The sequence below is a fragment of the Antarctobacter jejuensis genome, from assembly GCF_052266595.1.
Lineage (GTDB): Bacteria > Pseudomonadota > Alphaproteobacteria > Rhodobacterales > Rhodobacteraceae > Antarctobacter > Antarctobacter jejuensis.
Window position 1 is genome coordinate 1 of sequence record NZ_JBQQXJ010000017.1, and the last position, 55,955, is coordinate 55,955.

Annotated in this window: 52 protein-coding genes, 3 pseudogenes and 1 riboswitch; of the genes and pseudogenes, 28 read left to right on the forward strand and 27 right to left on the reverse strand. The window is 62.5% G+C overall.

Features of this window, described 5'->3' with window-relative positions:
- The 3 genes from ACTXGA_RS19750 to ACTXGA_RS19760 form a co-directional block, all read right to left on the reverse strand.
- Positions 1–339 (reverse strand): hypothetical protein (locus ACTXGA_RS19750; protein WP_443396336.1); only part of this gene is annotated, 339 nt, incomplete at its 3' end.
- Between the two features lie 32 nt (positions 340–371).
- Complete coding sequence (locus ACTXGA_RS19755; RefSeq protein WP_443396337.1) at positions 372–2,456, reverse strand: tyrosine-type recombinase/integrase; 2,085 nt, start codon at positions 2,454–2,456, stop codon at positions 372–374.
- Positions 2,453–2,710: a helix-turn-helix domain-containing protein gene (locus tag ACTXGA_RS19760; protein ID WP_443396338.1), complete on the reverse strand. Its 258-nt coding sequence runs from the start codon at positions 2,708–2,710 to the stop codon at positions 2,453–2,455. The genes ACTXGA_RS19755 and ACTXGA_RS19760 overlap by 4 nt, the downstream gene beginning before the upstream one ends.
- 245 nt (positions 2,711–2,955) lie before the next feature.
- Between ACTXGA_RS19760 and ACTXGA_RS19765 the strand changes: the two genes are divergently transcribed.
- The gene (locus ACTXGA_RS19765; RefSeq protein WP_443396339.1) at positions 2,956–5,097 is read left to right on the forward strand and encodes a hypothetical protein; all 2,142 of its coding nucleotides are present in this window, start codon (positions 2,956–2,958) and stop codon (positions 5,095–5,097) included.
- Between the two features lie 314 nt (positions 5,098–5,411).
- Here the strand turns inward: ACTXGA_RS19765 and ACTXGA_RS19770 are convergent.
- The 6 genes and pseudogenes from ACTXGA_RS19770 to ltnD all read right to left on the reverse strand — a co-directional run.
- Positions 5,412–5,867, reverse strand: a pseudogene (locus ACTXGA_RS19770) (class II fructose-bisphosphate aldolase); the annotation flags it as partial.
- Between the two features lie 98 nt (positions 5,868–5,965).
- Positions 5,966–6,973, reverse strand: a complete 1,008-nt coding sequence (locus ACTXGA_RS19775) for a class 1 fructose-bisphosphatase (RefSeq protein WP_443396340.1) — start codon at positions 6,971–6,973, stop codon at positions 5,966–5,968.
- Positions 6,974–7,005: 32 nt separating this feature from the next.
- On the reverse strand, positions 7,006–7,779 hold the full coding sequence (locus tag ACTXGA_RS19780; protein ID WP_443396341.1) for a hydroxypyruvate isomerase family protein: 774 nt from the start codon (positions 7,777–7,779) through the stop codon (positions 7,006–7,008).
- Positions 7,776–8,426: a 3-oxo-tetronate 4-phosphate decarboxylase gene (gene otnC, locus ACTXGA_RS19785; protein WP_443396342.1), complete on the reverse strand. Its 651-nt coding sequence runs from the start codon at positions 8,424–8,426 to the stop codon at positions 7,776–7,778. Before otnC ends, ACTXGA_RS19780 begins: the two co-directional genes overlap by 4 nt.
- Positions 8,423–9,691 carry a 3-oxo-tetronate kinase gene (otnK, locus tag ACTXGA_RS19790; RefSeq protein WP_443396344.1) on the reverse strand — a complete coding sequence of 423 codons (1,269 nt, stop codon included), beginning with the start codon at positions 9,689–9,691 and terminating at the stop codon, positions 8,423–8,425. The genes otnC and otnK overlap by 4 nt, the downstream gene beginning before the upstream one ends.
- The gene (gene ltnD, locus ACTXGA_RS19795) at positions 9,688–10,596 is read right to left on the reverse strand and encodes an L-threonate dehydrogenase (RefSeq protein WP_443396346.1); all 909 of its coding nucleotides are present in this window, start codon (positions 10,594–10,596) and stop codon (positions 9,688–9,690) included. The genes otnK and ltnD overlap by 4 nt, the downstream gene beginning before the upstream one ends.
- A gap of 439 nt (positions 10,597–11,035) precedes the next feature.
- Here ltnD and ACTXGA_RS19800 point away from each other — a divergent pair, with 439 nt between their 5' ends.
- Positions 11,036–12,250 (forward strand): LacI family DNA-binding transcriptional regulator, encoded by a 1,215-nt coding sequence (locus tag ACTXGA_RS19800; protein WP_443396347.1) that lies wholly within the window; start codon positions 11,036–11,038, stop codon positions 12,248–12,250.
- Between the two features lie 493 nt (positions 12,251–12,743).
- Here ACTXGA_RS19800 and ACTXGA_RS19805 read toward each other — a convergent pair whose 3' ends face one another.
- Both ACTXGA_RS19805 and ACTXGA_RS19810 read right to left on the reverse strand, forming a co-directional pair.
- Entirely contained in the window at positions 12,744–13,445 is a 702-nt protein-coding gene (locus ACTXGA_RS19805) for a glutathione S-transferase family protein (protein ID WP_443396348.1), read from the reverse strand.
- Positions 13,432–14,040, reverse strand: a complete 609-nt coding sequence (locus tag ACTXGA_RS19810; RefSeq protein WP_443396349.1) for an NAD(P)H-dependent oxidoreductase — start codon at positions 14,038–14,040, stop codon at positions 13,432–13,434. The genes ACTXGA_RS19805 and ACTXGA_RS19810 overlap by 14 nt, the downstream gene beginning before the upstream one ends.
- Positions 14,041–14,170: 130 nt before the next feature.
- Here ACTXGA_RS19810 and ACTXGA_RS19815 point away from each other — a divergent pair, with 130 nt between their 5' ends.
- Positions 14,171–14,548, forward strand: a complete 378-nt coding sequence (locus ACTXGA_RS19815; RefSeq protein WP_443396350.1) for a winged helix-turn-helix transcriptional regulator — start codon at positions 14,171–14,173, stop codon at positions 14,546–14,548.
- A gap of 344 nt (positions 14,549–14,892) precedes the next feature.
- Here the strand turns inward: ACTXGA_RS19815 and ACTXGA_RS19820 are convergent, their stop codons facing one another.
- Positions 14,893–15,849: a LysR family transcriptional regulator gene (locus ACTXGA_RS19820; RefSeq protein WP_443396352.1), complete on the reverse strand. Its 957-nt coding sequence runs from the start codon at positions 15,847–15,849 to the stop codon at positions 14,893–14,895.
- A 281-nt stretch (positions 15,850–16,130) separates the two neighbouring features.
- Here ACTXGA_RS19820 and ACTXGA_RS19825 point away from each other — a divergent pair, with 281 nt between their 5' ends.
- From ACTXGA_RS19825 to ACTXGA_RS19835, 3 genes are all read left to right on the forward strand, one after another.
- Positions 16,131–16,955 (forward strand): class I SAM-dependent methyltransferase, encoded by an 825-nt coding sequence (locus tag ACTXGA_RS19825; protein ID WP_443396353.1) that lies wholly within the window; start codon positions 16,131–16,133, stop codon positions 16,953–16,955.
- An 88-nt stretch (positions 16,956–17,043) separates the two neighbouring features.
- Complete coding sequence (locus tag ACTXGA_RS19830; protein ID WP_443396355.1) at positions 17,044–17,526, forward strand: hypothetical protein; 483 nt, start codon at positions 17,044–17,046, stop codon at positions 17,524–17,526.
- A 10-nt stretch (positions 17,527–17,536) separates the two neighbouring features.
- On the forward strand, positions 17,537–18,193 hold the full coding sequence (locus ACTXGA_RS19835; protein ID WP_443396356.1) for a hypothetical protein: 657 nt from the start codon (positions 17,537–17,539) through the stop codon (positions 18,191–18,193).
- Between the two features lie 212 nt (positions 18,194–18,405).
- Here ACTXGA_RS19835 and ACTXGA_RS19840 read toward each other — a convergent pair.
- Positions 18,406–18,675, reverse strand: a pseudogene (locus ACTXGA_RS19840) (transposase); the annotation flags it as partial.
- Positions 18,676–18,713: 38 nt separating this feature from the next.
- Here ACTXGA_RS19840 and ACTXGA_RS19845 point away from each other — a divergent pair.
- Positions 18,714–18,851 (forward strand): annotated as a pseudogene (locus ACTXGA_RS19845) (transposase); the annotation flags it as partial.
- 289 nt (positions 18,852–19,140) lie between these two features.
- On the opposite strand, the gene ACTXGA_RS19850 reads toward ACTXGA_RS19845, so the two are convergent.
- Complete coding sequence (locus ACTXGA_RS19850) at positions 19,141–19,893, reverse strand: DnaA N-terminal domain-containing protein (RefSeq protein WP_443396357.1); 753 nt, start codon at positions 19,891–19,893, stop codon at positions 19,141–19,143.
- A gap of 451 nt (positions 19,894–20,344) precedes the next feature.
- Here ACTXGA_RS19850 and ACTXGA_RS19855 point away from each other — a divergent pair, with 451 nt between their 5' ends.
- Both ACTXGA_RS19855 and ACTXGA_RS19860 read left to right on the forward strand, forming a co-directional pair.
- On the forward strand, positions 20,345–21,652 hold the full coding sequence (locus tag ACTXGA_RS19855; protein ID WP_443396358.1) for an AAA family ATPase: 1,308 nt from the start codon (positions 20,345–20,347) through the stop codon (positions 21,650–21,652).
- The gene (locus tag ACTXGA_RS19860; RefSeq protein WP_443396359.1) at positions 21,649–22,731 is read left to right on the forward strand and encodes a ParB/RepB/Spo0J family partition protein; all 1,083 of its coding nucleotides are present in this window, start codon (positions 21,649–21,651) and stop codon (positions 22,729–22,731) included. The genes ACTXGA_RS19855 and ACTXGA_RS19860 overlap by 4 nt, the downstream gene beginning before the upstream one ends.
- Positions 22,732–22,933: 202 nt before the next feature.
- Here ACTXGA_RS19860 and ACTXGA_RS19865 read toward each other — a convergent pair whose 3' ends face one another.
- From ACTXGA_RS19865 to ACTXGA_RS19910, 10 genes are all read right to left on the reverse strand, one after another.
- The gene (locus ACTXGA_RS19865; protein WP_443396360.1) at positions 22,934–23,911 is read right to left on the reverse strand and encodes an ABC transporter substrate-binding protein; all 978 of its coding nucleotides are present in this window, start codon (positions 23,909–23,911) and stop codon (positions 22,934–22,936) included.
- Positions 23,908–24,648: an ABC transporter ATP-binding protein gene (locus ACTXGA_RS19870; protein WP_443396362.1), complete on the reverse strand. Its 741-nt coding sequence runs from the start codon at positions 24,646–24,648 to the stop codon at positions 23,908–23,910. The genes ACTXGA_RS19865 and ACTXGA_RS19870 overlap by 4 nt, the downstream gene beginning before the upstream one ends.
- Positions 24,641–25,402: an ABC transporter permease gene (locus ACTXGA_RS19875; RefSeq protein ID WP_443396363.1), complete on the reverse strand. Its 762-nt coding sequence runs from the start codon at positions 25,400–25,402 to the stop codon at positions 24,641–24,643. The genes ACTXGA_RS19870 and ACTXGA_RS19875 overlap by 8 nt, the downstream gene beginning before the upstream one ends.
- 43 nt (positions 25,403–25,445) lie before the next feature.
- Complete coding sequence (locus ACTXGA_RS19880; protein ID WP_443396364.1) at positions 25,446–26,057, reverse strand: YkoF family thiamine/hydroxymethylpyrimidine-binding protein; 612 nt, start codon at positions 26,055–26,057, stop codon at positions 25,446–25,448.
- Positions 26,050–26,155: riboswitch (TPP riboswitch) on the reverse strand. It overlaps the preceding gene by 8 nt.
- A gap of 76 nt (positions 26,156–26,231) precedes the next feature.
- Complete coding sequence (locus tag ACTXGA_RS19885) at positions 26,232–26,819, reverse strand: ATPase (protein ID WP_443396365.1); 588 nt, start codon at positions 26,817–26,819, stop codon at positions 26,232–26,234.
- The gene (locus ACTXGA_RS19890; protein ID WP_443396366.1) at positions 26,816–27,172 is read right to left on the reverse strand and encodes a TA system antitoxin ParD family protein; all 357 of its coding nucleotides are present in this window, start codon (positions 27,170–27,172) and stop codon (positions 26,816–26,818) included. Before ACTXGA_RS19890 ends, ACTXGA_RS19885 begins: the two co-directional genes overlap by 4 nt.
- 103 nt (positions 27,173–27,275) lie before the next feature.
- The gene (locus ACTXGA_RS19895) at positions 27,276–28,757 is read right to left on the reverse strand and encodes a sulfatase family protein (protein ID WP_443396368.1); all 1,482 of its coding nucleotides are present in this window, start codon (positions 28,755–28,757) and stop codon (positions 27,276–27,278) included.
- Positions 28,754–29,602, reverse strand: a complete 849-nt coding sequence (locus ACTXGA_RS19900; RefSeq protein WP_443396456.1) for a DMT family transporter — start codon at positions 29,600–29,602, stop codon at positions 28,754–28,756. Before ACTXGA_RS19900 ends, ACTXGA_RS19895 begins: the two co-directional genes overlap by 4 nt.
- Positions 29,599–29,970, reverse strand: a complete 372-nt coding sequence (locus ACTXGA_RS19905; RefSeq protein ID WP_443396369.1) for a VOC family protein — start codon at positions 29,968–29,970, stop codon at positions 29,599–29,601. The genes ACTXGA_RS19900 and ACTXGA_RS19905 overlap by 4 nt, the downstream gene beginning before the upstream one ends.
- Positions 29,967–30,863, reverse strand: a complete 897-nt coding sequence (locus ACTXGA_RS19910) for a 2-dehydro-3-deoxygalactonokinase (protein WP_443396371.1) — start codon at positions 30,861–30,863, stop codon at positions 29,967–29,969. Before ACTXGA_RS19910 ends, ACTXGA_RS19905 begins: the two co-directional genes overlap by 4 nt.
- Positions 30,864–30,961: 98 nt before the next feature.
- Here ACTXGA_RS19910 and ACTXGA_RS19915 point away from each other — a divergent pair, with 98 nt between their 5' ends.
- The 8 genes from ACTXGA_RS19915 to ACTXGA_RS19950 all read left to right on the forward strand — a co-directional run bounded on the left by ACTXGA_RS19915 (position 30,962) and on the right by ACTXGA_RS19950 (position 39,725).
- On the forward strand, positions 30,962–31,867 hold the full coding sequence (locus ACTXGA_RS19915; protein WP_443396373.1) for a dihydrodipicolinate synthase family protein: 906 nt from the start codon (positions 30,962–30,964) through the stop codon (positions 31,865–31,867).
- Entirely contained in the window at positions 31,860–33,032 is a 1,173-nt protein-coding gene (locus tag ACTXGA_RS19920) for a mandelate racemase/muconate lactonizing enzyme family protein (protein WP_443396375.1), read from the forward strand. Before ACTXGA_RS19915 ends, ACTXGA_RS19920 begins: the two co-directional genes overlap by 8 nt.
- A 23-nt stretch (positions 33,033–33,055) precedes the next feature.
- Complete coding sequence (locus tag ACTXGA_RS19925) at positions 33,056–34,321, forward strand: ABC transporter substrate-binding protein (protein WP_443396377.1); 1,266 nt, start codon at positions 33,056–33,058, stop codon at positions 34,319–34,321.
- A gap of 118 nt (positions 34,322–34,439) precedes the next feature.
- A complete protein-coding gene (locus ACTXGA_RS19930; RefSeq protein WP_443396378.1) occupies positions 34,440–35,333 on the forward strand; it encodes a carbohydrate ABC transporter permease in 894 nt (297 codons plus the stop codon).
- A gap of 10 nt (positions 35,334–35,343) precedes the next feature.
- The gene (locus ACTXGA_RS19935; protein ID WP_443396380.1) at positions 35,344–36,177 is read left to right on the forward strand and encodes a carbohydrate ABC transporter permease; all 834 of its coding nucleotides are present in this window, start codon (positions 35,344–35,346) and stop codon (positions 36,175–36,177) included.
- Between the two features lie 12 nt (positions 36,178–36,189).
- Complete coding sequence (locus tag ACTXGA_RS19940) at positions 36,190–37,311, forward strand: ABC transporter ATP-binding protein (protein ID WP_443396381.1); 1,122 nt, start codon at positions 36,190–36,192, stop codon at positions 37,309–37,311.
- Between the two features lie 3 nt (positions 37,312–37,314).
- Positions 37,315–38,988: an SMP-30/gluconolactonase/LRE family protein gene (locus tag ACTXGA_RS19945; protein ID WP_443396382.1), complete on the forward strand. Its 1,674-nt coding sequence runs from the start codon at positions 37,315–37,317 to the stop codon at positions 38,986–38,988.
- Positions 38,985–39,725 (forward strand): SDR family NAD(P)-dependent oxidoreductase, encoded by a 741-nt coding sequence (locus ACTXGA_RS19950; RefSeq protein WP_443396383.1) that lies wholly within the window; start codon positions 38,985–38,987, stop codon positions 39,723–39,725. Before ACTXGA_RS19945 ends, ACTXGA_RS19950 begins: the two co-directional genes overlap by 4 nt.
- A gap of 49 nt (positions 39,726–39,774) precedes the next feature.
- Here the strand turns inward: ACTXGA_RS19950 and ACTXGA_RS19955 are convergent, their stop codons facing one another.
- Positions 39,775–40,524, reverse strand: coding sequence for a FadR/GntR family transcriptional regulator (locus tag ACTXGA_RS19955; RefSeq protein ID WP_443396385.1), 750 nt, complete (start codon positions 40,522–40,524; stop codon positions 39,775–39,777).
- A 149-nt stretch (positions 40,525–40,673) separates the two neighbouring features.
- On the opposite strand from ACTXGA_RS19955, the gene ACTXGA_RS19960 reads away from it, so the two are divergent.
- A complete protein-coding gene (locus ACTXGA_RS19960) occupies positions 40,674–41,456 on the forward strand; it encodes an FAA hydrolase family protein (protein WP_443396387.1) in 783 nt (260 codons plus the stop codon).
- Complete coding sequence (locus ACTXGA_RS19965) at positions 41,453–42,928, forward strand: NAD-dependent succinate-semialdehyde dehydrogenase (RefSeq protein WP_443396389.1); 1,476 nt, start codon at positions 41,453–41,455, stop codon at positions 42,926–42,928. The genes ACTXGA_RS19960 and ACTXGA_RS19965 overlap by 4 nt, the downstream gene beginning before the upstream one ends.
- Before the next feature lie 57 nt (positions 42,929–42,985).
- Here the strand turns inward: ACTXGA_RS19965 and ACTXGA_RS19970 are convergent, their stop codons facing one another.
- The gene (locus ACTXGA_RS19970; protein WP_443396391.1) at positions 42,986–44,926 is read right to left on the reverse strand and encodes a glycoside hydrolase family 127 protein; all 1,941 of its coding nucleotides are present in this window, start codon (positions 44,924–44,926) and stop codon (positions 42,986–42,988) included.
- Positions 44,927–45,107: 181 nt separating this feature from the next.
- Here ACTXGA_RS19970 and ACTXGA_RS19975 point away from each other — a divergent pair, with 181 nt between their 5' ends.
- From ACTXGA_RS19975 to ACTXGA_RS20005, 7 genes are all read left to right on the forward strand, one after another.
- Complete coding sequence (locus ACTXGA_RS19975) at positions 45,108–46,388, forward strand: ABC transporter substrate-binding protein (RefSeq protein ID WP_443396393.1); 1,281 nt, start codon at positions 45,108–45,110, stop codon at positions 46,386–46,388.
- A 63-nt stretch (positions 46,389–46,451) separates the two neighbouring features.
- On the forward strand, positions 46,452–47,327 hold the full coding sequence (locus tag ACTXGA_RS19980) for a carbohydrate ABC transporter permease (RefSeq protein ID WP_443396395.1): 876 nt from the start codon (positions 46,452–46,454) through the stop codon (positions 47,325–47,327).
- Positions 47,328–47,337: 10 nt separating this feature from the next.
- Entirely contained in the window at positions 47,338–48,240 is a 903-nt protein-coding gene (locus ACTXGA_RS19985) for a carbohydrate ABC transporter permease (RefSeq protein ID WP_443396397.1), read from the forward strand.
- 25 nt (positions 48,241–48,265) lie between these two features.
- Entirely contained in the window at positions 48,266–49,342 is a 1,077-nt protein-coding gene (locus tag ACTXGA_RS19990) for an ABC transporter ATP-binding protein (RefSeq protein WP_443396398.1), read from the forward strand.
- Positions 49,339–50,265: a DMT family transporter gene (locus ACTXGA_RS19995; RefSeq protein WP_443396400.1), complete on the forward strand. Its 927-nt coding sequence runs from the start codon at positions 49,339–49,341 to the stop codon at positions 50,263–50,265. The genes ACTXGA_RS19990 and ACTXGA_RS19995 overlap by 4 nt, the downstream gene beginning before the upstream one ends.
- Before the next feature lie 23 nt (positions 50,266–50,288).
- Positions 50,289–51,716: a sulfatase-like hydrolase/transferase gene (locus ACTXGA_RS20000; protein ID WP_443396401.1), complete on the forward strand. Its 1,428-nt coding sequence runs from the start codon at positions 50,289–50,291 to the stop codon at positions 51,714–51,716.
- Entirely contained in the window at positions 51,713–52,846 is a 1,134-nt protein-coding gene (locus tag ACTXGA_RS20005) for a mandelate racemase/muconate lactonizing enzyme family protein (protein WP_443396402.1), read from the forward strand. Before ACTXGA_RS20000 ends, ACTXGA_RS20005 begins: the two co-directional genes overlap by 4 nt.
- Here the strand turns inward: ACTXGA_RS20005 and ACTXGA_RS20010 are convergent.
- The gene (locus tag ACTXGA_RS20010; RefSeq protein ID WP_443396403.1) at positions 52,837–53,502 is read right to left on the reverse strand and encodes a GntR family transcriptional regulator; all 666 of its coding nucleotides are present in this window, start codon (positions 53,500–53,502) and stop codon (positions 52,837–52,839) included. The genes ACTXGA_RS20005 and ACTXGA_RS20010 overlap by 10 nt on opposite strands.
- 131 nt (positions 53,503–53,633) lie before the next feature.
- Between ACTXGA_RS20010 and ACTXGA_RS20015 the strand changes: the two genes are divergently transcribed.
- On the forward strand, positions 53,634–54,413 hold the full coding sequence (locus ACTXGA_RS20015) for an HpcH/HpaI aldolase family protein (RefSeq protein ID WP_443396404.1): 780 nt from the start codon (positions 53,634–53,636) through the stop codon (positions 54,411–54,413).
- Positions 54,414–54,521: 108 nt separating this feature from the next.
- Positions 54,522–55,952: an aldehyde dehydrogenase family protein gene (locus ACTXGA_RS20020; RefSeq protein WP_443396405.1), complete on the forward strand. Its 1,431-nt coding sequence runs from the start codon at positions 54,522–54,524 to the stop codon at positions 55,950–55,952.
- Positions 55,953–55,955 lie beyond the last annotated feature (3 nt).

Consider the following 55,955-nt stretch of genomic DNA (forward strand, 5'->3'; position numbering starts at 1 on the left):
GCGCGCGCCCGTCTTTGAGACCGTGATCCGTGCGGCCATGGGCGGCTGCCAAGGCACTGGAAGTTCGGCGAGACGCATTTCCGCCTTTTCCCATGCCGTCCGACAGGGAGGTTTCTGAGTGACCCGAGCCTCGCGGAGCACAGTGGCGAAATGTGCACATCGCTCGGCGCCCCAGGTTTCTGACGCTATCCTCTGCAGATAGGCAAATTCCATAAAGGCGCTCGAACCGACTTCGCAGCGCCGACGTTCCAGGTGGTTCTCAAGTTCGATGCAGCTCGGCGGCTGATCCGTCGGTCCCGCATTGCGGATGGTGTTCAGAAAAGTGAGGTGGTCGTTCATGTTTCTCGGATTCCTTGACGTGCTCGGCGGTTTCACGCGGCAGAGCGACGATCCAGATGCGCCAGCCATTCGTTCGAGATCAGGGACTCATCGAGCTCGGCGTAGTGATCGATGGTCGTCTGAAGGCGCTTGTGGCCCAGCAGGCGCTGGACCTTGGGCAGGTGATCGAGGCTGTCTTTCAGCCAGATCCAGCCCACAAGATGCCGGTAGAGGTGCGGATTGATGCGGACCCCGGCTTTCTGGTGAAGGCGCCTGGTTACCCGCTTGAGTAGACCGGCGTAATGTCCGTCAGCGTTGGTTTCTCCCTGGCTCGGAAAGAGATAGGGGTTCTCTTTCTGAGACGCCGTCAAAATCCTTGGCCGCACGGTTTCGAGGTATGTCCTGAGGAGCTTGCTCGTGGCCTGACCCAGCTGGATCGTCAGATCCGCATCCCCTGCGTTCCGCATTTTCACCTGCACAGCCGGGACAACGATACGGGCCCGTCCGTCCTGCCAGGTCACCCAGTCCAGCCTCGCCTTCACGACGTTGTCGCTCCGAGGAGCGCGTGCGAGCAGGATGTCATGCGCCAGGGCGGCCATGACGTCGCGACCGAGTTCCGCGTCGAGCACCTCGGCCGCCTCTGGAAGCCCCCCATCCGACTTGCGCGCAGCTTTGCGCTTTCGCTGGATCGAAGCGTTTATGTCGCGCAGCAGCACTGCACTGAGATCGATGGTCTGCTGAATCCGGGTTTCGTTGAATTGGCGCAGCTTGGACATGTTCCTGGGCGCAATACCTCGGCTGTTCACTCGATAAAGCGTGATCGTGTCATCGATCTCCCGCAGATCCTCCGGCGGGCGGCAGAGGTAATCCCGGGCGATCTTGCGCGCCGTCTTGAGCACGCTTGTCACGTAGTCGCTTGAGAAATCGCCTTGGTTGATTTCCGACAGGGTCTCCGCCGCAACGTCGAGGAATTCCGGATCGGTGAGTTCTGCGATGGTCTCGGGCACAACTTCTGCCGACGAGACGATGGCCTTTGCCAGTGAGACGATGTAGCCGCGGCGGATGGCGAGGGTCTTCTCGTTCCAGGTATGCTTGCCGACGAGAAAGCCAGCTTGGCGCAGCAATTCGGACCGGCTCGGAGCATCCTGCCGGCTTGTCCGGCCGGCGCGCTCGCATTTTTCCCGGCGCTTGGCGCGCAGCTTTGCCTTCTTGTCGCTGACGGTGTCCGCGGTTTCGTTGCGGTCCAGTTGCGCGATGAACTCGGTTCGCGACAGTCCGTCACGCGAAGCCTTTCCCTGCGCCCAGGGTGCCACACGCGTATCAAATTCATCCAATAGCGGCGCGATCAACTCTGGCGCAACCCGGAACTTGTCCCGCCCATCGTCGAAAGGATGAGATGCCGCAACGAACCCGAAACGGGTAAAGTCCGGCTCGGAGGCCAGCCGGGCGAGCAGTGTCGCAATCTCGCGGACGTGTTTTTCACAGCCAGCGGCACTTTTGGCCGAGGCCGCGACCCGGTGGTTGTAATAGGCAGCCAGGGTGCCCTGGGTGATATCTGCCGGCGCTATGCCCTGATCGTGGAGGAACAGAAGAAACGCGCCGCTGGCGTATTTTGCCGAACGCGGGAGAACGCTTGTCCGGATGGCGTCATGGACTTCCTTGTATCGTCCAGCGATGTCATCGATGCGCCGCTTTCGTTGGCGTGGTTGGCTCGAACCGACCGCCTTCACGAGCATGGAACGGTATGTCGCGTAGCTACCCGCTGCGAGGCCGAAGCGCGCCGGTTCATTGCGATCGAAGAAGTCGATCACATCTTGCTTGCACACTGGGCGCAGCTCCGGGGCCCATCCGGCGTTGCGGCACAACCATCGTAGCCGGGAGGCGAGAGCCCCCTCCCCTCTTTCCTGGGCAGTCTTGATCATCTCCGCAAAGGTGACACGGGAACCCGGCTGGGCCGCAAAGAGATCGTGCCCGGTGGCGGTTGACAGGGCAACCAGGGTCGCGTGGCGCGGCTTGAGGCCCGGAATGTTCAGAATGTCGCTGACGGCCTTCGGATTCAGTCCCGCACGCAGCGACAGCGCGCGCATGCTTTCGCCGCTGGTTTCAAGGTAGTCGCGCAACATCTGATCGAGTGTCATGGGGTTTCCTTCTCAGGCTCATGTGGGTTTTCGAGTTCGAGGTCCGGCCTTCCAGGGTCAGGCCGGACCCGAAGCTCGAAGACCGCGAGCCACTCATCCTTGATCGTCCAGGATTTCCCGAGCTTTGCGGCCTGAAGCTTCACGGGCCCGTGCGGGGTTGGGCAGCCGTGGTTGATCCAGTCGCGGATCGTATGTGGATCGCGTTTGAAGATCTCGGCCACTTCATTTGCTGTGTAATAGACGGGCTTGCGCATGATTTTCCTCCCTCGGGTTACGGAGGAATTGGGGTCAAATCGGCATTCCCGGAAATCTCGGGCACAAAATAACTGGAGATGTTGGAAAAATCGCGCCAACGCTGCCCACTGTTGGAGAGGAAAAGTGTCACTCCGGTAAGAGATACTTATTACCGGGTTGCCCCCTTTTTTCCGAATCCAACCAAATCTTTCTCTAAATGCCGGGTCGATCGCACGTCCGTTCCGAACGGAAAAGGAACGGCGATATGACACAATGGACACGAGAAGAACCGGCGCGCGACGGCATGGGACGGTTCTGCAACGCGGGCGCTTACAGGATTTCCCCGGCGTGCCAGCCGACCGTATTCATCCCGGCATCCGACGCGCGAAAAATGCTGTGGTCCGCCCTCGAACAGGCTGATCAGGTATTGCATGAGTCTGAAGGGCAAGGCGTGCCCAGCGTAGTCATCCGCGCGAGTCCCGGGGCCGGCAAGAGCACGCTGCAACGTGAATTCATGGCGGCGCGAGAGGCAGAAGGCCTTGGCGCACGGATTGCATTTCACGTCCCGACACTCGCCCTCGCCGAAGATGCCGCGCGGGAAGCGGCGGACCTCGGCCTTGCCGCACAGGCGATCCGGGGAAGGTCGGCGATCAGGCCGGATGGGTCAGGTCCGATGTGTGAAAAGGCCGACCTGGTCGAGCAGGCAAACCGCATCGGCCTTTCGGCACGGGAACATTTTTGCGAAAGCAAGACGGAGGACGGTGCCGTCAAACGCTGCCCCCACTTCGAGGGATGCGCCTATCTCCGCCAATTCAATGAAGAAGCTTCGTGCCACTTCCTCGCGACCGCATACTTCAACTTGCCGAAACTGCCGGGAATGGATCCCAACCTGAGGATCGTCGACGAGACATTCTGGCAAAACTTTCTGTTGATAAGGAACATCGATCCCATCGCCTTCAAGTCACCGCGGACAACATCGGATCCGACGGGTCACAACGATCTCCTCGTTGCCGCCGCGGATGTTGTCGGATCGCTCGTTAGGCATCAATCTCCGCTGAAACTGCCATATGAAGCAAAGGATTACGCGGCGTTTGCCGAGCTCGAACGGAAGGGGCAGGCCCCCGTCTCTGACATTCGGCCTGATGATGGTCTGGAATCGCAAAAAGCGAAGCTGGACAAGGCTGTTCTGCTGCACCGAAACGCCTCCCATTTCGCGGCTGTTTGGGAGGTGTTGCGCGAAGCAAAGGAGAAGAAGCTTACCTCGACCGAACGGCTACGCTTGTTCATCCAGGATCAGAAGGAAGTCCTCCGCGTGGCTTCCAGAAGGCCTTTGCGCCATGAGGAGCCCCTGCTGATCCTTGATGCGGATGCGGACCCGGAGATCCTGAATGCGCTCGGCTGCGATGTTCAGCAGGAACACCATCTGACGCTGCGGCCCAACGCCCATGTCGTGCAGGTCCATGATCGCCGGATGTCGATCACATCCCTGCTCGACAGCCAGAAAAATCGCGAGGAATGCCGGAGGCTGATCGCGAAGGAGGTGCTCCGGGACCGGCTTTCCGGGAACACGGGCGTCCTCGTCGGAGCGGCGCGATCCGTCGTTCAGAAGATCTTCGAAGACGCCGGTTACGATTTCAACGCGATGAGCCAGGACGAAGCGTCCCGGATCATGCTGACGACAAAGCTGCATGGCGCGCATTGGCTGTGGTTCGGCGGGCGGGCCTTGGGATCCAACCGCTACAAGAACTGTTCATCTGTCATTGTCTTGGGGCGTCAGGAACTGCCCATTTGGGCGCTCGAAGACCAGGGCCGCGCGCTCTGGGGCGATACTCACGGGGAACCGTTGCACCTCGTCGAGCCCGACCTGAGCGGTGCGCAACAGCTGCCTCTGACTGAGATCCCTTACGAAATGGCGGACGGGACCGGGATGGCCGTCCAAGTGCCTTGCCATCCCGATCCCCGGATCCGTCGGTTGCAGATGCAGTCGCGTGAGTTCGCCACGCGGCAGCTGGTTGAACGTCTGCGATTGGCGCACGCAGTCGAACGCAAGCGTGTCATCCTGGCATGCAATATCCCGATCCCGGGCCTTCCGGTGAATGAACTTGTCTCGTGGAACGCTCTGATCGGGTGTCGCATTGACGCCGCCATCGCCATCTCGCTGACCGAAAGGGCCGAGGTCACCTTCGATCGGAAAGGCATCGCAAAAGGAGCGCCAACTGTCTTTCCCTCTGCGGAGGCCGTCTCGGCCTATCTCAAGAGAAACAAGGCGTGTGCAGGACGGGTCAAGATGCTCAAGAACCTCGCGAAACCCCTTGGCGGCACTTTGAGAATCGATAACTGCTCGCCCAGTCCAAGACAAGCAGACGCTGCCCGGGCCGTACAGGCGCTGTTGTTCGCAGAGGCGTGATGGCCTTGCCGGGGTTTGGTGGAGATATGAGTCGGACCGTCTTACGCAGACGGCCCATTAGCGGATCTTCAGTCGCCACCCTTGCCTCCGCGGTGCGGCCTGTAGTTTCGGACATTCGCTGCGGATGCTAAATCGCGTGGCTTCGAAAAAGCCGTCTTTTTCTGCCAGAGCAACTTGCGAATCCGAAATAATTGTAAGCAGACCGAGTGGATGCCCTGAAAAGAAAAAAGGCGGCACTTATTGCTCTCAGCGCGTGTCTACATTAGCTGCGCGCCTGAAGCACCCGATGGCTGCAAAGACCAAACGGTCAAGCCTCAGCGACCTAAAGACGGCCTCAAGCATCCGGATTGGTATCGTTTGGCCATGTCCGCGAGCGGGATGGCCGAGATCTTTGACGCCATTCCGGCGCAGACGAACCGTTCAAACCGGTCAAGACAGACCGCCGCCGTGGCTTCCACGTCCGGCGCCAGATACTTGCGAGGATCGAACTGACCCTTGTCCTCTGCCGGCACCTTGCGGATCGCGCCTGTCAGGGCCATGCGCAGGTCGGTGTCGATGTTCACCTTGCGCACCCCGTGCCTGATGCCCAGTTCGATCTCTTTCAGGGGCACGCTCCAAGTTGGCTCGATTTCACCGCCATACTGGTTGATGATATCCTGCAGCTCCTGCGGAACGGAGGATGAGCCGTGCATCACCAAGTGCGTGTCCGGCAGTTTTGCATGGATCTTCTTGGGCGCGTCCATGGCAAGGATATCGCCATACGGTTTGCGGTGAATTGCCGTGGGCTTCGTGCATGCAGATCGGCGGATGCGGGTACATCTCTATCGCCGCGCGCCAGTGACCGTAAGTGCCTTGGATGACGCGCCGATCAGGCGCCGTGGTGGTATCGGTCGAGCACAGCGACTTCTTCCCGCGAACCCAGGATCACGGGCACACGTTGATGGTGCGACGTGGGCTGCAGGTCCAGAATGCGGTCCGAACCGGTTGTTGCCGCGCCGCCGGCCTGTTCGACGATCAGTGCCATCGGATTGGCCTCGTACATCAGCCGCAGCTTGCCGCCGGCATCGGCGTTTCCGGCGTCTCGTGGATAGAGGAAGACCCCGCCGCGGGTCAGGATCCGGTGCACTTCGGCCACCATCGATGCCGTCCAGCGCATGTTGAAGGTCTTGCCACGCGGGCCTTCCTGTCCCCGGATGCATTCGTCGAAATAGCGTTTCACCGGTGTCTCCCAGAGCGTGTAGCGAGAGGCGTTGATGGCGAATTCACTTGTGGATTCGGGGATCACCATGTCGGGAAAAGTCAGGCGGAATTCGCCGGTGCCCTGCTGGTGGGTGAAGCCGTTGACGCCGTTGCCGGTGGTCACGACCAGCGCGGTCGAAGGGCCGTAGACCGAATATCCGGCGCTGATCTGTTCGGATCCCGCGCGCAGCACCGATCGGTCGTCGGTGGCGTCGATCGCGGTCGGTAGCTGCGATATTGAGAAGATCGATCCGACTGACAGATTGACGTCAAGGTTCGACGAGCCGTCCAGCGGATCGAAATAGACGAGGTAGTCGCCGGCCTGCGGCTTGTCCTTCAGCCAGTAGACCTCGTCGACCTCTTCGGACACCAGCGCCGCGACCCGGTTGCAGTTCGAACAATGCCGGACGAAGATCTCGTTTGCGATCACGTCGAGTTGTTTCTGGGTCTCGCCCTGCACGTTTGTCGCATCGGTGGCACCAAGCCGGCCGGCAAAGGCGCCGCCGCGGATCTGGTGCGATATGATGCGGCAGGAGGTCGCGATATCCTCCAACAGGAAGATCAGGTCCTTGTCCAACTTGTGCTGGCTGCGTTCCGACAGCAGGAATTCGCGGAAGGTGATCTGTTGGGCGCTCATGGCAGGTATCCTGTTTCGGAGGTGTGTGCGGGCTACCGATTATCTGATGCCCAGTTGTTCAGCCAGCCCAGTGTGTTTTCGGTGTTTCCGGCGGGTTTGTATTCGGCGCCGAGCGGGGCGGTGTAGCCAAGGTCGGATATGACCCGGAAAACATGGTCGTAGTTGATCTCACCGTGATCGGGGGCGCCGCGATCCGGCACCGAGGCGAACTGGATGTGTCCGATCTTGGGCAGGAGCGCCTCGATCCTGTGAGTCAGATCGCCCTCCATCAGTTGCACATGGTAGCAGTCGAACATCAGCTTCAGATTGGGCGCGCCAACCGCCTCGATGATCGCAAGCGCCTGGTCGGTCGTCGTCAGGAAATAGCCCGGCGCGTCGTATTTGTTCAGCGGTTCGACCAGGATCGTGATGCCGTGGGGGGCAGCCTGGTCGCACGCGTATTGCAGATTCGCGACAAAGGTGCGCCGGGCCGCGTCCCCCGCGGCAAACCCCGCCATGACATGGATGTTCGGCGTGCCGATGGCGGTGGCATAGGCGATGGCCTCGTCGATGGCCTCCCGCGCCTCGGCCTCGCGTCCGGGGATGGCCGACAGCCCATTGTCACCGGCGCCGACATCGCCGCGCCGGGTGTTGAGGCCCAGCATCTGCAGGCCGGTCTCATCCAGGGCGGCCTTCACCTCGTCGGCGGGGATGACATAAGGCCAGTGGCATTCCACGGCGTCGAAGTCGGCCGCCTTGGCGGCGCGGATGGCTTCGGGCAACGGTCGATCGTTCCACAGGAACCCCAGGTTGGCGGAAAATTTCATGCGTCCCACTCCACGTCGAATTTGGTGACCAGCGCCTGCACCTGATGCTCGGTCAGACCGCGCGGCTGCATGCCACGGGTCATCATCGCCAGTCTGGCGGTGTCTTCCAGCTCTTCGATGGCGTTGCAGGCGGCTTCGATATCCTTGCCGGCCACGACGGGGCCGTGGTTGGCCAGCATCACCGCCGTGCGTTTGCCCGCCAGACCGCGCACCGCCTCGCCCATCGCCGGATCGCCGGGCAGGAAGAACGGCAGGAGCTTGACGCGGCCCAGCTTCATGATGCCGTAAGGCGTAAGCGGCGGCAGGAAGTTGTCCTCGTCCACGTCCGGCATCATCGACAGGGCAACGGAATGGCAGGAATGCAGATGCACCACCGCTCCCGCCGTGCTGCGAGTGTCGTAGAAGGCCGAATGCAGCGGCATTTCCTTGGTGGGCCTGTCGCCGTCCACGTGGTTGCCCGCCGCATCGAAGCGGCTGAGCCGGGCGGGATCGAGTCGCCCGAAGCTGGTGCCTGTGGGGCTGACCAGCAGGCCGCCGTCCTCGGTCCGGGCCGAGATATTACCGGTGCTGCCGCCGGTCAGGCCGCGGTCGAACATGGATTTCGCCAGCAGGCAGATCTGTTCGCGCAAGCGCGCCTCTGCGCTCATGACGCCAGCCTTTCCTGGGCATCGGTAAAGAAGGTCTCGGCGCCAAAATTACCGGACTTCAGGGTGAGCGCGATCTGGTGCCCGCCCGAGCGGCAATACGTCCAGGGCACGCCCGGCGCGATCTCGGTACCGATGTCGAGCTGGGTGACGCCGAGCGCCTTGGTGACCGCGCCCGAGGTCTCGCCGCCCGCGACGACCACCCGCCGTGCGCCCCTGTCGCGGGCCGCGACCGCGCAGGCCGACAGCGTGGCCTCGACGATCTCACCGGCGCCGGCAACGCCCAGCTTTTCCTGCGCGGCGCGCACGCTGTCGGGGTTGGCCGTGGCGTAGATCAGCGGGGCCGCGTCCAGATCCTGTTGCGCCAGCCAGTCGAGCGCCTGTTGCGGGCCGTTTTCGGCCAGGACGAGCGGGTCCAGTTGGAAAGCGGGGACACCACGGCTGGTATAATCCGCCACCTGCTTGTTGGTCATGGCCGAGCAGCTGCCCGAGAGCACGATGGTGCCGGTGTCCAGCCTCGGCGCCTCGGCCCTGGGCGCATCCGCCGACAGCGTGCCATCGGCCAGGTAAAGCGCCGGCAGCGGCATGGCCACGGCGCTGCCGCCGGTCATCAGGGGCATGTCGCGGCAGGCCTCGGCGATCACCGCGAGGTCTTCGTTGGCCACGGCATCGACCACCACATGCGCCACGCCCTGCGCCTCCAGCGCGTCCAGTTCCGCCCGCAGCGCCTGCGGCCCGCGCGCCACTATCAGCCGGTCCGCCAGACCAACGAGTCGTGTCACCTGCGGTTCCAGCAGGCGCATCAGGTTGCTGTCCCGCATGGGCGTCAACGGGTGGTCCTTCATCGGGCTTTCCGCCAAGGGTTGACGCCCGACAAAGAGGTTGCCCATGAAGATCGACCGCCCGTTTTCCGGGAAGGCCGGGCAATAGATCGTCTGGTCGGTGCCCAGGTCCGCCATCAACGCCTCGGCCACGGGGCCGATATTGCCCTCGGCCGTCGAGTCGAAGGTCGAGCAGTATTTCCAGAAGAACCGCTGCGCCCCCGCCGCCTGCAACCATTTGAGCGCAGCGCGGGTCTCGGCCACGGCCTCCCCCACCGGGGCGGTGCGCGATTTCAGCGCGATCACCTCGAAGGCGGCCGGATCGGCGGGGGGCTCGGACGGCACCCCGATGCGCAGCGACACGCGCACGCCACTGCGGGCCAAGAGGCCCGCCAGGTCGGTCGCCCCGGTAAAATCATCGGCGATACAGCCAAGAACCGTGGTCATGTGTCGTCTCCCGGCAACGTCAGCCCGGCATTGCGGGCATAGACCTTGGCCACGGCGGCATCGTCTTCCGAACCCAGCCCCATGCCCGCAGCGGCGAGGAACTGCTGCATCGCGGCGGCGGTGATCGGGGCGCTGAACTGCGCCGACTTGGCGATGTCGAGCACGATGCCCAGGTCCTTGGGCCAGATATTGACCGAGCTGAGCGGCCTGTAGTCGCCCGCCACGATATGCGGCGCGCGGTTTTCCAGCATCCAGCTGGTGCCGGCACATTTGCTGATCACCTCGACGAATTTCTCCGGGGTGACGCCCTGGGTCATGCCGAAGGTCAAGGCCTCGGCCATGGTGGCGATATGCACCCCGGCCAAGAGCTGGTTGACCGCCTTCATGGCGCTGCCCGCCCCGGCTTCGTCGCCAAGCTCGAACACCGTCTGGGCGATGCTGTCCAAAAGCGGCCGGGCGGCGGCGAAAGCGGCGGGCGTGCCCGAGGCCATGATCGACAGCTGCCCGTTGGCGGCCTTGGCCGCCCCCCCCGAAATCGGTGCATCAAGGTAGTGGACACCGGATTCGCTACATCGCGCCGCCATGGCACGGGCAAAAGCCGGCGGCACGGTGGCACAGGCCAGGACAACCGATCCGGGCTTCAGCTGGGCCACGATGCCGTCCTCACCGAACAACACGCTTTCGGTCTGGGCAGCGTTCAGCACCACTACGGCGACCGCGTCGAGCTCTCCGGCGGCGTCATTCAGGGCACTGCCCTGACCGCCCTCTGCCTGGAACCGGGCCACCTGGTCGGGGTTGATATCCGCCCCCCAGACCTTGTGCCCGCCACGCAGCGCCGAGGCTGCAATCCCGTATCCCATCGAGCCCAGCCCGACGACGGCGACTTTCTTACTGTTGTTTGTCATATCAGTCTCCTTTCGCCCATTCGGGCCTCTCCGAGCGGGCCGCCCAATTCGCCCACTGCAACCTGACGATCCCGCACGATCCCGCGGAACTCGGCCCAGTCTTCGTCAGACCAGTTGACCGTGGTGATATCGGGTTGGCCTCAGCCAAGATTTTCGGCTCGTCCAACCGGCTGAGCAAGCCACGGGGGCAGAACGAGGCCGACCCGTCGTAGATGGTCAGGTTTTTTCCAGCAGGCCGTCAAAATCGCCTTATTCAAGGATTCTTTCCTGCCCTGTGTCGAGGGTTGGAACGGCCATTGGAAGGCTCGCGCGATAACACTCGCGGCAAAGACTGGCGCCAAGCGTATTACGATACCTGAAATGGTAGAACCACGGGATTGGGTCTTCATATTTCCTCCACTGGGCACCTAAAGCGGGTTTTGGTGAACGGCTGCAAGAAATGCGTTCCAACGTGCAAATTCGACGTGCAACAAGTACTGGTATCGATACCGGTATTGATACCAGTGCCACGTATTGCGATACTTGGTCAACTGAAATCATTTTCTTCGGGTGCCGGGCACGGAGGTTCGAGGCCAAGTTTCGGGATTGGGGCAACTCTCCAGAGAACGGCAAGAGCATGAAAACAAGAAAAACTTTGGTAGACGTCGCGTCTGCGGCGGGTGTCAGCAAGATGACGGCTTCGCGCGCTCTTCGTGGCGATAAGGATGTCTCGGCCGCCAATATTGAGAAGGTGCGGCACGCCGCGCGCGAGATCGGGTACTACGGGAATCACCTGGCCGCGTCGCTGTCCAGTAAGCGCACCGACCTGATCGGGGTGGTTGTTCCCAGCTTGTCCAACATCGTCTTTCCGCAGATCATGTCCGGCGTAACTGACGCCCTAAAGGGGTCCACGCTGCAACCGGTGTTTGGCGTGACCGACTACGATCCCGAGGCCGAATACGACATCATCCGCAACATGCTGTCATGGCGGCCTGCCGGCCTGATCGTCGCCGGGCTCGACCAGCCGGAAGATACCCGCATGCTGCTGGCCGATGCCGGTATCCCCATCGTCCAGATCATGGATTGCGATGGCGAGCCGGTGGATGCCTGTGTCGGGTTCTCGCAGACCGGGGCCGGGCGCGACATGGCGACCGCCCTTCTTGCGACGGGCCGTCGGCGCTTTGGATATATCGGGAGCAATCTCGACAAAGACCTCAGGGCCGCCAAGCGGAAGAGGGGCTTCCACGACGCGTTACGCGATCAGGGTCTCGATTTTATCGACATGATCGATGGGTCGCACCTGGAGGGCGAGGAAGCCATGCTATCGGCCATCGCTTGCGGGCGCCGCATGACGGCCGAACTCCTTGCACGGCAACCTGACCTCGATTGCATCCATTTCTCTAACGACGACCTCGCCTTTGGCGGGTTGTGCCATTGTATCGCCGCGGGCATCGACGTTCCGGGCAAGGTCGCTTTGGCAGGGTTCAACGGGTTGGGCCTCCTTGAGGGGTTTCCCGGAAAAATCGCCACGTCCCGCACCGCTCGCCGCGAGATCGGCGAGACAGCCGCCAGGGTCATTCTGGAGACAATCAAGGGCGCCACAGCAGAGAGTGACAAAATCCACATACTGCCTCCAATAATCTCACTCGGAGATCTGGCGATGACTGCGAAATGAACTCGTCGAGCTTTCAAGGGGAAGAGATCTTCAAGGATTGCTTTAACGACCCGCACGCTTCGGCGGCGCAACACAATCGTGCTGGCAAACCTACTCGCAGTCATTAGTGACATTCTCGCCGTGCACCAGTGTAGTAAACTGCACGCTCGGAAGAGTGGGCTCGGAACAGGGGTAGCGCTTGGTCGACCTCGGTAGCGTGTCGCTCCCGGCCCATAGCGGTCATTACTCAAGATCACCGTTGCCGCAGCGCGGCTTCCCCATACCGGACCTTCATGGCACCGCGCAGTATAGTCCAAGGCCCCAAGGTCAGCAGTGCGCGGGAAACGGGAGTGACACCCGACAGGGTCGCACCTGGCCCGCCTGGCGGTCCCCGGCCCGTTTGTGACCTCGAAACATAGCTCCGCTGTCTCATCGCAGCATCTACAAGCGGTATAGGTTTCGGGAGGATGTGACGCGCTGACGAGACCACTCCGAGAGACAGCGCGTCAGGTGTTCAGCGGAACCTGGCTGCGTTCTCTGCGGCCGCAGCATCCGTGTCGCCCTGACCGAAAGCCGACGGTCGCGGCTCCGGCAGTTGCAGGGCCTCCTGGACCCGCGGCATGGCGTCGATGCGGTCGAACCACGCTTGCAGGTTCGGCAATCCGTCGACGCTCACCGTTGCCCAGAAATAGCTGCGTGCCCAAGGGTAGGTCGCAATATCTGCGATGGACATCGCATCACCGACCAGCCAGTCGCGCCCGGCAAGCCGCGTATCCAGCACTTCCAGCAGGCGGCGGCTTTCGGTCACGTAGCGGTCGATGGCGTAGGGCACCTCGTCGCCGTTCGGCTTGGCGATCCGCTGGAAGAACATCGCCTGGCCCATCATCGGGCCGATCCCACCCATCTGGAACATCAGCCATTGTAGCGTCTCCGAGCGCTCCTTGGGGTGGTGGCTGAGGAACCGCTCGTATTTCTCGGCGAGATACCACAAGATCGCGCCGCTCTCGAACACTGCGAAGTCATCAGCACCGCGATCCACGATGGTCGGAATGCGCCCGTTCGGATTCAGACGCATGTAAGCGGGCGTTTTCTGCTCTTTCTTGCCAAAATCGACCGGCACCATTTCATAGTCGATTTGTGCTTCGTGCAAGAAAATCAGGGGCTTCCAGCCGTTCATGGTGTTGGCGGTGTAAAGAACAATATCAGGCCGCGTCATTGGCAAGTTCCCCGAAGGTCGTGGCAAGATGGGCGTCGAAACGGGCGAGGTCGGTGGCCACGTCGGGGTTCTTCATCACGTCGAAGGCCCCAAAGGTCGGCAGCGGCGTCATGCCGAAGAACTTGGCGTTCAGATGGACCGGGCGCAGGAGATCATCCAGCGACATGCCCTCGAAGAACGGCTCTGCCAGGTCGTCGAAGGCTTCAGCCGGGGCGTTAAGCGTGGCTGAGATCATGTAACGCGTCGCCGCGAGCTTGCCGCCCATGCCGTAATTCGCTTTAGGTGCGGCGGCGTTGCGGCCGTCGCCATTTCTGAGCTGACCGCCCATGCCGACCGTGTAGACCTCATCCATGTATTTCTTGAAGGACCACGGCACGCCCATCCAGTTCACCGGGAACTGCAAGAGGACCACGTCCGCCCAGAGGTGGGTCTCAATCTCGGCCTGCACGTCGTAACCGGCCGCGACCGTGGTCAGGCGGACTTCGTGCCCCTGTGCTTCGAGCGTTGCCTTACCGCGCTCCGCGAGCGTTTCGTTAAGTGTGCCCGGAGCAAATTCGTAAGGTTGCGCGCCGTTGAGGATGTGGATCTTGCTCATGTCGTCTCTTCCGTTGCTGCGCCCGCTTGACTTCGGCGGGGTCCGGGATGAGATGAACGTGGTGGGAAGCAAAAACAACCAGTATACTTTTTGTAACCTAATGCGGAGCGGATCGGCGGAGCGGAAGACGATGGATGCAAAGATCGAGATAGACGGTGCCGGCCGACGGAGCGCGGCCAATGCCTGCACCGAGCCCTGCGCCATCGAGCGTGGCATGCGGATCATCGGAGGCAAATGGACCGGCTCCATCCTCTGGCACGTCAAGGATGGGCCGGTGCGGTTCAACGACCTCGCCCGGATGATCGGCGGCGCATCGAAGAAGATGATCACGGAACGCTTACGGCAACTCGAAGACCAGGGGCTGGTCAGGCGCGAGGTGTGTGACACCGCCCCGATCACCGTGGTGTACGAAATCACTGATTTCGGGCGAACAGCCTTGGGTTTCCTGGATGAACTGCGCAAGTGGAGTGAGGGCCTTCCGAAGAGGTTGACCGCCGATAGGCAATAGCGTGTCGAAGGCGCGACCGGCCCACTGCGGACTTTCGCCAAGATGGTCACCGTTGCGGCGCAGCTTCCCCGAACCGGCCGTTCGCACCTATGTGCAGCGCTGCCCCGTGGGTGAAGGGCAGCAGCACGGACATAACCGTAACCCAGAACGCGCTACCGTTACTCAGAACGCGTTCCAAATTGCTGCAAACGCCGCCAATGCGGTTTATTTGACCCTTTAACCATACGGTTCAAAGAAATTCATTTGAACCAGTCGTTCCAGTAACTGTTCGGGCTGAGCAAACTCGAACCTGCGCTCAGAGGAATGAAGGGTTCCAAATTACAGCACGGAAGACCGCCGCTCTCTCAATGGCCAAGGGGGATCGCGACTTCACCAAGCTTGCGGTTAATGCCGGTTTGGTGGTCTTCATACGCTGCGATCACGATGTCGCGCAGCCAATTATTGCCGGGATCCGACGCGTTGCGGGCGGACCAGGCGAAACGCATTGGGAAATCTTTGGGTGCCGCGACCGGTTCAAGCACTTGCAAGTCGTAGCGCGTCCACATCTCTTCCATAACGAAACTCGGTTGTGTTGTGACAAGATCGGTTGCGTCGAGCATCGGTCCCACAAGGGCGAAATCATGCACCTTGCCGCCCAGTGTTCGTGGACGGTTGAGCACTCTGTGCTCCTTTTCGATAGGAGTGCCTCCGGTATCTTCGACCGCGACTTGAAGATACCTGTAGTTCGCGGCGTTTTCCGCGCTCCACTCCTTGGCCACAGGGTGGTCTTTGCGCACGAAACTGAAAAACGTGACGGGCTCGAGATCGATGGAAGAAATCCCATCCATCAAGTGCGCCGGGCCGCCGACATGTAGAAGGTCGATCAATCCGTCGGCCAGATCATTCTGGTTGCTGGGTTTGATCCGGACCCACTCGATCATGACGTTCGGCGCTGCTGCAAGGATCGCGGCGGTCGTTTTCACCATGAAGGCCGGCGAGGTATGTAGGGCGATCCGAAACACCCGATCGCTTGTCGCCGGATCGAACGGCGCTTGCGGCGCAAGCGCACGGCGCAGGCCGCGCAGCACGGGCGACAGCTCATCAGCCAGAAGAAGAGCCTTGGGAGTTGGTTGCATCTTGCCTCCGACGCGCACCAGAAGTGGATCGTCGAATTGCGTGCGCAAGCGCCCAAGCGCGTGACTGACCGCAGAGGGCGTCAGGTGAAGCCGATCCGCCGCCGCAGCCACGCTGCCTTCCTCGATCAGCGCCTCGAAGGTCGCCAACAGGTTCAGGTCCATCTTGTGTAGCTGAATCTCGCTCATGTGGGGCTGAAATCGTTTCGTTGGACTGAAGCGATCATCGCGCCCATGATGATTGCAAGTCCAGTGAAAAGCATCCTTGCAGCGCGCAGAAAACGATCAAGCCGCTGAGTAGCCGGAAAGCTTTCGATCCTGGCAAGACCAAGCGACACGCGCATCGGCGTTGGCCAGCGGTCGCGCAACAGACCTGAACTGTATTCCTGACTAACGATCCCGTGCGCGCCCATTTCTGGCGCGGCAGGAGAGCTGTGCCAACCCAACTACCCCAAGAGAAGGACGGACCGATGACAGTAATCGAACAGACAAAAGCCCCCACCCATACGCTCAGCGGCCAGGCAAACGGACACATCTGGGGCGCGCGCGCCGCCGATTGGGCCTTGATTCAGGAACCGCAATGCGCAGCGGGCTATCACGCCGTGTTCGACAAGGCACCGGTCGGCCCCGGAACACGACTGCTCGACGCCGGCTGCGGCGCCGGGATGGCACTTCGCCTCGCGGCTGACCTCGGCGCGGAGGTCACAGGCATGGATGCCTCCGAAGCGCTGTTGAAGGTCGCGCGCGACCGCTTGCCTGACGCACGGCTTGAGCATGGCGACCTTGAGGTCTTGCCGTTCAAGGATGACAGCTTCGATATCGTCACGGGCTTCAATTCGTTCCAGTTCGCGGCTGATCCCGTCACCGCTCTCCGGGACGCGTGCCGTGTCACCCGCCCGGGCGGCAAGGTGTTCATCATGACGTGGGGGGACCCCGGCAGCATGGAGGTCACCGCGCTCGTTGCCGCGCTCAAGCCGCTTCTGCCACCGATGCCCGCGAATGCCTCTGGACCTTTTGCATTGTCGGAGCCCGGCAAGCTGGAAGCCTTGGCCACGAGTGCCGGGCTGACCCCGATCGAGGTGTTCGACGTCGACTCCCCGTGGCGCTACCCGGACCTTGCAACAGCGCAAAAGGGCCTCGGGTCGTCGGGTGTCGCCTTCAAGGCGGCCGAGACCAGCGGTCAGGATGCTCTTGATGCTGCGCATGAAGCGGCGCTTGCGCCGTTCCGTAAGCCGGATGGCAGCTACCGCGTCGGGGCGACCTTCCGTGTGCTCATGGCAAGTGTTGACGAGTAAGTTTTTCTTTGGTCGCAGCAGCCTGTCAGTCTACCCTCAGGTTGTTGCGACTCCCTCTTCCAAAACCAAGTTGATTTCGGAGAACACCATGCCTCAGATCATGCAGGTCGCAGTGATTGCTCTGGCGACACTTGGAACCAGTGCTGCGACGATAAAAGTGATGAACGAAGACATTCCTGACCTGGCCATTCCGGAGGGGGCCTGGAATGCTGGTAGCGAACTCGACGGCAAATCCTTCGATGTCATTGGAAGGGATCTCGACAGCGGTGCCGTACTTGAAGACCTGATCATTTTCCGTGAGGGGACATTTCAGTCGGTTGATTGCCAGACCTCCTGCGATTTTGGCTGGTCCGATTATCAAACGAAAGACGTCGACGGAGTGATCCATTTTACAGCCCGTACGATTTGTCCCGACGCGCCACATACCGTGGTTTGGTACGGCACGGTTGACGGCGAGGAGATCGCGATCGACCTCACTTGGACCACACGGCGCTGGTACTGGACCAATCAGATCGCGATCAAGGCAGTGGGCAGTTCGGTAACCCCCTTGGATGAAAACACCGCCGGCTGAGGCGAGGCGCATGACACCAACCGTTTTGAGTCTTCACGCCCTTCTCTTGCGCATTGTGATTCTGATTGCCGTGATCTTGCTCGCCACCTGGGGGGCGCATGAGATCCGTGATGCCCTGAACCTGAGGATCCGGCCCGATAACGAACAGCAGGTGCACCGCGTTATCATGCTGGGCTCGGTTGCCTATATCGTGTTGCTCGCACTTCCCTTTGTGCCGGGTGCCGAGATCGGAATTGCGATGCTGACGGCATTCGGCCCAAGTATCGCACCGCTGATCTACGTCACCACGGTGGCGTCGATGATGCTTGCTTACACCATCGGGCACTATCTGCCGATTGGTGCTCTGGAACGTTTGCTCTCCACTTTGCACATGCGCAGGGCTGCGGCACTTGTCGCCAGAGCGGCCCCTCTGTCACGAGACGAGCGGTTGGCGATGCTGCTTGACGGTCAATCAAAACGCGCGGTGAGTCTTGGCCTGCGTTATCGCTACATCGCGCTGGCGCTTGCGGTAAACACACCGGGAAACTCCATCATCGGAGGCGGCGGCGGCATCATGATGATCGCTGGCCTGAGCGGAATTTTCTCCCCAATCGCGACTTTCATAACCGTCGTGTTCGCTGTCTCTCCTGTTCCCTTGGCCGTGATTTTTCTCGGCTTGCGTTTTTAAAATATCTATCCACGAGGACGCAGGTTGGAGCTGCCTGCGGTGCGGGTGTCGCACAGGTCGGTTCTTGCATGAATTGAATGGCCGCTTACCCGCGTTCTCATCGTCGGCCTTGCGAGCGCGGCGAATGACTGCTCCCCGCCGTTTCTGTGGAAAAACAGCCTGTTGCTGTCGCAGAAATTGGCGGCTTAAATGGAGCGCGAGCGCCTTTTTCATCAGGCTTTTTCCGTTTTCTGCGGTGCAGGAAAGATCTTCGCCAGTTTGCGGAGGTTCTGGGCGGTTGCGGCGAGGAGGAATTCGTCATTTGCGCCGCATGGACCACGCAATCGGAGCCGCCCCAGGCCAAGGATGCGCTTGAGGTGGGCGAAGCGCATTTCGACCTTCTTCCGGAGCTTCATCGAGATGTCGTATTGGCGGGTCTTCGCAATGTCGCGGGCGACCTGCCGGGCGTTTCCATGCTCCTCGCGGGTGATTGACCGGAATGGACCTGTCGCGGTTTGATGCCGCTCCTTTGATAGCATTTATTGCAACAAAGGAGACGGACTATGGGACGGACGAGTTTCGTCAGGATGCGGTGCGTATCGCGCTGACCAGCGGACTGACGCGTAAGCAAATGGCAGATGATCTTGGCGTCGGGATGTCGACGGTGATCGTGTATATCTGGGAGGGCGACGCCGGTTTTCAGCCCAAAACCGTGGTGCTGAAGGAACGCCTGCTCTTGTGCACAATCGCATATCGCAACGTCTACCTGGCGGTGATGGACTTGATGATCCAGGGCTATTTCAGCGCCAACCAGCTGTTGACCAAGAAGATCGCGCTGGATGACATCATCGCCGAAGGTTTCGAGGCCCTTGTGGCCGAGAAATCGCAGGTCAAGGTTCTGGTCAAGTCACCCGGCTGACCCTTTGGATGCACGCCCCCGGGTGTGCACCCATTTGCCACCCGCCCCCCTACCCTACCGGCATCACGTCGATGCGGCGCACGCCCGGATCGATCTCCGCAAAGGCGTTCAGCAGTTGCGGCAGGAAATGCGTGTGTACGTAATCCGCCACGAATTTCGACGGCGCGGCCAGCGTCACCCGCCCGTCCTCATAGGCCATTTCCGACAATTGCCCGAACCACGCCCTGGCCTGCGCCGGGCTCTCCCTCTGCAATTGTGCCAAAACCTGCCCCCACATGCCCTCTGCGGCACCGCTGCGGGCACGGGGCTGAAAGGGGATCACCTTGGGGTCCTGTTCCGGCACCGCATCCCCCTCCCCTGCCCCGCCGTGGCGGTCCTGCATTCGGGCCACGAAATCCGTGCCGATGGTGTTCCAGCTGGTCCGCGTATCCGCCATCACCGCGTCGAGGTTGAGCGCATAAACCGCCACACGCCCTTTGACCGCGGCGCGCTTGACCTCGACCCACCCGGCGCTGCGCATCTTGGCCATCTCGCGTTTGACGGTCCGTTCATCCACCGACCACAGCCGCGCAATCTCGGCCCGACCGATGGACAGCTCGTTGTGTTGCCAGTTGTAACGGGTGGTGATCAGAACCATCAACCGCAGCACCAGCCGCTGGCGGTGCTTGTCTCCCGACAGGGCCGAAACCCCAAGGGCTGAGAGTATGTCGTACTTCAGGGCAGACGCATTACGTCCGACCGGTTTTGCCACCTGCATGACCTGCTCCGCCTCTTCGCCGGTCCGACCTTTCGGCCCATCCATTAGGACTGTCCGGCTGTCATGCCCGGATTATGAACGCCTGCCAACGCTTTTCCGAGCTTGAGGCCAATTTGCGTCCAACTATTCGATTCTGTCAAGCGATCGAACGCTTCGCTGTCGTTCGGCCCTTCCTCTTATCCCCTTTAAAAAAAGTAATAGGTGAAGATGCAGGTGATGGGGGACATGCAGGCTGTCCCCTTATTGGCCAAAAATGTCCCCCTATTGGTGGGGAAACCGGCCCGGGTGTCCCCCAATATATTGCGGGGGTATCAAGGGTTTCCGCCCATCCGGCGCGTGACTGCGCCGAATCGGTCTGGCGGCCCCTCCCCCTTTCATTTCTTACCCGTGGGTAAGACCGCCCTGCCCTGCATATGGATGATAATAGGTTTTGCGTTAAACGCAAATAAGGCGTAAATCAGAAAAAAAGACGCAAAACCGTCCTGCGAGGCACAGCATGTACACACACGAAGATCTGGGCATTCTCCAGAACCGCTCCCTGAAACTGCAGGGCTGGATCCGACAACAGACCTTTTCACCGGGCATGGAAAAGACGCTGCGACGCTTTTCCAGTTGGGAGGTGTCGGAACTAATTTTTCGCATCAACCAGTCCACCTTTCGAGGTAAGCTGGCCGCCGATCCCTCGCTGCCCACCGGTGAGGTCGAACAGGAAGGCCGTCAGCGCTGGTTCTCGCTGGAGGAAATCAATGAACTGCGCCGCCGGTTGAAGATCAACAAGCGCAGCCTGATGCCCCACCGCCCCACCGGGCAGCGGGCCATCCGCGCGGCGGTCGCCAACTTCAAGGGCGGCGCGGGCAAATCCACCGTAGCGCTTCACTTTGCGCATGCCGCCGCCCTCGACGGATATCGCGTGCTGGTCGTCGACTTTGACCCGCAGGCCACGCTCAGCCATTCGATGGGCCTGACCGACGTCGCCGAAGAACACACCGTCTGGGGCATCATGGCCCGCGACCTGATCCGCGAAACCGAACGCATGAACCGTGGCCCCGTCGGCGCGGAATCCGGCGCCGCCCTGCCCCAGCGCCACCTGCCTGCCGCAATCACCGAACTGGGCCTTGGTGACCTGCGTATCGGCGATTTCATCAAGCCCACGTCCTGGCCCACCATCGATGCTATCCCGTCCTGCGCCAACGCGGCCTTTGTCGAATTCGCCAGCGCCCAGTACCGCCACCTGAACCCGGACTGGTCCTTCTTTGCCGCCGTGTCGCGTTACCTCGACCAGATCCCTGACGACAGCTATGACGTCATCATCTTCGACTGCCCGCCGGCCATCGGGTATCAGTCGATGAACGCGGTCTTTGCCGCCGACATCCTCTATGTGCCTTCCGGTCCCGGCTACTGGGAATACGACAGCACCACTTCTTTCGTCGGCCAATTGTCCGAGGCGCTGGAGGATTTGTCGGCGGGGTTCGACGGAACCTTACCCACGGGTAAGATCGCCCTGCCCAAGGCGTTTTACGATATCCGGTTCCTGCTGACCCGGTACGAGCCCGGCAATGACCTACACCGCGCAATGCAGGACGCGTTTCGCAAGGTCTGGGGCGAACATGTCACCGACAACCCGGTCGAGATGACACGCGCGGTGGAACAGTCCGGCCGATTCCTGAACTCGGTCTACGAAATGGATTACCGAGAGATGACCAGAGAGACCTGGCGCAGAGCACGTTCTACATTCGACGCGGCCTATGAGGAATTCCGCCAAACCGTGCACGACGCATGGGCGCAGATGGAGGCAGACCAATGAGCAAGAAGCGCAGGATGTTCGACATCGACCTGCCCGAAATGGGAGACATGGAGGTCGGCAAGGTGCCGGACCGCGCGCTGCGCCGGGGGCCGATGGCCTCTGCCATCAACGAAAACGCGCATTCGCTGCGCGACCGCAAGGCGGCGGAGGACACCATCCGCGAAGAAAACGACCGCCTTGCCACCGAATTTGTCCGGCTGAAACGCGAGGGGCTGATCACCGACCGGGTGCCGCTGGACGACGTGGTGACGGACCGCCTGCTGCGGGATCGCAAACCGGGTGCCGATGAAGAACTGGAAGAGTTGAAAACCTCGATCCGCGAAATCGGCCTGTCCAACCCGATCCGGGTCGAGGCGCGCGATGACGGCAAATACGAGCTGATCCAGGGTATGCGCCGTTTGATGGCGTTCAAGGCGCTGCATGAGGAAACCGGCGATGCGGCGTTTGCCACCATCCCGGCGGGCATCGTGCCCACAGAGGCGCAGTTGCAGACCAGCTATCGCCGCATGGTGGATGAGAACTTGATCCGCAAGGATATCTCATTCGCCGAAATGGCGACGTTGGCGGGGCGTTATGCGGACGACCCCGCGAACAACTGCCCAGACGTGGCCGACGCGGTTTCGGTGCTGTTCAAATCCGCGACCTACACCAAGCGCAGCTATATCCGCGCCTTTGCCGAATTGCTGATGCGGCTGGACAAGGTGCTGGAGCACCCGCAGGACATCCCGCGCAATGTCGGGGTAGAACTGAAGCGGCGGATGGACCGGGACGAGGCACTGGTCTCGCGCGTGATGGTGGCCTTGCAGGCAGAGCCGGGCCGGGACGCGGCGCGCGAGGTCGAGATCCTGCGTGGCTTTGCCGAAGGGCAGGGGGCCTTACCCACGGGTAAGGCCAGCGAAAAGCCGGCCCGTCCGCGGCAGGCCAAGACCACCTTTCAGGTGCCGCTTCGCAAGGGCGTGGCCAAGTGCAGCGCCTCGCAGGGGCGGCTGGAACTGCGGGATGAGCGGGACTTTTCGGCGATCGACCGGCGCAAGCTGGAACAGGCGATTGCGGCCTTTTACGCGGCGCTGGACGGCTGAAAGGGAACGGGTCTTACCCGTGGGTAAGACCCGATACACCGCGCCGCTCTGCAATCTTACCCACGGGTAAGACACCGGTTTCCCGGCGAAAAGCAGGGCGGGGCGGCGCAGGTAAAGCGCGAAACGCAGGCGATAACCCACTGAAAATAAATAATAAACCCTCACAGGTGGTGAATCAGCATGCGAGGGGTGCAATCAGCCGTCAGTCCGCCATCCAGCCCTGATCGTACCAGTCAGACAGGTCTCCCGGCCACGACAGCGGCGCACCATCCGCACCGCGCAGCACGCCGCTGTCAAACAGGAACCGCGCCATGTCAGTCAGGCGTTCGTGGTCGATCCGGCCCACCGGTGTGGTGCCATCGGTCAGGTAGTGCCCCTCATCGATTACCCGCATGGAACCGCGCACCAGATCGGCATTGGGGAAGTCCCCCGCCGCGATCAGGATTTCCGCCGCCGCCTGCGGGTTTTGCGCCGCCCAGGCATAGCCCCGCGCCGTGGCGGTCATGAAGGCGGAGACCAGTTCAGGATCCTTTGTCAGCGTCGCGGTCTGCGCGCCGATATAGCCGCCCTGAGGTTCCGGCACTCCGTAATCGGCATAGATGAAATGCGATTGCTTGCGGCCCAGAAGCTCGCTGTTGACCCCCTCCCATGTGGCAACCTCCAGAGTGAAATCCACCGCGCCCGAGGCCAGTGCCTCATAGGCGCCGGTGCCCAGAGTCACGGTGTCATAGTCGGCCACACCGCCATCTGCCTCGATCATGGTCGAGATCAGCGCATCCTCCCAGGCGCTGCCAAAGCCCGCGTAGGTCTTGCCCTGCAGGTCCTTGGGGCTGGAAATATCGGGGTGGTCGCTGTTGTAGACCAGCCGCCCGGCCTCGCGTTGCATGGTGACCCACAGCGCGGTGATCTCTGCGCCGGTGGCCTTGGTGCTCATGAAGCCAAGCGCGGTCATATAGGCGAAATCCACGACACCCGCCGCCAGCAGCGCGGTCGAGGCGCTGTCGGAATAGGGCAGGATATCCACCTCCAGCCCGGCCTCTTCGTAAAAGCCCCGTTCCTGTGCCACCACAAGTCCGATGTGGTTGGTGTTCAGCGTCCAGTCGAGCGCGATGCTCACCTCTTCGGCATGGGCCGCCTGCGCGGCCAGAAGGGCGGCAAGGCCAAGCGTCGTGATCCTCATGGTGTCTCCTCCAGTAACATGGATCTGAGCGCGGAGCGCGTGTCGGCCAGAGTGGCCTCCGTACGGTCCGTGCGGGGGGTGGTGATGGGAATGTCGGCCACGATCCGGCCCGGACCGCCCGTCATGACAAGGATGCGGTCGGCCACCTGCGTGGCCTCGTACAGGTCATGGGTGACCATCAGCGCGGCGCGCGGGCGCTCATCCAGCCGGGCAATCAGCCAGTCCTGCATCCGCAGCCTCGTGACCGCGTCCAGCGCCGAGAACGGCTCATCCAGCAGCAGCACGCGGCAATCCTGCACGATGGTGCGCAGGAAGGCTGCGCGCTGGCGCATCCCGCCAGAAAGCTGGTCGGGAAAGCTGTGTTCATGGCCGTCGAGGCCGAAGGCGGGGAAGAGCGCGCGCACGCGGCGCAGGGCGTCGCGCCGGGGCAGACCCGCGAGGTCCAGCCCAAGGGCCGCGTTTTCGCTGATGGTCAGCCATGGGAACAACGTGTCCTGTTGTGGCTGGTAGGCGATCTCGGGGTGGGGCAGGGGGGCGGTTTGGCCGTTTATGGTGGCGCTGCCCGCCACCCGCAATTCCGGCGCCAGAACCCCGGCCAGCCACTTGATGACAGAGCTTTTGCCACAGCCCGAAGGCCCGATCAGGCATGTCAGCTGTCCCATGTGCAGGGTCAGCGACAGGTCGTGGACCAGCGCCGTATCGCCCGCCGTGACGGTCAGCCCGTTGAGGTCAAGCATCCGTGCCCCTCCGAAACCGTCGGCCGGTGGCGCGCTGGATCGCTTCAATGGCGGCCAGCAGGGTCAGTGTCAGCAGGGCAGAGATCACCACGGCGGCCAGCACGAGGTCGGCGCGAAAGTTGTTCTTGGCCGAGAGGATGTAGATCCCAAGGCCCCGCCGCGCGCCCGCGTATTCGGCAAATATTGTCGCCACGATCGCATAGGTGGCCGAGATCCTGAGCCCTGAAAAGAACGAGGCGCGGGCAAAGGGCAGGGTGGCGCGGCGGAACACCTGCCAGCGTGAGGCGCCCATGGACACCAGTTGATCGCGGTAGGCGCGGGGCAGGGCGGCGTAGCCGCTGCTGAGGCTGAGCACCATCGGGAAGAAGGTGACAAGGATCACCAGCAGCACCTTGGGCAAGAGGCCAAAGCCGAACCACAGCACCATCAGCGGGGCCAGCGCCACGATGGGCACCGTCTGACTGCCGATCAGCAGCGGCATCAGCCCGCGCCGCAGCCAGCCCGCGAAATGCAAGAGGACCGACAGCACGAAGGCGAACAGAACCGAGAGGCCAAAGCCGATGCAGGCCACCTGCAGCGTCGCCCCGGCATGGCGGGCGAAGGCGGCGCGTTCCACCCATAGCCCGTTGGCGATGTCGCTGGGTGCGGGCAGGATCAGGGGCGAGGCACCGGAGAGATGCACATAGGCCTCCCACCCGCCCAGAAAACCGGCCACCAGCACGAGGGCCGGGAATATGAATCGCAATACGGACATGGGTCTGGCGGCGGGCGGCAGGTGCCCGCGTTCTGGCCTGCACTCAGCGCAGGCTGGGGCTGTTGGCCGAGGCGGTCAGGTCGATGGTCACGTGACCCTCTGCCGGACCAAAGCGCAGGAAAGCCTGTTGCAGCGTTTCGAACACCGCGCCCGCGTCGCCCCGCAGCCGGGTGCAAAAGTTCTTTGATTTCAGGAAAGTGCCGCTGTTCTTCAGGAAATCGATGCAACCATAGATCTCGTCCATATGGTTGCCCGATCCCATGACGTACAGCGAAAACTGTACGTCGATTTCGACCCCCATGACCGGCGCGGCGCTCAGCGCCTCACGCGCCAGCGCCTGACGTTCGGCCAGCGATTGTTCTTGCGCGCGTTCCAGCGTCTCGCAGCGGCACGTAGGGTCGTCCGGTTCGCCGGGGCAGCCGCGCGACAGGGTGACATGCATGGTCACATGCTCCGGGCGGCGGGCGGTGGCGGCAAACAGGTCGCGCATCGCGCCAAACAGCGGGGCAGGGGCGCCCACCATCAGGGTCGAGATATCGTCGGTCTCGATCCGCAGGTCGTTTTTGTAAGGGGTGAGAGCAGATAGCCCAGTTGTGATGACCTCGACGAAGTCGGATGTCATCGGATAAAGCGACACTTGCGCGCCTATGAACATGGTAGCACCTCGCTCCGCTGGTATTATCCAGATCAGCTGTGAAGGGTTCGCGCCCATGCGCATCTCAGCCCCAAATCGGAGCACCCCCGGTTATGTGGCGCCAAACTGTGGCAAGTTGCGGAGACTGTCAAGCGGCCCGATTTGCCCGCGCTTCGGCGGGGCAGGGAGGGCCGTTCAGATCTGCAGATCGGTCTCGTAGGTGGTCAGGATCCAGTCGGGCAGCTGTGGGGCGGCCTGTGTCAGGCGGCCCTGTGTAAAGACCAGCATCCGTTGCGGCGGCTGATTGAGACGCGAGTTGTCGAAGACCATGCCGCGATCTGCTTGCAGGACCGCTGCGCGGATCAACGGCTGACTGCGGGCAAAGCGCGCGCGGATCTTGTCCTCCGGCACGTCATGGCCTCCCTCCTCTGTCCGGCCGCGGACACGGCCCACGGACAGGTCAGGGCTGTCGACGCCCACGTGCATCACGATCACCAGGTAGCCGCGCGCGCGGGCGACCTGAATGATCTCCAGCTTGGAGGGATGCGAAAACACTGTCTCGGTCGCAAAGCTCTGCCCCGCCGCCAGCAGCTCTGCCCGGCGGGCGGCGGCCAGCGTGGCGGCCTTATAGGAGGCGTTCATGGAGGGGTCGCGCAGTTCATCCCGCTGAATGATGTCGGCGTTGATGAAAGGACCCGCGAAGCTGGGCGCGACGCGGGTCTGGTAGAGGGTCGACTTGCCGGCGCCGTTGGGTCCGGCAAGCAGGACAAGGCTGGGTCTCATGCGGCTGGGTTTTCCCCGGCGCGGATCAGGTTGCCGCCCGCGTCAAGGCCGACACCCCGGCCAAGCACCTGACGTTTGGCATAAAATGCCTCTTCCGCCGCTGACGGATGTGCCATCTTTTCGGTGAAGGCGTCGAGCCATGCGGCCTCTTCATCCTCGCGCAGTTGGGTGGTGTCCAGCTTGCCCTCCAGCGCGGCGGAGATGCGGGTGTAGTCAAAGCTGCCGGAGTGTTCGATCGCCCGGCCAATGCGCAGCCAGTGGGTGATCTGTCCGGCCACGGACCGGCTGTGCAGGTCGGCCTCACGGCGGACAAGGGCCATGACATCGTCTGAGAGTTTCACGGATTGCGCCATCTTCGCCTCCTTTGATCCTGTAAAGGTAGCAAAATGCTACCTTGATTTCAAGGTGCGGGAAGGCGTCTGCAGGTCTTCGCGCCTGTTGCCGCGTCCGTTTGGATCACCGCTCGGATCTTTCGATTGACGGACGGCTGCGTGGCGTGCTGAGGCCGACAGGCGCAATGGTTGCGGGATAGGGGCGCCGCCAGAACGGATCGTGGAAAGGGCCGTCTGGCGGGGATTTGGCGTCCGGCACGTTCTTGTCCGCATGGCCCGTGGCCAGCCCCTGCAACAGGCTTGCCGCCAGTTCCGCATCCAGCCGCGCGCGCACGTCGGGGTGTGCGTCGATGACATTGTCCTGTTCGCCGGGATCGGTCTGCAGGTCGAACAGGGCCTCTGTTCCGTTGCCATAGCGCACCAGCTTCCAGCGCGGATCGCGCAGCATGAACCCGCCAGAGGTGGCCCCGGCGATGCAGCGCGCGGGGTCCGGATCGGAGAGGCGTCTGCCCTGCGCCTGTGGCGCGGGCGAAAGGCCGGCCCAGTCCAGAAAGCTGGGGAACAGATCAATCAGCGAGGCCGGGGCGGTTTCGACCCGTGCCTGAGGCGCGCGAAAATCGGTGACGATCAGCGGCACACGGATCGAGGATTCGTGGAAGAACCCTTTGCCCATCAGCCCGAAGTCGCCAAGATAGTCGCCGTGGTCAGAGGCAAAGACGATGATCGTGTTCTCCAGCCGCCCGGTGTCTCGCAGCGTCTCGATCAGCAGAGCCACGTCCTCGTCCAGCCGTTCCACTGACACCGCGTAATGATGCCGGATGGCGCGGATCTGGTTGTCGGTCAATTCGCTGTAGTCCAGATCGGCCCAGTCACGTTTGTACCCGGCGATATGCCCGGGCATGTGGGTGTCGCTTTCCGCCGTCCGGGGCAGGGCGCCGGGCATGGATCCCGGATCTACCCGGCTCAGCGCCTCAGAGGGAGGGTCGTAGGGGCAATGCGGTCCGGGAAAGCCAACCATCATCGCAAAGGGCTGATCGCCTTTCAGGCTGCGCAGGTGATCTGCGGCGCGGTGCGCGACCCAACGGTCAGGCTGCAGGTGATCGGGTAAGGGATTGGTGCTTGCCCCCTTGGTCTCGTAATAGCCGGGCATCTCCTTGCCGTGCAGCTTGGCAAAGCCTTCGGCCTGCAATGCGTGGTGGTAATCGTCGCGCACATGGATGTGGCGCTTGTCCTCGGCGATCACCCGGTTCTGAAAGCCCTCCGCGATGTCCCAGGGATAGAAATGCATCTTGCCGATGGCCGAGGTGCGATAGCCTGCCTTGGCCAGAATCTCGGGCCATGTGTGTATCCCCATCTGCTGCCGGTCAGGGCGCAGCCAGCACATGTTGTGAGTGATGCCCGTCGCGTGGGCGTGTTGTCCGGTCAGCATCGAGGCGCGGGCCGGGACGCAGATCGGCGAGGGCGAGATCGCGGTCTCCCACCGGGTGCCTTTGGCGGCGAGGGCGTCTATAGCCGGGGTGTTCAGGAAACCCGCGCCGTAGCAGCCAAGGAAATCCGGGCGCAGCTGGTCCGGCAGAAGGAACAGAATATTTGGCGGTTGGCTCATGACGTGTCCTTGGTTGATATTTTCAGTTGCACGATTCCGGCGGCGAGGATGAGCGTGATGCCCGCGGCGCCTGTCAGGTCGGGCAGGTAGCCCCAAAGTGCGGCGTCAAAGGCCAGCGACCAGAGCACGCTGGTGTAACGCAGCGGTGCGATCCGGCTGAGTTCCGACCGCCGCAGCGCCGCGATGATCAGCACATTGGCCCCGACGAAACCCAGCGCCGCAAAGGCGATCAGCCCGGCATCGGTCTTTTCCGGCCAGACCCAGGGGGCGCTTGCGGGCAGCGCCGCCGCGACACCGCCCACCAGCACCAGCGACACCAGCGCGATGCGGAAAGTGTCGGTTTGAGGCGGCAGGCGCCGGGTGGTCACGTCCCGAAAGGCATAGGCCAGCGTCGAGATCAGGGCGAGCGCGATGCCGGGCGGAGAGAATTCCAGCCCCGGTTGCAAGATCATCAGCGTGCCAGTGCAGGCCAGCGCCAGTGCGAGCCAGTTGCCGGGCCGCAGGCGTTCCCCCAGAAACACACCCGACAGGATCACCGACAGCACCGGCAACGTGGCGTGGATGCTGGCCAGAAGCGACAGCGGGATTTCGAAGATCGCCAGAGAAAAGGTCAGCGCGGCCAGCGCATCCAGCCCCGCGCGTGTCATGCCGCGCGGCCCGATCATCCGGGCGGGCCCTTTGGGGCGCGCCGCAATGATCCCCGCAATGATGACGAAGGCCAGCGCCGAACGCAGGGCTATCGCCTCACCCGAGGGGATCGGCCCGAGTGCCTTGAGCGCAACGCCCGAGGCGACGCCGCTGAACAGCGCGATCAGGGCAAGGCCTTGGCCGCTGTCGGGCGTCACTGTGGCCAAGGGGATGTCACCTCTACGAGGTTGCCGGCCGGGTCCTCGAAGAAGGTCCAGAGCACCCCGGATGCGCCATGGCGGGGCGGGTGCAGCGGCCTGATGTTCTGGTTGGCCAGATGGTGTAACATCGCGAAGAGGTCCGGCGTGTGCAGGCCGAAGTGGCCCGGCGCCGCGGTGTCCCTGTCCGCCAGAAGCTCTACGAAGACGGCGCCGCGCCGCATCTGCTGCAACGCGATCCGGCCTGCATCGTCCAACCGTTGAAAACCGGGTTCGAACCCGAAGGCGACGTAGAATGCCATGCTCTGTTCCGGCTCCGGCGCGGCAATCGCAACGTGGTTCAGGGTCAGTTCGGGTGTAGTGCTCATGCGGCGACCTGGTCGGGCCAGAGGCTTTTCGCTGCCCGCGTCAACCCGGCGAGCGTGGCCGCATCCGCATCCACCTTGTCAAAGCGGACGCCCCTGTGGTCCAGCGCCCGTTCATAGCGGTCGGCCAGGACTCCGCTGGCCATCAGGAGAACCGGACTGGCCGCTTCTTGGGCGGCGCATTCCGCGCCGATCAGAACGCCGGACAGGAAAGAGGCCAGATCCTCAGGTGCCATGCCGCCGGTCAGGGTGCTGGCACGGGCGGCAAAGACCGCGTGCGACAGGGGCAGAGCGGCGGCGCGGTCGAGGCCGCGCAGGAATGCCGCTTCGTTGTAGTCCGACCCCTGCGCCAAGGCGCCGACAAGGGATTGTTGCAACAGGAGCTGAAACAGCTCGCCGGTGACGAAGGTGCGGAACCCAGTCAGAGCATCACCCTCAAGCTGCGCCCATTTGCTATGGGTGCCCGGGATGCAGATGGTGGCGGTTGTCTTGCCGGTCAGGGCAGCCGCGCCAAAGATCTGGATCTCTTCGCCGCGCATCACGTCCTCGCCGCCCGCGGTGGCTCCGGGCAGAATCACCATGCGGCGCCCGTCGGCATCGAAATGCGTAGCCTGCCCGCCCAGATCGTCGAAGGTGACCGGGCAGGGCGCATAGGCTGCCTCGACCCAGCCGGTGCGCGATCCGACCATGCCCTGCATCAGCACTGGTGCCTCCGGGGCGGCATCGAACCATGTGCTGCAATGCCGTCTGATGACGCCGGCAAAATCCCGCTCTGAAACGGTTTTCAACCCGTCCGGTCCCTTTCGCGTGTCGAGAACCTGCCCCGCGCGGTCCAGCGCCCAGGCCCGAAACGACGAGCTTCCCCAGTCGACCGCGATGAAGGTGATGCGTGACATGCCGAATGTCCTTTCTCGTGAAAATACATTGACAGGCTACGCGCCTCGAACTTATGTTTCAACTATGAAACGTTAGTTGCATATAATGGGACTGAACCATGAATAGACCGCTGAAGGGCATCCTGCCGATTGTACCGACCCCTTTCGGCGCCGACGGTCCGGCCGAAGAGCAGTCGCTGAAGCGGGTGGTCGTTCATGCGATCGAGGCGGGGGCCTCGGCCCTGGTCTATCCCGGCGTGGCCAGCGAGGACCTGTTCCTGACGGCGGATGAGCGGCGCAATTGCCTGTCACTGGTGTCGCGACTGGCGGGCGGGCGACTGCCGGTGATCGCGGGCGTCAATTCTGCCGATCCGGCGGAGATGGTCGAGATCACCCGCATGGCGGTCGAAAACGGGGCCGACGGCATCATGGCCATGGCGGTGCCCGCGATGGAGGATCAGGTTGGTTCCTGGTTCGCCAGGATTGCCGATGCGCTTGGCCCCGACCGGCCGATCATTCTGCAGAACCTGTTCAAGCCGCGGGGCGCGGATCTGAGCGCCGAAGAGATGCTGACGCTGGCAGCCGAGGTCCCGGCCATCCGCTACGTCAAAGAAGAGGGGATCCCCTCCGGTCCCAAGGTATCCAAGCTGGTCGCCGGCTGTGGCCCGGATCTGGACGGGGTGATCGGGGGTGGGGGGGCGCGTTACCTACTCGAAGAGCTGGATCGCGGCGCGATTGCAACGATGCCTGCCATCGAGCTGCTGGAGCTGCACGTGGCGCTCTATCGCGCCTACATCTCGCATGACCGGAAAGAGGCGCTGCGGCTGTACGAAACCTCTCTTCCGCTGCTGTTGATTCAGGCACCCTACAGGATGCGTCTGACCAAGCTGATCCTGAAAAGCCGGGGGTTGATCGATTGCGACGACGTGCGTGAGCCGTTGCCGGAGATGGACGCCGAGCTGAAAGAACTGGCGCTGGAGTTCTACGAGCGCACCGTGCAGGCGCCGGAGATGGCCGATGCATAAACGGATCGAACGGATCGAGGTCTTTGCCTTCGAGCGCAGCCGGGGAAAGAGCTATCTTGGCAACATGGGTGACGGTGAATTCGCGCTTGGCAGTCATCACATCGTGCGCCGGTTCAACGGCACGGTCTATCCGCGCATGGATCGCTCTGTGGTGTTGCGCCTGACCGACAGCGACGGCGCAACGGGCTGGGGCGAGACATACGGCCTTGTCGCGCCGGGGATCATTGCCGCCCTGATCGAGGATCTGCTGGGGCCCTACCTGATGATGCTGGATCCGGCGCGTCCGGATCAGATCTGGGACAAGCTGTATGAATTGCAGCGGGTTCGCGGCTATTGGGGCGGCTATCTGGCGGATACGCTGGCCGCCTTGGATATCGCGCTTTGGGATCTCTATGCGCGCAGCCGGGGCGAAAGCCTGCAGGCGGCGCTTGGCGCGGCCGGCTCGGGCACGGTGCCCGCCTATGTCTCTGGCCTGCCGGAGCCAACCAAGGCGGCGCGGCTGGAGTTGGCGCAAAGCTGGCAGTCGCGGGGTTTTGACATGGTCAAGATCCCCGTCAGCCACAGTGACGACGGCGATGTGCGGGGCGAATTCGATAGTCTGCGCGCGGGGTTGGGCGACGGTCAGAAGATCGCCGTCGACGTGCACTGGACGCGTACGGCCGAAGAGGCCATCGCCCTTGGGCAAGAGATCGCGCCCTTTGATCCGTGGTTCATCGAGGCGCCGGTCGCCGCCGAGGACATTGCCGCTCAGATCAAGGTGCGGCAGGGCATCACCTGCCCGCTGGCGCTTGGCGAAGAATGGCGCACCACCTGGGATTACATCCCGCGTCGGGAGGCTGCGCAAATCGTCCAGCCCGAGATGGGCCACACCGGCATCACCCAGTTCATGCGCATCGCGGAACTGGCGCGGGCCGGAGAGGCAGCTGTCATTCCGCATGCGACCATCGGGCTGGGCATCTTTGCCAATGCGAGCTTTCGCGCTGCACTGGCCGCCAAGGCTGAGGCGCATGAATTCCAGCACACGATCTATCCCGCCAACGCTGCGCTGCTGGAGGGGACAGCGACCTGCGAAAACGGCCTGTTCAACGTGCCGGACACCCCGGGCCACGGCGTCACGCCCAACGCGGACGGCATGGCTCACCTGAAGACACTGCTGACGCTATAAGTCTCAACGAGGAGGAGACCCCCATGAAAACCCTGAGAAAAACCGCCATTTGCGCGTTACTTGCCGCCAGCACAATGCTGACGGCCCTGCCTGCCGCTGCCGACGAAACACTGACCTTTGTCAGCTGGATGAAGGACGAGCCGGGCTACGGCGACTGGTGGAACGAGATCATTGCCGAGTTCGAGGAAACCCACCCCGGCGTGACCATCAACATGTCACGCGTGTCACGCGCCGAATATGCCGACACGATGTTCACCATGTTCGCGGGCGGCAACCCGCCGGACATCGTGCATCTGGCCGCTTTCGAATTTCAGCCCTTTGCCAACGAAGGCTGGATGGAGCCGCTTGGCCCCTGGATCGAAAAGTCCGGGCTGGACCTGACGGGTTGGGCGGGGCAGTCCACCTGCGAATGGAAGGGCGAGACCGTCTGCATCATGTTGCTCTATACCGGCTTTGTGATGGCCTATAACGAAGCGATCTTTGCCGAGGCGGGCGTCGAGGTGCCGACCGATTGGGATGGTTACCTCAAGGCCGCGCAGGACCTTCGCAAGGATACCGACGGCGACGGCATTCTGGACCAATACGGCATCGCGCTGCCCTTTGACGACCCGGCCAGCGTCATGCAAGAAGCGCTGAACTTCGTCCTCGATACCGGCGGTCGCTGGACTGTGGATGGCGAACCCGCCTTCGACCGCCCGGAGGTGATCGAGGGCCTGGCACGCTACAAGATGCTGTTCCGCGAAAGCCTGACCCCGAAAGAGCTGTCTTCGGCCGACGTGCGGCAATTGCTGCTTGAGGGTCGCCTGGCGATGACCGTCGATGGCGGCTGGATCAACAACACTTTCCGCAGCGCCTCGCCCGAGGTGCAGCAGCACCTGAAGATCACGCAATCGCCGTTCTCTCCGCCGCTGGGCGGCACCTCCAACGTGCTGGGCATGTCCGCCGACATGTCGGACGAGAAGAAGGAGCTGGTCTGGGATTTCATCGAGATGACCGCCTCGCCGAAATACCAGCAGCGTTTCGCGGAATGGGCCAAGACGCCCGCGCCGCGGCCGGGCATGGACTACACGCAGCTGATGGCGGACAACCCGTCCTTCGAGGTCCTGGCCAAGGCGGCCAAGGACGCGGCCGCGGCCGATGTCGACCGCCTGCCCAAGGGGCTGGAGCTGGAGAACAACGAGGTGGTCAAGATCTTCTACAAGGTTGCCCAACAGATGATCCTGCAGGATCTTGATCCGGCCGAGGCCGCAAAACGCCTGCAGAAAGAGGTCACGCGCATCAAGGACTGACCTCTTCATCAACCGGCCGGTGCCCCGCGTCGCGGGGCCCGGCCCGACAAGGGCAAAAATTCAAATGACCGACACCACTTCCCCGCAACGCGCCAGAGCCGAAGGCAGGTTGATACCGATGATCGATTTCAGCGCCCCGCGCCACCGCGCCAAGTTCGGGTATCTTCTGCTGGCGCCAGCCGTGCTCTTGATGGCCGTGATCATCGTCTATCCGATCCTGCTGTCCGTCAGCATTTCCATGCAGGACGTGCGGATCGCGCGCATCGGCGACGGCGGCAAGCCCTGGACTCTGGAGAATTACCAGTGGCTCTTTGGATCGGGTGAAACATGGCAGGCGCTGTGGGTCACCTTCAAGCTGGTCGCCGTGGTGGGTGGTTTGTCGGTCATCATCGGCTTTGCCACGGCAATGCTGGTGAACCAGAAATTCCACGGGCGTGCGGCGGCGCGGCTGTTCGTGGCGCTGCCATGGGCGGTGCCGGAGGTGGTGGCCACCGTGATCTGGGCCTGGATGCTCGACAGCTCCTTCGGGCTGGTGAACTGGCTTCTGCTCAAGTCGGGAACGGTCACCGAGCCCATCGCCTTTGGCTCTGATCCCAATGCCGCCTTTGCGGCCGTCTGTTTCGTAATGATCTGGAAAGGCTATCCGCTGATGTCGATCATGCTGCTGGCCGGGCTGCAATCCATCCCGGAAGAGCAGTATCAGGCGGCCAAGGTCGACGGCGCGGGGGTCTGGCAGCGGTTCTGGTACATCACCCTGCCCAACATGCTGCCAGTGGTCGGTGTAACGCTGGTGATGACGACGCTGTGGGTGTTCCGCGATTTCGCCATCATCCACGTGCTGACGCAGGGCGGGCCGCTGGGTGCGACGACGACCCTGTCAATCCTGACGTATGAGCAGAGCTTTGCGTTCTTCCGCATGGGGCAGGGGGCCGCCGTAGGCGTGCTGACCATGGTGCTCTGCGCGATCATCAGCCGGGCCCTTGTCGGGCGCATGGCGAAATCGGTGCACTGAGGGAGCAGCAATGGAAAAGAGACATCCTCTTGGCACTTTCGCGCTATATGCCACGGTCATCCTGACCTGCGCGCTGTTGCTTTTCCCGATCTACTGGATGGTGGTGACGGCCCTGCAACCGGCCTCGAACCTGCGGGCCTACCCGCCGCAGTTCTGGCCAGCGGACCCACAATGGAACGTCTTTGCCGATATCCTGGCAAAACATCCATATATGCTGTGGTTCACCAACACGATCCTGATCGCCTTTGCCACGATGACCATCTCGCTGGCGGTGTCCATCCTTGCCGCCTATGCGCTGTCGCGGTTCCGGCTGCGCGGGGGTACCGGGTTGGGGCTTTTCATCCTGACGTCCAAGATGCTGCCCGCAACCCTGCTGATCATTCCGCTCTTCGCAATCTTCCGATCGACCGGGTTGGTGGGGTCGCTCTGGTCGGTGGTGATCGCGCAGGCGACGCTGATCGTGCCCTTCTGCACCTGGATGCTGAAGGGGTATTTCGACACCATGCCGCCGGAGTTGGAACAGGCCGCGCTGGTCGATGGCTGTTCGCCGCTTGGCACGATCTTTCGCATCGTGCTGCCGGTGGCGGCCCCGGGGCTGGCGGCGACCGCGCTTTATGCCTTTGTGGTCAGCTGGTCGGATTTCCTGTTCGGCCGCACCTTCCTGACCACCAATGACGAAAGCTGGACTTTGCAGATGGGCATCGCCTCGCTCAAGGGCGAGTTCGTGACCGAATGGAACGTCATCATGGCGGGTTCCATCATGGCCTCCATCCCGATCATCATCGTCTATCTCTTCCTTGAACGTTTCCTCGTCGGTGGTCTGGCCGCCGGGTCCGAGAAGTAACGGAGCACACACATGTCAACCGTCCAATTCGATCAGATCAAGAAAAGCTATGGCGCGGTGGAAGCGATCCGCGATTTCAACCTCGATATTGCGGATGGAGAGTTCTGCGTGTTTGTCGGTCCCTCGGGCTGTGGCAAATCCACTGCGCTGAAAATGCTTGCGGGGCTTGAGGCCACCAGCGGCGGCACCATCAGCATCGGGGGGCGCGATGTGACAGAGCTTGGCCCCGGCAAGCGCGACATCGCGATGGTGTTCCAGAATTACGCTCTGTACCCGCATATGTCGGTACGCAAGAACATCGGTTTCGGCCTGAAAATGCAGGGCATGCCGGCCAATGACATCAACGCTAAGGTGGAAGAGGCCGCGCGGGTGTTGGAACTGACGCCCTATTTGGATCGCAAGCCGCGCGCCCTGTCCGGTGGTCAGCGACAGCGGGTGGCTCTGGGCCGGGCCATCGTGCGCGAGCCCAAGGCGTTTCTGATGGATGAGCCGCTGTCGAACCTTGATGCCAAGCTGCGGGTGCAGACCAGGTCGGAAATCGTTAAGCTGCAGAAACGGCTGGGGGTGACCACGATCTATGTCACCCACGACCAGACCGAGGCGCTGACCATGGCCGACAAGATCGTGGTAATGAAAGGCGGCGAGATCCAGCAGGTGGGCACCGCCGAGGACCTCTTTCACACGCCCCGGAACATCTTTGTGGCCGGGTTCATTGGCTCACCGGGCATGAACTTCTTCCACGGCAAGGTGTCGGCGGGACCTGCCGGGCCGGTGACCCGTTTCGGCGAGGTCGAGATCCCGCTGCCCGAGAAATGCGCAGCCATGGTCGGGCGCGACATGGTCTTTGGCATCCGGCCAGAACACATGCGCGTGTCGGACAGCGGCCCGGCCGTGGGGTTGTCGCTGGTCGAAAACCTTGGCACCGAAAAGATCCTGCACTTCCACACGCCGGCGCAGAACATGATCGAACTTGACCGTACGGCACTGGCCAATGACGAGGAACGCGATGCGCAGACCATGCTGATCCGGGTCATCGACGACCGGCGTTACAGCGATGGCGAGGCGCTCAACCTTTCTTTCCCGGTTGATAAAATTCATGTATTCGACCCCGATACCAACGAGGTCGCGGGCTGAACATTGGACAGGTTCGACAAAATCGCCGAGAGGTTTCCGGGCGCCGGGACTTTGGTCAAGGGCATCCAGATCGTCGAGATCCTTGACGAGATCGGGCGCCCGGCCACCTCGACCGAGTTGCTGGCGGCCTCCGGGCTGCCCAAGGCGACCTTCTACCGCCTGCTGGGGGCCTTGATCGAATTTGGCTACGTCCGCCACGATGCCCGATTGAAGACCTATGCGCTGGGTCATCGGCTGATCGAACTGGCCAGCAAGTCCATGACCAGTTTCGACCTGCGCAGCGCGGCCGAGGGCGAAGTGCTGCGCCTGTCCAAGGAGTTGAACGAAACCGTCAGCCTGGCGGTGATGGAAGGCGACCGCATCATCTATGTCGATGTGCGCCGCCCGCCGAACCCCCTGGCCATCGGGGTCGAGATCGGTCGCGAATTGCCCGCGCTGGCCAGCGCCTCGGGTCATGCGATCCTGTCGGCCATGCCGCCGCACCGGGTCAACGGCATGATCGGCGGTCTGTCTGCGGACGAACAATCCTCGCTGCTGGCGGATTTTGCCATCAGCCGGGCGCGGGGCTATTCGCTGGCAAATTCGCGCAGTCTCGAAGGGGTTGTCGTTATCGCCGTTCCCGTCAACGGGCCGCCGGGCATGGGGCAGGGGGCGATCGTCGTCACCGCCCTTGCCAGCCGACTGCCCTATGAACGCCGCCACGTGATCGGACGCGACCTGATGGAAGCGGCGCGCCGGGTCGTGGGCAATATCGGAAGCGCCCCTGTGAGCATCACCGCAAATCCGCGCCGAACGGCGCATGTCGAAGAAGGGCTGGAGTGTCTGTCCGCCGCCGGGGCTATCGTGGGCGAAGGCCCGGTCTGGGATGCGCGCGAGGGCCTGTTGCACTGGGTCGATGTCGCGGCCCCGGCCTTTCACACCTATGATCCGAAGCGCGGCGAGGATCACATGATCCAGGCGCCTTACCTGATCAGCGCCGTACTGCCCGCAACAGGCAATGCCATGGTCGCTGTCACCCAGAACGGGCTGGAGCGGTACGACCCGGTGACCGGCAAGCTGCAGACCATCCACGACCCCGAGGCGCACATGCCCTCGAACCGGTTCAACGATGCCAAGACCGATCCGGCGGGCCGTGTCTGGACCGGCTCGATGAGCCTTGATGCCTCGATGCCCTCGGGCTCTCTCTATCGGTTTGACACGGTAACGGACGCCAAGGCGGTGGACGGTGGGTTCCAGGTGTCCAACGGGCTGGACTGGAGCCCGGACGGCGGGACGTTCTACTTCACCGATACCGCGCTTGGGATCGTCTTTGCTTATGACTTCGACGCTGCATCCGGCGGGCTTTCGAACCGGCGCACATTCCTGACCTTCGATCCGGCGGACGGCAAGCCCGACGGGCTCTGCGTGGACAGCGAAGGCAATCTCTGGGTGGCGATCTGGGATGGCTGGCGCGTGGCCTGCTATGGCCCGGATGGCGCCTTGAGGCGCGAGATCGACATGCCGGTGCCGCGCCCGACGAGTTGTTGTTTCGGCGGGGCGGACATGAAACGGCTGTTCATCACCTCGGCCTCAATCCGCCTGCCTGCCAGCGTTCTGGAAGAAGCGCCGCTGTCCGGCGCGCTTTTTGCCATAGACGTTGATGTGGCTGGGCAGCCGGTGCGGGAGGTGGCGCTGTGAACCTGGCCTGGGATTTTTCCGACCGGCACGTGATGGTCACAGGGGCGGCGGCGGGCATTGGCCGTGCAACGGCGCTGGGATTTGCCGCCGCAGGCGCGCGGGTCAGTGCGGTCGATCTGAACGCCGAAGGGGTGGCCGAGACGGCAGAACAGTCCGGACGGATCGACGCGCACGTCTGTGATCTGGCAAATGGCGACAACATCCGCGCGATGGTTGAGGAGGCCACCACGGCGCAGGGGCCGGTGACCGTGTTGGTCAACAACGCCGGTGTGGACCGGCGCATCCCCTTTGACACGCAGACCGAAGAGGAATGGCGCTGGATGATGGCGGTGAACCTCGACCATCACGCGCTGTTGTCGGGGATTGTCGCGCCGGGCATGGCCGGGGCGGGCGGCGGGGCGATCGTCAATCTTTCGTCCACCGCCTGGATGAAGCTGGCCGGGAACCTGACCGCCTATCACACCGCCAAGGCCGGGATCGTCGGCCTGACACGCGGGTTGGCGCGGGATCTGGGACCGAAAGGTATTCGCTCCAATGCCATTGCGCCGGGCCGCGTGGTGACCGAGCGGGTCGCCGGACAGGTGAGCGACGAATGGGTGGCCGAGACCCATGCGCTGCAATGTATCCCGGATTTGATCCGCCCTTCGGACATCGCGGATTGCGCGATGTGGCTGGCGTCAGATGCCGCGCGTATGGTGACGGGCCAGTGCATCGTGGTGGATGGTGGCGTGGTCTGAAGAGCGACGCCGATCCGAAGCGTTCAGGCGCCGGATCACCCTGCCCGGATCACCCTGCTGGGTGCAGCTTGACCACGTCGGCGAGTCTGGCGGATGAGTCCGCCAGGTGTTCTTTCATCCGTTCTCGCGCGGCCTCTGCCTGCTTGTCCTTGATGGCGTCCGCAATGGCCCGGTGCAGCGGGATGGATTTTCGGTTCTGGCCTTCGTCCGGGTTGGTCAGGCGGATCGACAACATCAAACCGGCGAAAATCGCGTTCTCGAGCGCGTCAAGATACCGGTTGTTGGCGGCGCGCAGCACCGCGATGTGAAAGCGCGCGTCGGACAGGACGTACTGGCTGTTCTCGGCGGCGTGGGTTTCCATCTGGTCAACGGCGCCGAGTATGGCGGCCAGTTGCGCGTCGGTTCGGCGGGTGGCGGCATGAAAGGCCGCGTCTGGCTCGATGGATTGGCGAAGTTCCATCAAGTTCAGCAGGCGCTCATCCTCGATGGTCAGCGATTGGTGCCACATCAGCACATCGCGATCCAGCATCTGCCAATGATGGACATCCTGAACACGGGTGCCGATGCGCTGGCGCACTTCCAGAAAGCCCTTTGCGACCAGCATCTTGACCGCCTCGCGGATGACCGTGCGGCTGACGCCGAACTCTTCGCAGAGGGCGTTTTCGTCAGGCAGCAACTGACCGGGTTCAAGCTGCCCGTCGAGAATGCGTTCCCCGATCTTGCGCGAAATCTGCCCTGACAACGAACGTGACAGGGTGTGTGGTGTCGGGATCAGAACATCTGTGTCGGGAGTGGCCATACCGCGATACCTCCAGCCTTTCGAAAATCATAATACCATTATGAGTCCAGGCAAAGCGGAACTGCGCTGGCTAACTTCTATGCTCTATTTGTATATTGATATTATGTTTTGGTCAAGATAAGTTTTGTCGGCAAAATAGGAGAATGCCGATGTTATCACATCAAGACCGTACCGAAGCCGCGCGCAGGTTGCTTCTGGCAGAGGAGACGCGTGTTCAGGCCGAACGCCTGTCACAGAGCTATCCGGGAATAGATATCGAAGACGCCTATGCGATCAGCCGCGAAGTGGCGCAGACTCGGCAGCATCGCGGGGACCGGTTGATCGGCCACAAGGTCGGGCTGACGTCCAAGGCGATGCGCGCCGCGTCAAAGATCGACGAGCCGGACTATGGCCACGTGTTCCAGAGCATGCTGATCGAGGACGGCGCAACCGTGCGCCATGCGGATTTCTGCGTCCCACGGGTAGAGCCGGAATTGACCTTCATTCTGAACGCGCCCTTGCAAGGCCCAGACCTGACGTTGGACGATGTGATCGCTGCAACCGAATGGGTTGTCCCGTCAATCGAGATCATCGACGCGCGGGTGACCGAGCCGCGTCGCATCTTTGATACCGTGGCCGACAACGGCGCTGCTGCGGGCCTGATCCTTGGCCATACCCGCTATCGCCCCGATCAGATCGACTGGCGGTGGGCCGGCGCACTGTTCCGCCGCAATGGCGAAATCGAGGAAACCGGGATCGCGGCGGGGGTGATGGATCACCCGGCCAATGCGGTGGCCTGGCTGGGCAACAAGCTCGCGGCCTATGGTGGCGCACTGGAGGCCGGGCACATGATCCTGTCAGGCTCGTTCACGCGGCCGGTCTGGGCCGAGTCGGGTGATCTGCTCGAAGCCGATTTCGGTCCACTGGGCGTTGTGTCGGTGGCGTTTTCATGACGGCGGCGCATTTGAAGGCGGTGCCGGATCAAGGCCCGGGATACTTGATCGGAGACTCATGGAGCACCGAGTCCGACCTGCCAGCCATGGCCGTGATCAACCCGGCCACCGAAGAGCGGTTGTACGACGTGCCCTGTTGCGGACCCGATCATGTTGCCCGCGCGCTGGAACATGCCAGGGTGGGATTCAAGGTCTGGTCGGCCACGCCGGGGTGGCAACGGGCACAGGTGCTGCGGCGGATTGCCGAAGAGATCATCAGGCGTCGCGAAGACTTTGGCCGCGCCATCGCGACGGAAATGGGCCGTGTCTATTCGATAGCCGTGGGAGAAGCGGAGTCCGCCGCCGGGCATTTCATCTGGATGGCGGGCGAGGCAGAGCGGCTGTACGGTCAGGCGATTCCGTCACGGTTCGGGGGCGACTTGAGGATCACGCCGGAACCGGTCGGAATTGTCGCGGCCTTCAGTCCGTGGAATTTCCCGCTCAGCCTGCCTGCACGCAAACTGGCGCCGGCCCTCGCAGCTGGCTGTGCGGTCATCCTGCGCCCGTCAGAGCAGACGCCGACGGTGGGCGCGCTGCTTGGCGAATGCTGCCTCGCGGCGGGGCTGCCGGCAAGTGTTGTCCAGATCCTGCAGGGGGATCCGATCGGTGTGTCGCCGGCCTTGCTGGCCTCTGACGAGGTGCGCAAGATCTCTTTCACCGGGTCCACGCGTGTGGGGCGGTTGCTAATGGAGCAGTCGGCGCAGACCGTCAAACGGGTGTCGATGGAACTGGGCGGCCATGCGCCGCTGATCGTTTGCTCGGACGCCGACATACCGGCGGCGGCCCGCTTGACGGCGCGCGGCAAGTTCATGAACAGCGGACAGGTTTGCGGGTCCCCCAGCCGGTTCCTGTTGCATGAAAGTATTGCTGCCGAGTTCACAGATATCTTTCTTGAAGAGGCGCGGGCCCTGCGTCTTGGCAATCCGATGGATCCGCAAACGACCATGGGGCCTCTGGCCAGCCCCGTGCAGTTGGACAAGCTGGAAAGCCTTGTCGAGGACGCGGTTCAGCGCGGGGCGGTGCTGCGTCTGGGCGGGGGCCGTGCGAAAGATCAGGCGCGGGGGTACTTTTTTGAACCTACCGTGCTGGAAGGTGTTCCCGAAGACGCGCGGATCATGCGTGAGGAACCCTTTGGCCCGGTGGCGCCGCTGGCGACCTACACGGATCTTGACGATGCGATCCGGCGGGCCAATGACACCGAATACGGCCTGGCTGCCTATGCCTTTACCCGCAGCGAAGCGACTGCGCAGCGGCTGTCGTCGGAATTGCAATCAGGCATGGTCGGGATAAACAACTTCATGCTGGCCCATGCCGAGGCCCCTTTCAGCGGGGTCAAACATTCCGGCATCGGGATCGAGGGCGGCCAGATGGCCATTCGCGAGTACCTGAACTTCAAGACGACACATACCCTTCTTGAGGTTCCGGCGGCCTGACCGCAGCCTTGTTCGGACCGACGGGGCCACCGCAGCGATGCGGTGGCCCCTCTTTCTTTAACCTTTGAGCGGGAGCCAGACGGCCATCGTGTTGTCGTCACGATTGTTCCACGCAAAATACGGGATCAGCGTGACATCAACGGTGCCGGTTGGTGCTGTGGCCAGCGGCGCATAAAGCTCTTTACCGGTCCATGCCGCACGGCGGGGCAGGTGGGTCCGCAGCAGGGCGAGATCCTCGAATATCCCGGTTCCGGGGGTCTTTTCGAAGGTGGTTTCCGCTGTCAGAGCGACTTCGTCGATGCTCATGCCCTCGGGCAAGTCTGCGCCTTCGAGGCAATAGACCATCGGTCCGACCATCACCGCAGCCTGGTTGCGGGTTTCTTCGACTTCGGGTCGCGCAACAAGGATGCGCGGCGACATGTCGAAGCACAGTTGGATCTTGTCACCGGTTTTCCAGTTGCGGGACAGGGGCAGATAGCGGGAGCCTTCCCCGGCCACCTCCACGCTTTCACCATTCACTTGAACCGACGTTTCGGCGCTCCATCCGGGCAGGCGCAGGTTCAGGGTGGTTTCCGCCTCCGGCGCGGCCTCAACAGTCAGTGTGACATCCCCGGCCCAGGGGAAGTCCGAGCTTTGCGTCAGAGTGATCGGCCCGGCGGCCAAATCGGTTTCCAGCCGGTTGCCGCCATAAAGATGCACCCAGACGGCCGCGTCCGCAGTGGAATAGGCCCAGCGGTGCAGACCGGCAATCGTGCGCGTCACCTGAGGCGGACAACAGTAACAGGTCCAACGGGTCCAACGACGCGGGGAGTCATTGTTGCCGATGAACTGTTTTTCACCATTGAACCGCAGCGGGTTGGAATAGGTGAAATGCGTCCCGGCCAGTGACACGCCCGACAGGCCGGTGTTGTACATCACCTGTTCCATCACGTCGGCATAACGGGCATCGCCGGTCAGTTGCAGCATCCGCCAGCTCCACATCGCGTTGGAGATATTGGCGCAGGTCTCGTTGTAGGCGGTGTCGGAGGGCAGCTGGTAAGGGCGGCCATAAGCCTCGGCGATCTGTTCATAGCGCGGATGACTGCGTTCCGAGGTGCCCTTGTGCAGCGCGCCGATGCCGCCGGTGATGTACATCTTGCGATAGGTGGAGTCCTCCCAGATGCGGGTGATCGCCTGCATCAGCGGCGCCTCGTCGGTTTCCATCACGATGTCCGCGGCACCGGCCCAGAGGTAGGGGCCGGTCACGCAATGACCCACGGCCTCTGTCTCTTTCAGCAGCGGCACACGGGCCTGGCTCTGGTCGCCGTTGTTGCCGGGCAGGTCCGGGTGCATTCCGCGGTTTTCGACGCAGATCCGGGCCAGTTCCAGATACCGGGCGTCGCCGACTTCGCGATACAACTCGACCAGCCCCATGATCTGCGAGGGGTTGAAGCCGAACCGGGCGAGGTCGGGATCGCGGGTGATGAAGGTGTCATAAAGGTAGTCTGCCGCACGCAGGGCTATGTCCAGGAACTTGCCTGTGCCGGTCACTTGGTGATGCAGGCAGGCCGTCGTGAAGAGATGGCCGAGGTTGTACATCTCGTGATGTTCGATGTCGGTCCAGCGGCCAAGATCGGTCAGGGTGATCTGGGTGTTGAGATAGCCGTCCTCTTCCTGTGCGGCGCTGATCGTGTCGATGTAGGCCTCCATCAGGGCGGTCAGGTCCGGGTCGGGGGTGACATCGGTCAGCAGCAGGATCGATTCCAGCGCCTTGTAACAGTCACCATCGCTCCAGTACCGCCCGTGAAAGGCGCCGCCCCCGGCGACAACGGTGCGGAAGTTTCCGAAATAGGCTGCGTTTGCCGGGTCTTCCATGGCGTCCAGCACGCTGTGAATCGACTCGGTTCTGACAAGGGCCTGCTTGTCCGCCCAAAAACCATCGGTCCAGCGCACGGCCTTGTCCGAAGGGCGGCGCAGCCTGGCGTGCGTGCTCACCAGCGTCGGTTTGGCTCCATCCATGTCTCTGTTCTCCAAGAATTTATCTGTGAATGCCTTGCCGCTGTGTTCTGCGGCGCGGGGCGAAAAATGAGCAGCCATCTTGCTTTTTGATCTGGCTTGACGGATGCTGCTCAAACATATTATGTTTATTTTTGTCGATAAAATGCAATACCAGCGACAAGATCCATTGGAGGAGGAAACGATGATGACCTTGAAACAAAGCGTGGCGCGGCTGTGCCTGTGCCTGCCCATCGTGGCAGGGGCATTGACCATCGAAGCGGGTCCGGCCATGGCCGAAGGGCAGGTGCATCTCTTCCACCGGTCAGCGGCGGAATCGGCGCGGGCGCCGCGCATGGCGATGTGGAACCACTGCGCCGAAAAGCTGGACATCGAGTTGATCGAGAACTTCTCGCCGCCCAAGCAGTACGAGGTCCAGCTGCCGGTGCAGTTGTCCAGCTCGACCCCTCCGGACATCTATGCCTACTGGGCCGGCGGTCGGTCGCAGTTCCAGGCTGAAACCGGCAAGATCCTGGCGCTGAACGATCTTTGGGAGGAGATCAAGGACAACTACCCCGAGGGCGTGCAGGCCACCAGCACCGAACCGGACGGCAATGTCTACACCATCCCGACCACGTTCCAGCCTAATGTCTTCTGGTACAACAAGCGTGTCTTCGCGGAACACGGTCTGGAGGCCCCGCAAAGCTGGGAAGGGTTGCTGGATGTCGCGGCCAAGCTGAAAGAGGCGGGCGTGACGCCCTTCATCCTCGGGTCGAAATCCGGGTGGGAGCCGCTGCTCTGGTTCGACTACTTCGTTCTGCGCACCGCCGGATCGGATTTCCGCAACGGCCTGATGAGCGGCACAGAAAGCTATCTTGACCCGCGCGTGGTCGAGGCGATGGAGCTTTGGAAAGGTTTGCTGGAAGCGGGTTATTTCAATGACCGCACGTCCAGCCTTGGCTGGCAGGAAATGGCGACCAAGTTCATCTCGGGTGATGGCGCGATGGAGCTGATGGGCACCTGGACCGTGGGCACCTTCATCACGGGCGGGCTGGAACCCGGCGCCGATTTCGACGTCTTTGACTTCCCGATGATCAAGGACGGCATCGACCCCGCCGTCGAGGGGGCCGTCGAAGGGTGGGCCGCCAGCGGGGCAGGCGAGAACACCGACAATGCCATCGCAATGCTGAAATGCGTGTCCGAGACCGAACCGCAGGCGCTGTTCGCCGCACAGGCGCAACGGATGGCCGCCAACAAGGATGTGCCGATCGAAATCTACGAACCGGCGTCGTTTCAGCCGACGATCAAAAAGTTCCAGGACATGCTGGGCGCGCCCTTTCACCAGAACCTTGAACTGGCGACGCATCCCGGCGTGACCGAAGTGGCCAAGCGCGAACTGCCCCGCTTTCTCGCCTATCCGGACCAGTACATGAAAGTGCTGGAGATGCTGGAAGACCGTCGCAATGACGTCTTTGGCGACAGCTGAGGCCGTGGGGTCGGGCCGGGGCAACGCGCCCCGCCCGGCCCTGCGCATATGGAGGAGAGTGCCATGAACGCCCGGCTTACGCCCTGGCTATTCCTGACGCCCGCGATCCTGATCTACGGGATCTTTGGCGCCTACCCGATTTTCCAGACCTTCGCGATCAGCCTGACCGACCAGGTCGGCGTCGCGGCGCCCGGAAAGTTCATCGGATTGCAGAACTACGTCATGCTGTTCCAGGACAGTTATTTCCTGAACGCGCTCAAGAATACCGGAATCTGGGTGATCGCATTCCTGATCGTGCCCAATACGCTGGCCATCACGATTGCGCTGCTGGTCAAGCAGACATTCTGGGGTGCGGGTTTGATCAAGACGGTGTTCTTTCTGCCGCTTGCCCTGTCCTTTGCCATCGTCGGCGTTGTCTGGGGTTGGATTTATGAACCCGACGTCGGCCTGCTGGACCAGTTGCTGATCGGACTTGGGCTGGACGGATTGATCGTCGAATGGCTGGGGCCGGAGGCCGCGACCTATTCGGTGATCGCGGCGGCGGCCTGGCGGCAGACGGCCTTTGCCACGGTGGTCTTTCTTGCCGGCCTGTCGGCGATCCCGCAGGAGTTGATCGAGGCGGCAAAGGTGGATGGCGGCACGCGGCGGCAGATCTTCTTTCGCATCACGCTGCCCTTGCTGAAACCTGCCAGCACCATTGCCGTATCCTCGGCGCTGATCCACGCGCTCTTGGCGACCGAGATCGTTCTGACCATGACAGAGGGCGGGCCGTTCGGATCCTCCGAAGTGGTGGGCTACCGGATGTATATGGAGACCTTCTGGAACTACAAGTTCGGCTATGGCGCAGCGATTGGCGTGATCGTCACCCTGATGACGGCAACCATGGTGGTGCCCTATGTGCGCCGCATGGCCAAAGCCCAGGAAAGAGACTGGAGCTGAGGACAGGCACATGACCGATGTAACCACACAAATCACGGCCACCGTTTCGGCAGCCAACCGCACAGAAGATCGCGGCACGTTTCGCGAGCGCTTTGAAGAGCCTGTCATGCGCGGCGGGCAGATCTTTCTGCTGTTGCTGCTGGCACTGGTGTTCTTCCTGCCCGTGTTCGGGACTCTTCTGACCTCGATCCGCACCATCCCGGACATCACGCAAAACGGCGCCTGGGCGCTGCCGTCCAGCTATGAATGGGGCAACCTGGGCCGCGCCCTCATCGAGATGCTGCCCTACCTGCGGGCGTCGGTGATCATCACGCTGCCCTCTGTTGTCGGCACGCTGCTTGTGGCGACGATGGCGGGCTACGCCCTCAGCCGGATGCGGTTCCAGGGGCGGATCTGGATGTTCCTCGTGATCGTCTCGCTCAGCTTCGTGCCGATCCATACGCAGCTGATCCCGGTGTTTCGCCTCATGTCCGATCTGGGCCTGCATGACACCTTCGTCGCGCAGATCATCGTCCACATCATGCGGCAGATCCCCTTTGCGGTGCTGATCATGACCAACTTCTTCAACACCGTGCCCGGAGAGCTGCGTGAGGCGGGCCGCATCGACGGCGCCAATGAATGGACGATCTTCCGCCGCATCTACCTGCCGGTGGCACGTCCTGCCCTGTCCGCGCTGATCGTTCTGGAATTCACCTGGATCTGGAACGACCTGCTTTGGGGCCTCGTGTTGACGCAGGGCTCTGGCAAGAAGCCGGTGACGGTGGGGATCCTGTCCTTCGAAGGCGAATACGAGATCGCCTGGAACATGGTGGCCTCGGGCGCGGTTGTTGCCGCCATCCCGACGCTCGCCGTGTTCCTCGTTTTCCAGAAACACTTCATCCGCGGGATGACAATGGGATCGGTCAAGGGCTGAGGTCCGACCGACACGGAGATTTCAAATGGCAGATGTAACCATCAATCAGGTCATCAAGAACTACGGTGCGGTCAAGGCGATCAAGGGCATCGACGTCGACATCGAAGACGGAGAGTTCGTCGCCCTCGTCGGACCCTCGGGCTGCGGCAAGACCACGCTCTTGCGGATGATCGCGGGGCTGGAGGATATCAGCGGCGGGACAATCTCGATCGGCGGCAGGGTGGTCAACGGCCTGCAGCCCAAAGCACGGGACATCGCCATGGTGTTCCAGAACTACGCGCTATACCCGCACATGAAGGTGGCCGACAACATGTCCTTTTCGATGCAGCTTGCGGGCGCCTCGAAGGACGAGATCCGGGCCAAGGTTCAGGATGCGGCGCGTATCCTGAACCTCGAACCCTACCTTGACCGCTATCCGCGCGAACTGTCGGGCGGTCAGCGCCAGCGCGTTGCCATGGGCCGCGCCATCGTGCGCAATCCCAAGGTGTTCCTGTTCGATGAGCCGCTGTCGAACCTCGACGCCAAGCTGCGCGTTTCCATGCGGGCCGAGATCAAGTCGCTGCACCAGCGGCTTGGCACCACCGCCGTCTACGTCACGCACGACCAGATCGAGGCCATGACCATGGCCGACAAGATTGTGGTGATGAGCGAGGGGCGGATCGAACAGGTCGGCACGCCGCTGGAGCTCTATGACGAACCCGCCAACCTGTTTGTCGCGGCCTTCATCGGTTCGCCGTCGATGAACCTGCTTCGGGCAGAGGCTTGCTCGGGCGGGGTGCGGTTTGCCGATGGCACCGTGCTGGCGCTGTCCGGCGCCGAGGGGCTGCAGACCGGTCGCCCGGTGATTGCGGGCGTCCGCCCCGACACCTTCGAACTGGCGCAGCAGGGATTGGCGGTGCAGGTCGATGTGACCGAGCCGACAGGCGCGGAAACGCAGGTTGTCGGAAAGATCGGTGACAAGCCGGTGACCTGCCTGATGCGTGAACGGATCAGCGGCAAGCACGGGGATGTGCTGCATGTGATGCCCCGAGGTGCGGTGCATCTCTTTGATCCGGAAACAAAATTGCGGATCGGCACGGCACAGGCGGCGCTTGTCCATTGAGCAGCAGCTGTCAGACAGTGCCGGAGGCGGGTGCGCCCGCCTCTGTCGTTGTGGCCCGCCCCTTGTTGGCGGGCATGGTGTTGGTGGCCCTGGCCGGAGCCATCCTTGCAACGCAGGACGCCGCCATCAAGGAAATGACGGTGCGGCAATCACCGATCCAGATTTCGTTCATCCGCTACGGCTGGCACGCGCTGTTCGTGGCCGCGTTCCTGTTCCTGACGGGCAAGCGGCAGATTTATCTTACCCGTCGGTTGTCCCTGCACCTGGTTCGGGCGCTGCTCCTGTTGATCGCGTCGACCTCGATGTTCGTGGCAATCGCCTATGTGCCGCTGTCTCAGGCGACCGTGATCCAGTTTCTCAGTCCGGTGGTCGTGACGCTGTTGTCCGTGGTTTTCCTGGGGGAGCGGATCGGCTGGCGGCGTATCACGGCGCTCTGCCTTGGGTTTTGCGGCGTGCTTGTCGTTGTCGGCCCCGAGGCCGGCCGCAGTGAGGGCCTGTCTCTGATCTGGCTCCTGCCGCTGCTTTCGGCCTTTGGGTCCGCCGGATACGTGCTGATGACACGTCGCCTGTCGGCCCCTGACGAGGTCGCTCCGGCCATGGCCTTGATGCCGGTCATCTGTTTCCTGGCGTTGGCCCCGGCACAAGCGGTTTTCTGGAGCCCGATCGCCCTGACGGACATCGCCATTCTTGCGCTGATGGGGCTGACTGGCACCGTGGCCCATGTCTGCATCCAGTTGGGGATGCAGGCCGCGCCTGCCTCTGTCCTGTCTCCATTCCTCTACAGCCAGGTGATCGTGGCCAGCCTCTGGGGCATCGTCTTCTTTGACGATCCGATGAGCGCGGGCTTCTTCCTTGGTGCTGCCCTGATCATCGGCGCGGGTCTGACGATCTGGTGGATCGAACGCCCGAAGCCTGCCGCCTGACACTCAAGACCGAAAGACCGCTCATGACTGCGAAGAACATCATTCTCTTCATCACCGATCAATGGCGCTGGGACACGCTGAACCAGCCGGGGCATCCGTGCAAGCTGCCCAACTTGCAGGCGTTCAGGGAGGAATCCACCAACCATGTGAACGCCTTCACCTCGACCCCTCTGTGCACGCCGGCCCGCGGCACCCTGTTCACCGGCAAGCTGCCCCACCAGAACGGCACGATGGACAATGTGCAGGGGTCGTCCTTTTACCCGCACGGCAAGCTGCACCCCCACCACCGCACCTACATGGAGCGTTTGCAGGATGAGGGCTATCAGGTGTCCTTCATCGGCAAGTGGCACCTTGGGGCCGGGACGCTGACAGAACGCGGGATCGACAATCATCTCAGCGATGGCGGCGATCAGGCCCTGATCCCGGCCAACGATCTGGAATTCGCGGAGCCGCGCAAAACGCCGTTCTATGGAACGATCACGCAGGGCGTTCATATGGACGAACAGCGCGTCAGGGCCGGGATTGCCCAGCTGGAACGCCTGTCGGCAAGCGGCAAGCCCTTCTGCCTGATCGTCTCGCTGCCCGGTCCGCATTTCCCGCACCACGTCCCCGAAGACTGGGTCAGACTGTACGATGACCTGCCAGAGGACTTCATGCCGGACAACTTCATCCCGCAATTCACCGAAGAGGGCAAACCGCAGGCGCAGGGGGCCCATTACTGGCCCTGTCAGGATACCCGTGGGCTGACCCAGCAGGACTGGCGCCGCACGGTCCAGCATTACTGGGGGTTCTGTTCGTTCATCGACGATCTGTTCGGTCGGTTCCGTCGACGGGTAAGCGAACTGGACCTGGATGGGACGACCTCAATCGCCTTCACCGCCGATCATGGCGAGATGCTGGGCGCGCATGGATGGTTCGACAAGGGGCCGTTCTTTTACGAAGAGGTCATGCGCATCCCGATGATGATCCGCGACGCGGGGCAGGCAGAGGCACGCTCGGCCGAGAGCTTCGTCAGTTTCCGGGACCTGCTGCCCAGCCTTCTGGCCAACAGTGAAGCAGCGGGCATTCTGACGCCCGAAGAGGCCGCGCGCAGCTATGACGGGCCGGAGCGGGACGCGGCATTCTACTGCTACGACGCCTATCAGGGACGGCAGTTCAAATTCCGTGGTATCCGCGAAGCCCGCTACAAATACGCCTGGAGCCCGCATGACATCGAGGAACTCTATGACCTCGAAACCGATCCGGGAGAGCGCAGAAACCTCGCCGGCGACGTGGGTCATGCCGCCGAAAAGGCCCGGTTGAAGGCGCGTCTCTTCGACTGGATGAAGGCGGAAAACGATGGGCTTGCCCATGGCGGATATCAGCTTCCGGTGGGCAGCTACATCGACGGCCGCCCGGCCTATGAACAGCACGACCACCAACAACATTTGAACCCGGCGCTGAAGCAATGATCATAACCAACATCAAAACCTACATGCAGCGGGTCGATGACCGTCCGCGCGTTCTTGTCGCCGTCGAAACCGACGAGGGAATCACCGGATGGGGCGAAACCTATGCCCACGGGCCGGAACGGGCGATGGCGCCGATCCTCGACTATTTTGCCACGCATCTGCTGGGCGAAGATCCGCGCCGGGTCACCTTTCTGCACGAAAAGCTGATGCATGTGGCACGCTTCCCGCCCGGGGCGCTTGGCCTGGCGGCGTTTTCGGCTGTCGATCATGCCTTGTGGGACATTGCCGCAAAGGCGCTGAATGCCCCGGTCTACCAGCTGTTGGGAGGGCATGTGCGTGATCGCGTCCGGGTCTATTGCACCGCCATTGGTGCGCCCGACAACGGCGTCGAGCTCCTGTCGAACCTGCATGCCGAATTCGGCTTTACGGCTTTCAAGCTGTCGCCTTATCGCAAGCATCCCTTCCAGCATCGGTGGGGTGAGGTCTGCGAGGCAACGGCCGATTACTTCCGCACGCTGCGCGAAGGCCTGCCGTCCCATTTCGAGATCGCCTTTGACGCCCATTCGGTGCTGATGGAGGGGATCGACGCGGTGCGGCTGGCGCGGGCCATCGAACCCTACGATCCGTTCTTCCTCGAAGAACCGCTGCGCCCCGAGCATATGCCGGCATGGACCGCCATGAAGGCCAAGCTGAACATTCCGCTGGCCACGGGTGAGGCGCTGTTCAACCGGCATCAATTCCTTGCGTTGCTGACGGCACAAGGGGCGGACATCGTGCAGCCCGATATCGCCGTGGTCGGCGGGCTGACAGAGATGCGCCGAATTGCCGAAGTGGCCGATGCCCATTCCGTTCCCGTCGCGCCGCATAACCCGATGGGTCCGCTGGCGACGGCGCATAACGTGCATTTCTCTGCCGCCTGTCCGAACTTCAAGATCCTCGAATACAAGGTGCATCGCGACGTGCCCTGGATCGCGGATCCCTACATTCCCGTGGATGGACACCTTGATTTACGCCCGGATCGTCCAGGCTGGGGCGTCGAGATCATCGAAGAGGCGCTGCAGACCGATGAATACACCCATTGGTCGCGGCCCCTGCTGCACAAGCCCGATGGCGCGACGACCTATGCCTGAGTGCTGGCTGCCATTGCCTTCAGGGCAAATTCCGTCGTCAACTCGATATGGCGCGCCGTCAGCGCGCAGGTCGTGTCGATGTCGCGGGCAATGGCGGCCTTGTAGATCGCCGCATGTTCGGCGGGCGTATCGCGCCCGCTGGCGCCCAGGCTGCGCGACAGGTGGCGATAGCGTTCGTGATGAGCATAGATCTGGCCGCGCAGGTCCAGCAGCCAATGCGACGGCGTGGCCGAAACCAGCGCGTCGTGGAACAGGCGGTTGCGTTCTTCGATCTCCTGCGGGCCAGTGCCCCTGTCCTCGGCCAACTTCAGGCTGTGGTAGGCCGCTACAACATGCGCCTCCCAGTCGTCACCGCCACGGCTCAGGCTGTCGCGCAACGCCTCGCTTTCCAGCAGGATCCGGACCCGACCCAGATCTTCGACATCCTCCGCCGAAACGTCGCGCACGTAAAAGCCGCGGTTGAAATGCTGTACGACAACCCGTTCGCCGATCAGACGCGACAGGGCCTCTCTCAGGGGGGCCGCGCCGAAACCGAACTGCTTTCGCAGCTCGGCGATCTTGAGCTTTCTGCCAGGCGCCAGGCCTCCGGTCACGATGGCCTGCCGCAACGTGGCATAGGCTTTTTCAGCATCGGTGACAAAGGCGTCTTGTTCCATGGATCGTCCGGATTTTGCGGTTGTCCATGTTTAGGGGCAGGGGCGGCGCAATCCAAGTCCGGGCGGCGCAGGGCGTTAGAAAGCTGACATTTATATCATATGATATTACTATTCAGAAAGGCGTCGACCCTATGCAATACCCCGAAAATCCGTTTACCCGCGGGCTGCGCGCGAAAGACCCGCAGATCGGTCTGTGGATCAGCCTGGCCAGCAACTTCGCCGCAGAGGTCGTGGCCCCCGCAGGTTTCGACTGGGTCCTGATCGACATGGAGCACAGCCATAACGACTATGCCTCAGTGTTGGGTCAGTTGCAGGCTTTTGCCCCCTACAGCACGGTTCCCATCGTGCGCGTCGAATGGAACGATGCCGTTGCGGTCAAACGCTTGTTGGATATCGGGGCGCCCGGACTGCTGTTTCCGATGATCCAGACAAAGGAAGAGGCCGAACGCGCCGTTGCGGCCACGCGGTATCCCCCGTGCGGCATCCGGGGCGTTGCCGGTTCCACCCGGGCGACGAAATTCGGACGCATCACCGACTATGCGGCGCGTGTCGAAGAGGAAACAGCCGTGCTCTTGCAAATCGAGACCTGCGCCGCGCTGGACCGGGCCGAAGAGATTGCCGCCGTCGAGGGTGTGTCCGGCGTATTCTTTGGCCCTGCGGATATTGCCGCGGACATGGGCAAGCTGGGCCAGCCCAGTTTGCCGGAGGTCTGGGATCGTATCAGGCCCGCTGCACACCGCGTCATGGAGATGGGGGTGCCGGTTGGAACCCTGGTTTCGGACAGAGCTTTGGCCGCCGACCTGCTGCGCGAAGGTTTTTCCTTTGTGGCCTGCGGCACGGATACCGGCCTGCTGGCGCAAGGCAGCGATAGCCTGCTGGCTGACATGAGGGCGCGCATCCAAGGCGCATGACGGCGGGCAAGCGGTGTTGTCGGCACCTGGAGAATCCGGTCGACAAGATGCAGCACTGGATGTTAAACATAATATGAATGAACTTTATGCTGATCGGAGGCATGGCAGGTGTTGCGTAAGAAGATGTATGTCGGCGGCGAATTGTTGGACGGACAGGCCACGCTTGATGTCGTGAGCCCGGCCACCGAAGACTGCGTGGCGCAGGTTGCCGCCGCCGGGTTGGATGATGTTCAACACGCGCTGGAATCGGCGCGCGACGCGGCCGCCGGCTGGGCGGCGACGCCGATTGCCGAACGCCAGGACTGGATGTTGAAACTCCGCGACGCGGTGATCGCCAACGAAGAGATGCTGCGGGACTGCATCCACAAGGAGATGGGCAAGCCCTGGGGTGGGACGCAAGAGGATTTCGACCTGCTGGAGCGCGCGTTGAAGTTCTACGCCGAAGAGATCCAGCGCGTGCATGACGAAACCCTGCGCGACCTCGACGGCACCCACGAACACCGCATCGTCTATGAACCGGCAGGGGTGGCAGTGGCCTATCTGGCGTGGAACTTCCCGTTGCTGAACCTTGCCTACAAGATTGCACCGGCGATGGCGGCGGGCTGCCCGATCATCATCCGCCCCTCGGCGGCGACGCCGGTGTCGGCCTATGCGGTGGGCGAGTTGTGCCAACAGATCGGCCTGCCTGCGGGGGCGGTGAACATCCTGACAACGGACGGCTATGCCCCGTCGGACGCGCTGGCGGCCTCGACCATTCCCAACGTGATCACTCTGATCGGGTCGATCAATACGGGCAAGCACCTGATGAAGGTGGGTGCAACCTCGATCAAGAAATACTCGATGGAACTGGGCGGCAACGCTCCGGTGCTGGTCTACAAGGATGCGGACCTCGATCTTGCCGCCGACATCGTGACGACGGTCAAGTTCAACAACGCGGGCCAGATTTGTGTCACCCCGAACCGCGTCTTTGTCGAACGGGAGGTCCATGACGCGTTCCGGGAAAAAGTCGTCGCACGGGCAAAGGCCGCCAAGGTCGGTTTCGATCGCTATGCCGATATCCAGACCGGCCCGATGATCGACGGCCGCGCCTGGACGCGGGTCAAGGGGTTGATCGATGACGCGGTGGACAAGGGCGCGGGGCTGCTGGCCGGGGGCGACCGTCCCGAAGGGCTGGACAAGGGGTTCTTCATGGCGCCCACCGTTCTGGACGGAGTGACGCCTGAAATGCAGATTTACCAGAACGAGATCTTTGGCCCGGTGGTCAGCCTGATCCCCTTCGATGACCGTGACGAGGTACTGGAACGCGCCAATGACGGTGAGGAGGGCGGCCTTGCCTCCTACATTTTCACGGCCGACCTTGCCCTTGCGGACAAGGCCGCCAAACGGCTGCGCTACGGCGAAGTGCAGATCAACGGTGTGAAATATGACATTTACCTGCCGCACGGCGGCATTGGCCAATCCGGCATCGGCCACGACTGCTCGCGTCTTGCCCTGAACGACTACCTTGTCGTGAAGCGCATCAGCCGCGCACTGACATAAGGG

Bases quoted from the DNA above. Each gene is read 5' to 3' on its own strand.
- ltnD (WP_443396346.1), bottom strand. From the start codon at position 10,596: ATGACAAACAACAGTAAGAAAGTCGCCGTCGTCGGGCTGGGCTCGATG.
- ACTXGA_RS19815 (WP_443396350.1), top strand. From the start codon at position 14,171: ATGGATGCAAAGATCGAGATAGACGGTGCCGGCCGACGGAGCGCGGCC.
- ACTXGA_RS19865 (WP_443396360.1), bottom strand. From the start codon at position 23,911: ATGAGGATCACGACGCTTGGCCTTGCCGCCCTTCTGGCCGCGCAGGCG.
- ACTXGA_RS19765 (WP_443396339.1), top strand. From the start codon at position 2,956: ATGACACAATGGACACGAGAAGAACCGGCGCGCGACGGCATGGGACGG.
- ACTXGA_RS19920 (WP_443396375.1), top strand. From the start codon at position 31,860: ATGCATAAACGGATCGAACGGATCGAGGTCTTTGCCTTCGAGCGCAGC.
- ACTXGA_RS20000 (WP_443396401.1), top strand. From the start codon at position 50,289: ATGACTGCGAAGAACATCATTCTCTTCATCACCGATCAATGGCGCTGG.
- ACTXGA_RS19910 (WP_443396371.1), bottom strand. From the start codon at position 30,863: ATGTCACGCATCACCTTCATCGCGGTCGACTGGGGAAGCTCGTCGTTT.
- ACTXGA_RS19985 (WP_443396397.1), top strand. From the start codon at position 47,338: ATGACCGATGTAACCACACAAATCACGGCCACCGTTTCGGCAGCCAAC.
- ACTXGA_RS19915 (WP_443396373.1), top strand. From the start codon at position 30,962: ATGAATAGACCGCTGAAGGGCATCCTGCCGATTGTACCGACCCCTTTC.
- ACTXGA_RS19755 (WP_443396337.1), bottom strand. From the start codon at position 2,456: ATGACACTCGATCAGATGTTGCGCGACTACCTTGAAACCAGCGGCGAA.
- ACTXGA_RS19880 (WP_443396364.1), bottom strand. From the start codon at position 26,057: ATGTTCATAGGCGCGCAAGTGTCGCTTTATCCGATGACATCCGACTTC.
- ACTXGA_RS19820 (WP_443396352.1), bottom strand. From the start codon at position 15,849: ATGAGCGAGATTCAGCTACACAAGATGGACCTGAACCTGTTGGCGACC.
- ACTXGA_RS19885 (WP_443396365.1), bottom strand. From the start codon at position 26,819: ATGAGACCCAGCCTTGTCCTGCTTGCCGGACCCAACGGCGCCGGCAAG.
- ACTXGA_RS20005 (WP_443396402.1), top strand. From the start codon at position 51,713: ATGATCATAACCAACATCAAAACCTACATGCAGCGGGTCGATGACCGT.
- ACTXGA_RS20010 (WP_443396403.1), bottom strand. From the start codon at position 53,502: ATGGAACAAGACGCCTTTGTCACCGATGCTGAAAAAGCCTATGCCACG.
- ACTXGA_RS19860 (WP_443396359.1), top strand. From the start codon at position 21,649: ATGAGCAAGAAGCGCAGGATGTTCGACATCGACCTGCCCGAAATGGGA.
- ACTXGA_RS19870 (WP_443396362.1), bottom strand. From the start codon at position 24,648: ATGCTTGACCTCAACGGGCTGACCGTCACGGCGGGCGATACGGCGCTG.
- ACTXGA_RS19940 (WP_443396381.1), top strand. From the start codon at position 36,190: ATGTCAACCGTCCAATTCGATCAGATCAAGAAAAGCTATGGCGCGGTG.
- ACTXGA_RS19970 (WP_443396391.1), bottom strand. From the start codon at position 44,926: ATGGATGGAGCCAAACCGACGCTGGTGAGCACGCACGCCAGGCTGCGC.
- ACTXGA_RS19800 (WP_443396347.1), top strand. From the start codon at position 11,036: ATGCGTTCCAACGTGCAAATTCGACGTGCAACAAGTACTGGTATCGAT.
- ACTXGA_RS20015 (WP_443396404.1), top strand. From the start codon at position 53,634: ATGCAATACCCCGAAAATCCGTTTACCCGCGGGCTGCGCGCGAAAGAC.
- ACTXGA_RS19760 (WP_443396338.1), bottom strand. From the start codon at position 2,710: ATGCGCAAGCCCGTCTATTACACAGCAAATGAAGTGGCCGAGATCTTC.
- ACTXGA_RS19960 (WP_443396387.1), top strand. From the start codon at position 40,674: ATGTTATCACATCAAGACCGTACCGAAGCCGCGCGCAGGTTGCTTCTG.
- ACTXGA_RS19855 (WP_443396358.1), top strand. From the start codon at position 20,345: ATGTACACACACGAAGATCTGGGCATTCTCCAGAACCGCTCCCTGAAA.
- ACTXGA_RS19980 (WP_443396395.1), top strand. From the start codon at position 46,452: ATGAACGCCCGGCTTACGCCCTGGCTATTCCTGACGCCCGCGATCCTG.
- ACTXGA_RS19850 (WP_443396357.1), bottom strand. From the start codon at position 19,893: ATGGATGGGCCGAAAGGTCGGACCGGCGAAGAGGCGGAGCAGGTCATG.
- otnK (WP_443396344.1), bottom strand. From the start codon at position 9,691: ATGACCACGGTTCTTGGCTGTATCGCCGATGATTTTACCGGGGCGACC.
- ACTXGA_RS19875 (WP_443396363.1), bottom strand. From the start codon at position 25,402: ATGTCCGTATTGCGATTCATATTCCCGGCCCTCGTGCTGGTGGCCGGT.
- ACTXGA_RS19925 (WP_443396377.1), top strand. From the start codon at position 33,056: ATGAAAACCCTGAGAAAAACCGCCATTTGCGCGTTACTTGCCGCCAGC.
- ACTXGA_RS19905 (WP_443396369.1), bottom strand. From the start codon at position 29,970: ATGAGCACTACACCCGAACTGACCCTGAACCACGTTGCGATTGCCGCG.
- ACTXGA_RS19895 (WP_443396368.1), bottom strand. From the start codon at position 28,757: ATGAGCCAACCGCCAAATATTCTGTTCCTTCTGCCGGACCAGCTGCGC.
- ACTXGA_RS19775 (WP_443396340.1), bottom strand. From the start codon at position 6,973: ATGAGCGCCCAACAGATCACCTTCCGCGAATTCCTGCTGTCGGAACGC.
- ACTXGA_RS19805 (WP_443396348.1), bottom strand. From the start codon at position 13,445: ATGACGCGGCCTGATATTGTTCTTTACACCGCCAACACCATGAACGGC.
- ACTXGA_RS19975 (WP_443396393.1), top strand. From the start codon at position 45,108: ATGATGACCTTGAAACAAAGCGTGGCGCGGCTGTGCCTGTGCCTGCCC.
- ACTXGA_RS19955 (WP_443396385.1), bottom strand. From the start codon at position 40,524: ATGGCCACTCCCGACACAGATGTTCTGATCCCGACACCACACACCCTG.
- ACTXGA_RS19780 (WP_443396341.1), bottom strand. From the start codon at position 7,779: ATGAAATTTTCCGCCAACCTGGGGTTCCTGTGGAACGATCGACCGTTG.
- otnC (WP_443396342.1), bottom strand. From the start codon at position 8,426: ATGAGCGCAGAGGCGCGCTTGCGCGAACAGATCTGCCTGCTGGCGAAA.
- ACTXGA_RS19830 (WP_443396355.1), top strand. From the start codon at position 17,044: ATGCCTCAGATCATGCAGGTCGCAGTGATTGCTCTGGCGACACTTGGA.
- ACTXGA_RS19935 (WP_443396380.1), top strand. From the start codon at position 35,344: ATGGAAAAGAGACATCCTCTTGGCACTTTCGCGCTATATGCCACGGTC.
- ACTXGA_RS19990 (WP_443396398.1), top strand. From the start codon at position 48,266: ATGGCAGATGTAACCATCAATCAGGTCATCAAGAACTACGGTGCGGTC.
- ACTXGA_RS19890 (WP_443396366.1), bottom strand. From the start codon at position 27,172: ATGGCGCAATCCGTGAAACTCTCAGACGATGTCATGGCCCTTGTCCGC.
- ACTXGA_RS19825 (WP_443396353.1), top strand. From the start codon at position 16,131: ATGACAGTAATCGAACAGACAAAAGCCCCCACCCATACGCTCAGCGGC.
- ACTXGA_RS19835 (WP_443396356.1), top strand. From the start codon at position 17,537: ATGACACCAACCGTTTTGAGTCTTCACGCCCTTCTCTTGCGCATTGTG.
- ACTXGA_RS19965 (WP_443396389.1), top strand. From the start codon at position 41,453: ATGACGGCGGCGCATTTGAAGGCGGTGCCGGATCAAGGCCCGGGATAC.
- ACTXGA_RS19810 (WP_443396349.1), bottom strand. From the start codon at position 14,040: ATGAGCAAGATCCACATCCTCAACGGCGCGCAACCTTACGAATTTGCT.
- ACTXGA_RS19930 (WP_443396378.1), top strand. From the start codon at position 34,440: ATGATCGATTTCAGCGCCCCGCGCCACCGCGCCAAGTTCGGGTATCTT.